Origin of the sequence: Pseudonocardia abyssalis (assembly GCF_019263705.2) — a bacterium.
Lineage (GTDB): Bacteria > Actinomycetota > Actinomycetes > Mycobacteriales > Pseudonocardiaceae > Pseudonocardia > Pseudonocardia abyssalis.
The window spans coordinates 2212727-2269047 of the sequence record NZ_JADQDK010000001.1 but is presented as its reverse complement, the minus strand read 5'-3'; the positions used below and the strand labels follow the sequence as shown (position 1 = coordinate 2269047).

Annotated in this window: 53 protein-coding genes and 1 pseudogene (2 of these 54 running past the window's edge); 28 read left to right on the top strand and 26 right to left on the bottom strand. The window is 73.9% G+C overall.

All coding sequences use genetic code 11. The features are described from left to right. A protein-coding gene (locus I4I81_RS10845; protein WP_218603372.1) for a pyruvate, phosphate dikinase crosses the window boundary here: on the top strand, positions 1–2194 show its 3' portion. Its footprint begins 272 nt before the window's first position; the window shows 2194 of its 2466 coding nt (coding positions 273–2466); the start codon falls outside the window, past its left edge; its stop codon occupies positions 2192–2194. 60 nt (positions 2195–2254) lie between these two features. Here I4I81_RS10845 and I4I81_RS10840 read toward each other — a convergent pair whose 3' ends face one another. From I4I81_RS10840 to I4I81_RS10830, 3 genes are read right to left on the bottom strand one after another with little or no spacing between them, the layout of a single operon-like run. Next, positions 2255–2983 (bottom strand): tyrosine-protein phosphatase, encoded by a 729-nt coding sequence (locus tag I4I81_RS10840; RefSeq protein ID WP_218603371.1) that lies wholly within the window; start codon positions 2981–2983, stop codon positions 2255–2257. Further along, positions 2976–3995, bottom strand: coding sequence for an HAD family hydrolase (locus tag I4I81_RS10835; protein ID WP_218603370.1), 1020 nt, complete (start codon positions 3993–3995; stop codon positions 2976–2978). The genes I4I81_RS10840 and I4I81_RS10835 overlap by 8 nt, the downstream gene beginning before the upstream one ends. A 4-nt stretch (positions 3996–3999) precedes the next feature. Further along, the gene (locus I4I81_RS10830) at positions 4000–4998 is read right to left on the bottom strand and encodes a DUF7064 domain-containing protein (protein WP_218603369.1); all 999 of its coding nucleotides are present in this window, start codon (positions 4996–4998) and stop codon (positions 4000–4002) included. 220 nt (positions 4999–5218) lie between these two features. On the opposite strand from I4I81_RS10830, the gene I4I81_RS10825 reads away from it, so the two are divergent. The 8 genes from I4I81_RS10825 to I4I81_RS10790 all read left to right on the top strand — a co-directional run bounded on the left by I4I81_RS10825 (position 5219) and on the right by I4I81_RS10790 (position 13354). Continuing rightward, entirely contained in the window at positions 5219–5512 is a 294-nt protein-coding gene (locus tag I4I81_RS10825) for a EutN/CcmL family microcompartment protein (RefSeq protein ID WP_218603368.1), read from the top strand. A gap of 77 nt (positions 5513–5589) precedes the next feature. Then, complete coding sequence (locus tag I4I81_RS10820; protein ID WP_218603378.1) at positions 5590–5877, top strand: BMC domain-containing protein; 288 nt, start codon at positions 5590–5592, stop codon at positions 5875–5877. Positions 5878–5939: 62 nt separating this feature from the next. Next, positions 5940–7328: an aldehyde dehydrogenase family protein gene (locus I4I81_RS10815; RefSeq protein WP_218603367.1), complete on the top strand. Its 1389-nt coding sequence runs from the start codon at positions 5940–5942 to the stop codon at positions 7326–7328. Then, on the top strand, positions 7325–8137 hold the full coding sequence (eutJ, locus tag I4I81_RS10810; RefSeq protein ID WP_226363879.1) for an ethanolamine utilization protein EutJ: 813 nt from the start codon (positions 7325–7327) through the stop codon (positions 8135–8137). Before I4I81_RS10815 ends, eutJ begins: the two co-directional genes overlap by 4 nt. Then, the gene (locus tag I4I81_RS10805) at positions 8134–8775 is read left to right on the top strand and encodes a BMC domain-containing protein (RefSeq protein WP_218616014.1); all 642 of its coding nucleotides are present in this window, start codon (positions 8134–8136) and stop codon (positions 8773–8775) included. The genes eutJ and I4I81_RS10805 overlap by 4 nt, the downstream gene beginning before the upstream one ends. After that, positions 8772–10145 (top strand): malate dehydrogenase, encoded by a 1374-nt coding sequence (locus I4I81_RS10800; protein WP_218602894.1) that lies wholly within the window; start codon positions 8772–8774, stop codon positions 10143–10145. The genes I4I81_RS10805 and I4I81_RS10800 overlap by 4 nt, the downstream gene beginning before the upstream one ends. Then, positions 10142–11176: an alcohol dehydrogenase catalytic domain-containing protein gene (locus I4I81_RS10795; protein ID WP_218602895.1), complete on the top strand. Its 1035-nt coding sequence runs from the start codon at positions 10142–10144 to the stop codon at positions 11174–11176. Before I4I81_RS10800 ends, I4I81_RS10795 begins: the two co-directional genes overlap by 4 nt. Positions 11177–11191: 15 nt before the next feature. Next, on the top strand, positions 11192–13354 hold the full coding sequence (locus I4I81_RS10790; RefSeq protein WP_218602896.1) for a helix-turn-helix domain-containing protein: 2163 nt from the start codon (positions 11192–11194) through the stop codon (positions 13352–13354). A gap of 12 nt (positions 13355–13366) precedes the next feature. On the opposite strand, the gene I4I81_RS10785 is transcribed toward I4I81_RS10790, so the two are convergent. Together I4I81_RS10785 and I4I81_RS10780 are read right to left on the bottom strand one after the other, a co-directional pair. Beyond that, on the bottom strand, positions 13367–13654 hold the full coding sequence (locus I4I81_RS10785) for a BMC domain-containing protein (protein WP_218602897.1): 288 nt from the start codon (positions 13652–13654) through the stop codon (positions 13367–13369). 133 nt (positions 13655–13787) lie between these two features. Beyond that, positions 13788–15149 carry a mycothione reductase gene (locus tag I4I81_RS10780; RefSeq protein WP_218602898.1) on the bottom strand — a complete coding sequence of 454 codons (1362 nt, stop codon included), beginning with the start codon at positions 15147–15149 and terminating at the stop codon, positions 13788–13790. A 495-nt stretch (positions 15150–15644) separates the two neighbouring features. Between I4I81_RS10780 and I4I81_RS10775 the strand changes: the two genes are divergently transcribed. Then, a complete protein-coding gene (locus tag I4I81_RS10775; protein WP_218602899.1) occupies positions 15645–15944 on the top strand; it encodes a VOC family protein in 300 nt (99 codons plus the stop codon). A gap of 25 nt (positions 15945–15969) precedes the next feature. Here the strand turns inward: I4I81_RS10775 and I4I81_RS10770 are convergent, their stop codons facing one another. The 4 genes from I4I81_RS10770 to I4I81_RS10755 all read right to left on the bottom strand — a co-directional run bounded on the left by I4I81_RS10770 (position 15970) and on the right by I4I81_RS10755 (position 20240). Then, positions 15970–16812 carry an SDR family NAD(P)-dependent oxidoreductase gene (locus tag I4I81_RS10770; RefSeq protein WP_218602900.1) on the bottom strand — a complete coding sequence of 281 codons (843 nt, stop codon included), beginning with the start codon at positions 16810–16812 and terminating at the stop codon, positions 15970–15972. Between the two features lies 1 nt (position 16813). Next, on the bottom strand, positions 16814–17323 hold the full coding sequence (locus I4I81_RS10765) for a (2Fe-2S)-binding protein (protein ID WP_218602901.1): 510 nt from the start codon (positions 17321–17323) through the stop codon (positions 16814–16816). An 8-nt stretch (positions 17324–17331) separates the two neighbouring features. Continuing rightward, positions 17332–19665 (bottom strand): xanthine dehydrogenase family protein molybdopterin-binding subunit, encoded by a 2334-nt coding sequence (locus I4I81_RS10760; RefSeq protein WP_218602902.1) that lies wholly within the window; start codon positions 19663–19665, stop codon positions 17332–17334. Positions 19666–19757: 92 nt separating this feature from the next. After that, complete coding sequence (locus I4I81_RS10755; protein ID WP_218602903.1) at positions 19758–20240, bottom strand: Lrp/AsnC family transcriptional regulator; 483 nt, start codon at positions 20238–20240, stop codon at positions 19758–19760. A 134-nt stretch (positions 20241–20374) separates the two neighbouring features. Between I4I81_RS10755 and I4I81_RS10750 the strand changes: the two genes are divergently transcribed. Continuing rightward, positions 20375–23836, top strand: coding sequence for an indolepyruvate ferredoxin oxidoreductase family protein (locus tag I4I81_RS10750; protein ID WP_218602904.1), 3462 nt, complete (start codon positions 20375–20377; stop codon positions 23834–23836). A gap of 4 nt (positions 23837–23840) precedes the next feature. Here the strand turns inward: I4I81_RS10750 and I4I81_RS10745 are convergent, their stop codons facing one another. The 4 genes from I4I81_RS10745 to I4I81_RS10730 form a co-directional block, all read right to left on the bottom strand. Beyond that, positions 23841–24299: a (2Fe-2S)-binding protein gene (locus I4I81_RS10745; protein ID WP_218616013.1), complete on the bottom strand. Its 459-nt coding sequence runs from the start codon at positions 24297–24299 to the stop codon at positions 23841–23843. 11 nt (positions 24300–24310) lie between these two features. Then, the gene (locus I4I81_RS10740; RefSeq protein ID WP_218616012.1) at positions 24311–26659 is read right to left on the bottom strand and encodes a molybdopterin cofactor-binding domain-containing protein; all 2349 of its coding nucleotides are present in this window, start codon (positions 26657–26659) and stop codon (positions 24311–24313) included. A 334-nt stretch (positions 26660–26993) separates the two neighbouring features. After that, positions 26994–27407: a nuclear transport factor 2 family protein gene (locus I4I81_RS10735; protein ID WP_226363878.1), complete on the bottom strand. Its 414-nt coding sequence runs from the start codon at positions 27405–27407 to the stop codon at positions 26994–26996. Then, positions 27404–28633: a cytochrome P450 gene (locus I4I81_RS10730; RefSeq protein ID WP_218602030.1), complete on the bottom strand. Its 1230-nt coding sequence runs from the start codon at positions 28631–28633 to the stop codon at positions 27404–27406. Before I4I81_RS10730 ends, I4I81_RS10735 begins: the two co-directional genes overlap by 4 nt. 89 nt (positions 28634–28722) lie before the next feature. On the opposite strand from I4I81_RS10730, the gene I4I81_RS10725 reads away from it, so the two are divergent. The 3 genes from I4I81_RS10725 to I4I81_RS10715 all read left to right on the top strand — a co-directional run bounded on the left by I4I81_RS10725 (position 28723) and on the right by I4I81_RS10715 (position 31558). Beyond that, positions 28723–29919: a cytochrome P450 gene (locus I4I81_RS10725; protein ID WP_218602029.1), complete on the top strand. Its 1197-nt coding sequence runs from the start codon at positions 28723–28725 to the stop codon at positions 29917–29919. Next, complete coding sequence (locus I4I81_RS10720; RefSeq protein WP_218602028.1) at positions 29916–30140, top strand: ferredoxin; 225 nt, start codon at positions 29916–29918, stop codon at positions 30138–30140. Before I4I81_RS10725 ends, I4I81_RS10720 begins: the two co-directional genes overlap by 4 nt. Positions 30141–30247: 107 nt before the next feature. Then, complete coding sequence (locus I4I81_RS10715; protein ID WP_218602027.1) at positions 30248–31558, top strand: MFS transporter; 1311 nt, start codon at positions 30248–30250, stop codon at positions 31556–31558. Positions 31559–31722: 164 nt separating this feature from the next. Here I4I81_RS10715 and I4I81_RS10710 read toward each other — a convergent pair whose 3' ends face one another. Both I4I81_RS10710 and I4I81_RS10705 read right to left on the bottom strand, forming a co-directional pair. After that, positions 31723–32718, bottom strand: coding sequence for an amidohydrolase family protein (locus tag I4I81_RS10710; RefSeq protein WP_218602026.1), 996 nt, complete (start codon positions 32716–32718; stop codon positions 31723–31725). Continuing rightward, positions 32711–34066, bottom strand: coding sequence for a metal-dependent hydrolase family protein (locus I4I81_RS10705; RefSeq protein ID WP_218602025.1), 1356 nt, complete (start codon positions 34064–34066; stop codon positions 32711–32713). Before I4I81_RS10705 ends, I4I81_RS10710 begins: the two co-directional genes overlap by 8 nt. Positions 34067–34270: 204 nt before the next feature. Between I4I81_RS10705 and I4I81_RS10700 the strand changes: the two genes are divergently transcribed. Together I4I81_RS10700 and I4I81_RS10695 are read left to right on the top strand one after the other, a co-directional pair. After that, entirely contained in the window at positions 34271–35101 is an 831-nt protein-coding gene (locus I4I81_RS10700; protein WP_226363877.1) for an SDR family NAD(P)-dependent oxidoreductase, read from the top strand. Positions 35102–35121: 20 nt separating this feature from the next. Next, on the top strand, positions 35122–36015 hold the full coding sequence (locus tag I4I81_RS10695; RefSeq protein ID WP_218602024.1) for a TrmB family transcriptional regulator: 894 nt from the start codon (positions 35122–35124) through the stop codon (positions 36013–36015). On the opposite strand, the gene I4I81_RS10690 is transcribed toward I4I81_RS10695, so the two are convergent. The 4 genes from I4I81_RS10690 to I4I81_RS10675 form a co-directional block, all read right to left on the bottom strand. Then, entirely contained in the window at positions 36016–36774 is a 759-nt protein-coding gene (locus I4I81_RS10690; RefSeq protein WP_226363876.1) for an SDR family NAD(P)-dependent oxidoreductase, read from the bottom strand. Between the two features lies 1 nt (position 36775). Further along, positions 36776–37531 carry an IolE/MocC family protein gene (locus tag I4I81_RS10685; protein ID WP_218602023.1) on the bottom strand — a complete coding sequence of 252 codons (756 nt, stop codon included), beginning with the start codon at positions 37529–37531 and terminating at the stop codon, positions 36776–36778. Between the two features lie 3 nt (positions 37532–37534). Continuing rightward, positions 37535–38230, bottom strand: a complete 696-nt coding sequence (locus tag I4I81_RS10680; RefSeq protein ID WP_218602022.1) for a ThuA domain-containing protein — start codon at positions 38228–38230, stop codon at positions 37535–37537. A gap of 66 nt (positions 38231–38296) precedes the next feature. Then, complete coding sequence (locus tag I4I81_RS10675) at positions 38297–38575, bottom strand: hypothetical protein (protein WP_218602021.1); 279 nt, start codon at positions 38573–38575, stop codon at positions 38297–38299. 438 nt (positions 38576–39013) lie between these two features. Here I4I81_RS10675 and I4I81_RS10670 point away from each other — a divergent pair, with 438 nt between their 5' ends. Beyond that, complete coding sequence (locus tag I4I81_RS10670) at positions 39014–39352, top strand: alcohol dehydrogenase catalytic domain-containing protein (RefSeq protein ID WP_267460800.1); 339 nt, start codon at positions 39014–39016, stop codon at positions 39350–39352. Between the two features lie 41 nt (positions 39353–39393). Then, the gene (locus tag I4I81_RS10665) at positions 39394–40113 is read left to right on the top strand and encodes an SDR family oxidoreductase (RefSeq protein WP_218602020.1); all 720 of its coding nucleotides are present in this window, start codon (positions 39394–39396) and stop codon (positions 40111–40113) included. Positions 40114–40423: 310 nt separating this feature from the next. Here the strand turns inward: I4I81_RS10665 and nhaA are convergent, their stop codons facing one another. Further along, on the bottom strand, positions 40424–41761 hold the full coding sequence (gene nhaA, locus I4I81_RS10660) for a Na+/H+ antiporter NhaA (RefSeq protein ID WP_226363875.1): 1338 nt from the start codon (positions 41759–41761) through the stop codon (positions 40424–40426). Between nhaA and I4I81_RS10655 the strand changes: the two genes are divergently transcribed. Next, positions 41749–42351, top strand: coding sequence for a DsbA family protein (locus I4I81_RS10655; RefSeq protein WP_226363874.1), 603 nt, complete (start codon positions 41749–41751; stop codon positions 42349–42351). The genes nhaA and I4I81_RS10655 overlap by 13 nt on opposite strands. 3 nt (positions 42352–42354) lie before the next feature. Here I4I81_RS10655 and I4I81_RS10650 read toward each other — a convergent pair whose 3' ends face one another. Both I4I81_RS10650 and I4I81_RS10645 read right to left on the bottom strand, forming a co-directional pair. Beyond that, on the bottom strand, positions 42355–42993 hold the full coding sequence (locus I4I81_RS10650) for an MOSC domain-containing protein (protein ID WP_218602017.1): 639 nt from the start codon (positions 42991–42993) through the stop codon (positions 42355–42357). Positions 42994–43125: 132 nt separating this feature from the next. After that, positions 43126–43311 (bottom strand): hypothetical protein, encoded by a 186-nt coding sequence (locus tag I4I81_RS10645; RefSeq protein WP_218602016.1) that lies wholly within the window; start codon positions 43309–43311, stop codon positions 43126–43128. Between the two features lie 76 nt (positions 43312–43387). Between I4I81_RS10645 and I4I81_RS31550 the strand changes: the two are divergent. Beyond that, positions 43388–43480, top strand: a pseudogene (locus I4I81_RS31550) (acyl-CoA dehydrogenase family protein); the annotation flags it as partial. Here the strand turns inward: I4I81_RS31550 and I4I81_RS10635 are convergent. Beyond that, positions 43461–43979 (bottom strand): GntR family transcriptional regulator, encoded by a 519-nt coding sequence (locus I4I81_RS10635; RefSeq protein ID WP_218602015.1) that lies wholly within the window; start codon positions 43977–43979, stop codon positions 43461–43463. The pseudogene I4I81_RS31550 and the gene I4I81_RS10635 overlap by 20 nt on opposite strands. Before the next feature lie 94 nt (positions 43980–44073). Here I4I81_RS10635 and I4I81_RS10630 point away from each other — a divergent pair, with 94 nt between their 5' ends. After that, a complete protein-coding gene (locus I4I81_RS10630) occupies positions 44074–44673 on the top strand; it encodes a response regulator transcription factor (protein ID WP_225925373.1) in 600 nt (199 codons plus the stop codon). Next, entirely contained in the window at positions 44667–45971 is a 1305-nt protein-coding gene (locus tag I4I81_RS10625; protein ID WP_218602013.1) for a sensor histidine kinase, read from the top strand. The genes I4I81_RS10630 and I4I81_RS10625 overlap by 7 nt, the downstream gene beginning before the upstream one ends. 18 nt (positions 45972–45989) lie before the next feature. Here the strand turns inward: I4I81_RS10625 and I4I81_RS10620 are convergent, their stop codons facing one another. Next, a complete protein-coding gene (locus tag I4I81_RS10620) occupies positions 45990–47438 on the bottom strand; it encodes a protein adenylyltransferase SelO (RefSeq protein ID WP_218602012.1) in 1449 nt (482 codons plus the stop codon). 191 nt (positions 47439–47629) lie between these two features. Here I4I81_RS10620 and I4I81_RS10615 point away from each other — a divergent pair, with 191 nt between their 5' ends. Then, positions 47630–48175 carry a globin domain-containing protein gene (locus tag I4I81_RS10615; RefSeq protein WP_218616011.1) on the top strand — a complete coding sequence of 182 codons (546 nt, stop codon included), beginning with the start codon at positions 47630–47632 and terminating at the stop codon, positions 48173–48175. Positions 48176–48178: 3 nt separating this feature from the next. Then, positions 48179–50224 (top strand): beta-galactosidase, encoded by a 2046-nt coding sequence (locus tag I4I81_RS10610; protein WP_226363873.1) that lies wholly within the window; start codon positions 48179–48181, stop codon positions 50222–50224. Between the two features lie 52 nt (positions 50225–50276). Here I4I81_RS10610 and I4I81_RS10605 read toward each other — a convergent pair whose 3' ends face one another. Next, positions 50277–51158: a DNA-3-methyladenine glycosylase family protein gene (locus I4I81_RS10605; RefSeq protein ID WP_218603621.1), complete on the bottom strand. Its 882-nt coding sequence runs from the start codon at positions 51156–51158 to the stop codon at positions 50277–50279. A 59-nt stretch (positions 51159–51217) separates the two neighbouring features. Here I4I81_RS10605 and I4I81_RS10600 point away from each other — a divergent pair, with 59 nt between their 5' ends. Next, positions 51218–51664 (top strand): MarR family winged helix-turn-helix transcriptional regulator, encoded by a 447-nt coding sequence (locus I4I81_RS10600; RefSeq protein WP_218603620.1) that lies wholly within the window; start codon positions 51218–51220, stop codon positions 51662–51664. Here I4I81_RS10600 and I4I81_RS10595 read toward each other — a convergent pair. Then, complete coding sequence (locus I4I81_RS10595) at positions 51630–52433, bottom strand: alpha/beta fold hydrolase (RefSeq protein WP_225924535.1); 804 nt, start codon at positions 52431–52433, stop codon at positions 51630–51632. The genes I4I81_RS10600 and I4I81_RS10595 overlap by 35 nt on opposite strands. 387 nt (positions 52434–52820) lie before the next feature. Here I4I81_RS10595 and I4I81_RS10590 point away from each other — a divergent pair, with 387 nt between their 5' ends. The 3 genes in view from I4I81_RS10590 to I4I81_RS10580 are tightly spaced (at most 37 nt apart) and all read left to right on the top strand, a layout consistent with a single transcriptional unit that may run on beyond the window. Next, entirely contained in the window at positions 52821–54062 is a 1242-nt protein-coding gene (locus tag I4I81_RS10590; protein WP_218603619.1) for an ATP-grasp domain-containing protein, read from the top strand. A gap of 10 nt (positions 54063–54072) precedes the next feature. After that, positions 54073–56058 (top strand): hypothetical protein, encoded by a 1986-nt coding sequence (locus I4I81_RS10585; RefSeq protein WP_226363872.1) that lies wholly within the window; start codon positions 54073–54075, stop codon positions 56056–56058. Positions 56059–56095: 37 nt separating this feature from the next. Then, positions 56096–56321, top strand: the 5' portion of a protein-coding gene (locus I4I81_RS10580; protein ID WP_218603617.1) for a phage holin family protein. It continues 206 nt past the right edge of the window; the window shows 226 of its 432 coding nt (coding positions 1–226); its start codon is at positions 56096–56098; its stop codon lies off the right edge, out of view.

The window sequence follows — 56321 nt, the reverse complement described above, 5'->3', positions numbered from 1 at the left end:
CTCGGGCGCGCCGGTCTCGATGCCGGGGATGATGGACACCATCCTCAACCTCGGCCTGGACCGGGGCGCCGCGGTCGCCCTCGCCGAGGCGACGGGCGACGCACGGTTCGTCGCCGACCTCGTCGCCCGCTTCCACGCGATGTACGCCGAGACGGTGCTGGACGCGCTCGACCCCGGTGCCGGGATCGACGCACTCGTCGAGGCGGTCGACCCGGGCGAGGACGCGGGTCCGGTCTACGACCGGGTCTGGGCCGCGTGCGAGCAGGCGCTCGCCGACGACACGGGCGACTCCGTCCCCGACGACCCGCGCGCGCAGCTCGTCGGCGCGATCGAGGCGGTCTTCCGCTCCTGGAACACCCGCCGCGCCCGCACCTACCGCGACCACCACGGCATCCCGCACGACCTCGGCACCGCCGTCGTCGTGCAGTCGATGGTGTTCGGCAACCTCTCGGCCGACTCCGGGTCCGGGGTCGTGTTCACCCGCAACCCGGTGACCGGGGAGCCGGGACTGTTCGGTGAGTACCTCGCGCACAGCCAGGGCGAGGACGTCGTCGCCGGCACCCGCACGCCCGATCCGGTCACCGAGGCGCTCGCCCCCGACGTGCTCGACGAGCTGCGCACCACCTGCGACGACCTCGAGCGCAACCACGGCGACGTGCTCGACATCGAGTTCACCGTCGAGCGGTCGGCGCTGTACTTCCTGCAGGTCCGCAGCGCCAAGCGCACCGCGGAGGCCGCCGTGCGGATCGCCGCCGACCTCGCGTCCGAGGGCCTGCCCCTGGAGCAGGCGCTGCGCCACGTCACGCCCGCGCAGATCCGGCAGGTGCAGCGCCCGGGCTTCGACGACGCCGAGGTCGAGCGCGCCCGGGCGGGGGACCGGCTGCTCACCACCGGGATCGGGGCCTGCCCCGGCCAGGTCAGCGGTGCGCTCGTCCTCGACTCGGACCGGGCCAAGGAGCAAGCCGACGCCGGGAGGCCGGTCATCCTCGCGCGGCCGGTCACCAGCCCCGCCGACCTGCACGGGATGATCGCGGCGCAGGGCATCGTCACCGCCACCGGCGGCTCCACCAGCCACGCCGCCGTCGTCGCGCGGGCGCTCGGCACCACCTGCGTGGTCGGGGCGTCGGAGATCGTCGTGGACGAGTCCGCCCGCACGGTGCGCGTCGGCGACCGCACCCTGGCCGAGGGGGACGAGGTCTCGCTCGACGGGGCCTCCGGTGAGCTGTTCGCCGGTGGCTTCACGACCTCCACCCCGGCCGCGGCCACCGCCGCGCTCGGTGAGCTCCTCGGCCTCGCGGCCGGGGCGAGCGGGTGCGCGGTGCTGAGCCGCGTCACGCTGCCCGCCGACGTCGCCGCGGCGCGCGACGCCGGGGCGGCCGGCCTGGTCACCGCCGTCGACGACGTGCTCGCGGCCACCGGGCACCTCGACGGTCTCGTCGCGAGCCTGCTGGGCGACGGCGACGGCATCGACCGCATCGCCGACCTCGTCGCGCAGGAGTTCACCCCGATCCTGGAGGCGGCGGGCGACGGGGAGGTGGGCGTGCGGGCGATCGACCTCGTCGCCGACGAGGCCCGCGAGCTGCTGCAGCAGACCGCCGTGACGACCCGGCACCCGGAGCTGTCGGTGCCGCTGGGCCGCCCGGCCCTGATCGAGGCGCAGCTCTCCGGGCTGGCCAGGGCCCTGGCGGACTCCGGCGGGCGGGCGACGGTGCACCTCGCGGTACGCCACCTGTCCGACCCGGCGGAGGCCCGGGCGCTGCGCGCACTCGGCGAGGGCACGGGGATCGGCGTCGGCGCCTACCTGACCAGCCCGCGTGGAGCACTCGGTGCGGGTGCCATCGCCGAGGCGGGCGACGTCGTGTGGCTGGAGGTCCGGGCGGTCCAGGCCGCGATGTTCGGGCTGCCCGCCCGGCAGCTGCTCACGGCCGAACCGCTCGACGGGTACCTGGCCCGGGGAATGCTGTCGTGTGACCCGCGCACCACCGTCGACCCGTCGGTGCAGACGCTGCTCGCGCACGTCGCCGACGCGGCGGCGGCGGTGCCGGGGTGCCGGGTCGGGCTGCGCCTGTCCGGCGAGGTCTCCCAGGAGGCCGCCGGGCAGCTGCTCGGGCTGGGGTTCCGGCGCTTCGCGGTCGACGCCGCGGAGACTCGCCCGCTCGTACTGGCTCTGGGCCGGGCGGCGCTGGGGGTCTGAACCCACGTACGGAGGACGACCGACGCCCCGCTTCCCCGGCGGGGCGTCCGTCGGGTCGGTTCAGGCCAGCAGGCCCGCGCGCAGGCGGTCCAGGACCCCGTCGTCGATGCCGCGTGAGCGCGACCACCCCTGCGCCCCGCCGTGGAGCCGGTCGAGGCCGTCGAGGAAGCCGCGGATCGTGTGCTCGTGGGCCTGGTAGACCTCGGCGGGGACCGCCGCCATGTGGTCGCGGTAGCGGGGCCAGCCGCGGAACCGCTCGATCACGCGCGCCATGTTCTCCCCGGTGCGGAGGTAGTCGGCGACGATCTCCTCGTCGTCGACGCCCAGGAGCCGCAGCAGCATCGCGGTGACGAGCCCGGTCCGGTCCTTGCCCGCGGCGCAGTGCACCAGCACCGGGCGTCCGGCGAGCGCGCTCACGACCCGCACCACCGTGGCCAGCGGCGACGCCGGCGACCCGAGGTGCTCGAGGGAGAATTGCAGGCTCTGCTCGGCCGGGGGCAGGTCGGAAACGGGGAGGTCGCGCAGCGGGGCGTTGAGGTAGCTCACGGGCGTCGCCGCGAGCGGTCCCCGACCCTCCGTGACGGCCTCGGGACCGATCCGCAGGTCGACGATCAGCTCCAGGCCCAGCTCGTCGACGAGGTAGGAGACGTCTGCGGGGCTCAGCGCCTGGAGGGTGTCGCTGCGGAACAGGGCGCCCCGCCGGATCGCCCGGCCGTCCTGGGTCCGCAGGCCGCCGAGGTCGCGGAAGTTGAACGCGCCCTCGATGGCCCTGGCCCGTTCCTCAGCCACGTCGGCACACCCGTCGCACCGCGTCGAGGAGCTCCTCGGACGCGGCCGGCGCGGACATCCGCCCGGGTCGGGCCGAATCCGGTCGGGACGCGGCCGACGGAGCGGCGGCCGGGGAGTGACCGGCCGGGGAGTCGGACGCCGCCGACGACGCACCGGTCCGGCGGGCCCGGCGGACCGCAGCCGCGGCCCGGACCTGCGCGGCCGCCGTCCCGTCGCCGCCCGCCACCGCCGGTGCCGCCGCCGCTGATCGTGTCGCCACCGCCGGGGGCCCCGCGGGAACCGCGCACGCCCCCTCCGCCGGCCGCGACGCGGCGTCGCCCAGCAGGTGCGCCGCGATCTCCTGCGGCCACAGCGCCACGAACTCCGCGCCCGCCGCCGTCAGCTCCTCCACCGAGTGCATGCCCCAGGCGACGCCGACCACGCGGATACCGGCGGCCAGTGCGTCGCGGACGTCGCCCGCGGTGTCGGTGACCAGCACCGTGCTGGACGGGCCGGGGTCGAGCCGCCGACCGCCCTCGTCGTAGTCGGCCGCGCAGCGGCGGCCGAAGCCGCTGCCGGAGTCGGCGAGGAACGCCCCGATCGCGGCCCGCTTGTCGGGCGCCACGTCGCCGCCGAACACGTGCGCGAAGCAGAACGCGAGGTCGTTGGCCACCAGCACGCGCCGCAGCACCTGCATGGCGTTCGACGACATCACCGCGAGCGTGCACTCGCCCGCGAGCCGGCGCACGACGTCGGTGACCCCGGGGACCAGCGGCGGCGTGTACTCCTCCCGCAGCAGTTCCAGGAACGCCGCCTTCGCCTGCGCGGCGTGCTCGTCGTCGCGGCACAGCGTGCGGATCGACTCGAAGACGTTGCCGCGGAACAGGTCGAAGTACTGCTCGGGCCGGTCGATGCCCAGCTCGAACCGCTTGCTGATCCGCTCGAAGATCTCCCACGAGGCGATCCGGGTCTGGACCAGCGTGCCGTCCAGGTCGAAGATCACCGCGCGCACCGGGGGGAGCGGGGCGCTCACCGGGTCACCCCGTGCCGTGGACCCGGTGGTACGCCGCGCCCAGCTCGCCGAGCCCGATGAAGTCCATGCACTCGCCGTAGCCGGTCTGCCCGCCGCACGTCCAGCGCAGCAGCGCGTTGTGCCCGACGGTGCCGGGCCACGCCTGCCACGGGAAGGTGGTGAGCGCGGTGCCCTCCAGGTCCCAGGTGCGGTCGGAGGAGTCGGTGACCGAGACCTCGATGGCGTCGGGGTAGAAGCCCGCGCGGTGGGTCGTGCCGCCACCGGCCTTGAGCCCGTGCAGCTCGCCGTGGTCGAGCACGTAGCCGTGGGTCATCGTCAGGGGCGACGCCCCGTCCGGCCCGGCCCCGGTTCCGAAGTCGAACAGCGCGTGCACCGCGAAGTCCGTCGAGAAGTGCGCGTGCAGCCAGCTCAGGCGCGATGTCTGGCGCTCGGCCCGCACACCCCAGCTGTGGTCCATGGTGGACACGCAGTCGATCGGGGTGGTGGCACCGCGCAGGCGGATCTCGCCCTCGACGTGCCCGGTGAGGTCGAAGTGACCGGCGTAGGCGTGGCCCCAGGTGAGGTCCATGTCCTTGTCGGCGGCCATCGGGTCCTGCTCGGGGTCGTTGACGTCGTAGGGGACCGACAGTCCGGTGAAGCGGAAGTGCAGCTCGAGATCGGCGTCGGGGTCGGAGTAGTCGACGTCCCAGACCTTGTTGGGCTCGCTGCAGACCACCTTCAGCCCGTTGGCCAGCCGGTAGTCGAGCAGGTTCGACGGCTGCGGGACCACGAGGTGCTCCCAGGCGTCCCAGTAGTCGGCCGCCCACGGCATCGTCACGCGGCGGCTGTTGACCGACACCGTCGATCCGACGACCCCGATCGGCTCGCGGAACAGGCCGTACACGCCGATGTTCATCGGGGTGTCGGTGTCCTGGCCCGCGTAGAGGCCGAAGTAGTTGGTCTCGGCCCACAGCGGGTCGTCGCTGGTCGGGGCATGGAACTGCGCGTCCTCGGGACGGATCACCGATGAACCCTCCTCGCGTCGGTGCCCCGGACACGCCTGGTGCGCCTCCGGACCCGCCCAGAGTGTCCGGTCGGGTGGGAGCGATCCAGTGCGTACGCGGACAACGGCTCCGCGCGACCTTGTCCCGGCGGGATAGGGCCAGGTGTCGATCCGTCGACCTACTGTCCGGCCGTCGGCAGCTCGCCCCGTGATGCCACCGGCACCGACGGAGGTGACCGCCATGCAGTTGGCCAGAGTGCTGGGCCAGGTCGTCTCGACGGTCAAGCAGTCGGGACTCGACCGGTTCACGCTCCTCCTGCTCCAGGACTCCACCGGTGAGGGCCCGCAGGATGTCGACGGCCCCGTCTACGTGGCCGTCGACCTCGTCGGCGCCGGCGTCGGCGAGATCGTCCTGGTGGCCTCGGGCGGTGCGGCGCGGGTCGCCGCGGGAGCCGACGCTCCGACCGACCGGGCGGTGGTGGCCATCGCCGACACGGTGATCCGCGGCGGCTCGGTCACCTACCGCAACACCTGACGCACGACCGACCACGACACACGACTCACACGGAGGACCGCATGGCGACACCGACCGGTGGCACCGGAGCTCCCGCGATGCGCGGAGCGCTCGGGCTGATCGAGACGAAGGGCCTGGTCGGCGCGATCGAGGCGGCCGACGCGATGGTGAAGTCGGCCAACGTGCAGATCGTCGGGCACCGCGAGATCGGTGGCGGTCTCGTCACGGTGATGGTGCGCGGCGACGTCGGCGCGGTGAAGGCCGCGACCGACGCGGGCGCCGTCGCGGCGGCGAAGGCCGGCGAGGTCGTCTCCGTCCACGTGATCCCGCGCCCGCACGACGAGACCGAGGGCATCCTCGCGATCCTCACGCGCCCGAAGGCCTGACGGCCGGTTCCGTCCCGTCCCCGACCGACCGACCGACCGACCGAGTCTTCGAGGTGTAGGAGATGACCGCATCCCTGGATGCCGACCTGACCGGTCTGGCCGACGTGCGGGCGAAGGCCCGCGCGGCCCGTCGGGCGTTCGACGAGCTCGAGGGCGCCGACCAGGCGACCCTGGACCACATCGTCCGCGCGATGGCGCTGGCCGGCACGAAGGCCGCCGAGGAGCTCGCACGCCTCGCCGTCGACGAGACCGGTTACGGCCTGTACGAGCACAAGATCTACAAGAACCGCTACAACACCGGCTTCGTCGCGAAGTGGATGCTGGAGCGGCGGGCCGTCGGTGTGCTGTGGGTCGACGAGCAGTCCCGCGTCACGGCCGTCGGCACCCCGATGGGCGTGATCGCGGGGATCATCCCGGTCACCAACCCGACGTCCACCACGCTGTTCAAGAGCCTCGCGGCGGTGAAGTCGGGCAACGCGATCGTGCACGCGCCGCACCCGCGCGCCGCGAGGTGCACACTGCGGACGGCGGAGATCATGGCCGAGGCCGCGGTCGCCGCCGGCGCCCCTGAGGGCCTGATCTCGTGCATCGAGAACCCGACGCTCCCGGCCACGCAGGAGCTCATGCGCCGCCCGGAGATCGCGCTGGTGCTGGCGACCGGCGGGCCCGGGATGGTGCGGGCCGCGTACTCCAGCGGCAAGCCGACGATCGCCGTCGGCGCGGGCAACGTCCCGGCCTACGTCGGCGTCAGCGTCCCGGACGCGGCCGAGGCCGCCGAAATGATCATCACCTCGAAGTCGTTCGACAACGGCACGGCGTGCGTCGCGGAGCAGTCGGTCGTCGTCGCCGAGGCGGTCGCAGCGGCGTTCCTCACCGCGTTCGCCGAGCGCGGCGCGTTCTGGCTCAACGCGCCCCAGCAGGAGCGCCTGATCCGGGTGCTGTTCGACGACCGCGGCGCGCTGCGACCGGCCGCGGTCGGCCAGACCGCGGTGAAGCTGGCCGAGCTCGCCGGCTTCGCGGTGCCCACGACCACCCGGGTGCTGGCCGCCGAGCTGGACTCGGTGGGCGTCGACACCCCGCTGTCGCGGGAGATCCTCGGGCCGGTGCTGTCGGTCTACCGGGTCCGCGACGCCGCGCAGGGCTGGACGCGGTGCCGGGAGATCCTCGCCCTCGACGGCGAGGGGCACACCTGCGCGGTGCACGCGGCCGATCCCGCGGAGATCGCCCCGTTCGGGACACTCCCCGCCGGTCGCATCGTGATCAACACCCCGGCGCTGTTCGGCGGGATGGGGTACTCGACCGACGTCGACCCGTCCTTCCAGCTCGGCACCGGCACCTGGAGCGGCTCGATCTGCTCCGACAACGTCACCCCGCTGCACCTGATCAACATCAAGCGCATCGCCCACGAGGTGCGGCCGTGGCGGACCGTGTACGACCCGGTGGAGCTGTGAGCGGGGAAGACCCGCGGCAGCTGCTCGAGACGGCGTCCGGGATGGTCGGCGCGACCCCGGACGGGCCCCCGGCCGGTCCGCTTCGGGTGGGCGTCGACCTGGGCACGGCCAGCTGTGTGCTGGTCGTGCTGGACGCCGACGACCGGCCGGTCTGGGTCGACAGCCACCCCTCCGCGGCCCTGCGCGACGGGGTGGTCGTCGACGTCGCACGGGCGACCGCCACGGTGCGGCTGCTGAGGAACCGGGCGGAGGAGGCACTCGGCGTCGTACTCACGTCGGTGGCCACCGCGTACCCGCCGTGCATCCCCGTGAAGGACGCGCGCGCGTGCACCTACGTGTGCGAGTCGGCCGGCTTCACCGACGTCGTGCTCGTCGACGAGGTCACCGCGGCGCAGCGGACACTGAAGGTCGTCGACGGTGTCGTCGTCGACGTCGGTGGCGGCTCGACCGGCGTCGGGGTGTTCCGCAGCGGGCGGCTCGACGCCCTCGACGACCGCGCGGGCGGCGGACACCACCTCGACCTGGTGCTGGCGGGGGCCCTCGGGCTGTCCGTCGAGGACGCCGAGGTGCACAAGCGCGCACACCAGCGGGAGTCACTGCCCGTCCTCGTCCCCGGGCTGCAGCGCATCGCCGAGTCGGTGCGGGCCATGACCCGCGACGCCGAGGAGCTGCCGCTGCACCTCGCGGGTGGGGCCCTGATGATCACCGGCGCGGGAGACGTGCTGGCCGAGTACCTGGAGCGCACCGTCGTGTCCTATCCGCACGCCCTGCTCATCACCCCGATCGGCATCGCGAGGTCCGCGGCATGAGCAGCCCCCGCCCGACCCCCACCCTGCGCACCTACGCCTTCGTCGACCGCATGCAGCCGCAGTGCGCGGCGCACATCGCGGCGACCAGCCCCGGCGACGTCCCGCTGGCCGGGATGGCGGAGCTCTACATCGAGATGGCCCCCGGCAACGAGGTGTTCCGGGCCGCCGACATCGCCCTCAAGGCCGCGGGTGTGCGCCCGGCGCTGCAGATCATCGAGCGCGAGTTCGGCCTGTTGGAGATCCACTCCGAGCAGCAGGCCGAGGTGCTCGCGTCCGGCCAGGCCGTGCTCGACGAGATGGGCCTCACCGAGGCCGACCGGATCAAGCCGGTGATCCACTCGACCCAGTTCATCACGAACGTCCACGCCTACCAGGCGCAGCTGCTCAACAAGTGGCGCAAGGGTTCGATGATGATGCCGGGCCAGAGCCTGTTCGTGATGGAGGTGGCCCCGGCCGCCTACATCGCCGTCGCGGCCAACGAGGCCGAGAAGGCCGCCAACATCACGGTGATCGAGCTGCGCGCCGTCGGCCGGTTCGGGCGCATGTTCCTCTCCGGTACGGAGAGCGAGGTGCAGACCGCCCGCGACGCCGCCGTCGCCGCGCTGGAGGGGATGCACGGCCGGGAGGACAAGAAGTGACGGTCTTCGGCGCCTCCGACGTCGACGAGGCGGCGCGGCGCGGCATCCTGGCGGTCGGGGCCCGCGACATCGTGACCCCGCTGGCCCGCGAGCGGGCCCGGGAGCTGGGCGTCGAGATCGTCCTCGCCACCCCGGGCACCGCCGCCGCGGTGGCGGGGGACCGCAGGTATCCGTCGTCGTCGGTGCCGCAGCCGGGTCGCGGCGCCGGGTCGCCCGGGACCCCGTCGTCCGCCACCTCCGCCGCGGTGCGGCCCCCGGCTGCGGGGCGGCCCATGCCGTCGCCCGCCGGTGCCGCAGCGAGCCGGGCCGCGGTGGGGCACCGCGCCGAGGTGGCCCCGCCGCCCGTCCGCCCGCCGTCGGGCGCGCTGTACCGCCGTGGCGCACCGCTGCCGCCCGAGGTCCGCCCCGCCGGCACCGGGCCCGGCCGGCCCGGCGGCCCGGGGCACCGCGCCGGTGGACGGGTCGTCGTCGTCGGCGCGGGGAACGTCGGGACGATCATCGGGATGCGCCTGGCCGACGCCGACGTGTTCGACGAGGTCGTACTGGTCGACGTCGACGAGGGCCGCGCCGCGGGCATCGCGCTGGACCTCACGCACACCGCGGCGCTGAGCGGGTTCGCCACGCGCGTGCGCGGGGCCGGCACGGTCGAGGCGGCGGGGGCCGCCGACTACGTGGTCATCACCGCGGGGAAGGCCCGGCAGCCGGGGATGAGCCGGTCGGACCTGATCAGTTCGAACGCCGCGATCGTCGGCGACGTCGCCGCACGGGTCGCGGACACCTCGCCGCGTGCGGTGGTCGTCGTGGTCACCAACCCGCTCGACGAGATGACCCAGCACGCCTGGCGGGCGTCGGGCTTCCCCCCGGAGCGCGTGCTCGGCATGGCCGGGGTGCTCGACACCGCGCGCTTCCGGGCACTGGCCTCCCTGGGCGGCACCACCCGCGCCGACCGGATCGAGGGCTGGGCGCTCGGCAGCCACGGCGAGGAGATGGTCATCCCGCTGTCGCAGGCCAGCGCCGACGGACGGCCGCTGGGCCCGGAGGTCGACGCCGTCGTCGACCGGGCCCGCGGGTCGGGGGCCGAGGTCGTAGGGCTGCTGAGGACGGGCAGTGCGTTCCTGGCGCCGGGGACGTCGGCGGCGCGGATGGTGCTGGCCATGGCCGCCGACAGCGGCGAGGTCATGCCCGCCGCGGTGCTGGCCGACGGCAGCTACGGCATCCGCGACGTCTACGTCGGCCTGCCGGTGCGCCTGGGACGCGGCGGGGTCCGCGAGATCGTCGAGCTGGACCTGCGCCCCGACGAGCTCGCCGCGCTGCGCGCCGCCGCCGACCGGATCCGCGAGCGCGTCGGAGCACTGGCGGTCCCGGGATGAGGGCGGTCGTGTTCGGCGGCGACGGCCGGGTGAGCGTGGAGTCGGTCACCGACGCCGCGGTCGCCGACCCCACCGACGCCGTCGTGCGGGTCCGCCGCGCCGCGGTCTGCGGCACCGACCTGCACATCGTCTCCCACGCCGAGCACGTGCCGCGGGGCACGGTCCTCGGGCACGAGTTCGCCGGGGAGGTCGTCGAGGTCGGGCCCGCGGTGGTGGGCCACCGCGTCGGCGACCGGGTGGTCGGGGCCGACTTCACCGCCTGCGGCACCTGCTGGTGGTGCCGCCGCGGTGACCACTGGGAGTGCGGGCAGCGCCGGTTCTTCGGCACCGGAGCCGCGTTCGGTCCGGCGCTGGCCGGGTCCCAGGCCGAGCTGGTGCGGGTCCCGTTCGCCGACACCGTCCTGTGTGCGGTGCCCGACGACGTCGCGCTGGACGCCGCGGTGTTCCTGGGCGACACCCTCGCCACCGGCTACGCGGCCGTGCAGCGCTGCGGCCTGCGTCCGGGCGACACGGTCGCGGTACTGGGCGGCGGACCGGTCGGGCAGCTCACGAGCCTCGCCGCGCAGGCCTGCGGGGCGGGGGTCGTGGTGGTGAGCGAGCCGGTCGAGCAGCGGCGGGCGCTGGCCGCGGGCGAGGGCGCACTGGGCACCGATCCCGACGGGGCGCGCGCCCTCGTGGACGAGGTCACCGACGGCCGCGGGGCCGACGCGGTGATCGACGCCATCGGCGGTCCGCGCGGGCTCGAGTCCGCGTTCGGGCTCGTCCGTCGGCGGGGGACGATCGTCTCGGTGGGGGTGCACGCGGACCCGACCTGGCCGTTGCCGGTCGCCAGGGCGTTCGCCGACGAGCTGACGCTGCGGTTCGCCATCGGCGACCTCATGCGCGACGGCGACGCGCTGCTCGCCCTCGTGCGCTCCGGGGCGGTCGATCCGACCGTCGTCGCGTCCGAGACGGTTGACATCGACGGCGTTCCGGACGCGTATCGGCGCATGGCGCAGCGACGTACGCTCAAGTCGCTGATCGCGTTCTGAGCGGCGGAGGCACCGATGACCCTGTCCGAGCTGGATCTGCGGGCCCAGCGCGACAGCCTCGCCGACCTGCTGCAGACCCTGCCCGCCGACGTCGGCGAGGCCGCCGGTGACCTCGCCGGACGCGCCTCGCTGCTCTCCGGCACGCCCGTCACGGTCGCGGCATGGACGGGGGAGCGCTGGACCGCCCTCGCGGGGCCCGGCACCGGTGTCGCGGGCCTGCCCCAGACCGGTGTGACGAACGGGAGCTGCCGGTCCCGTCAAGGGGTGATCGCCGCCGACGGCGGATCGGTCGCCGTCTGCTGGGACCCCTCGGCCCGGTGGGAGCCCGAGTGGACGAGCCTCCTGCGGCAGGCGTGCGCGTGGCTGTCGCTGCTGCTACGGCAGCAGACCACCACCCGGGAGATCGACGCGGCGGGGGCGGAGGCCGGGGTCATCCGGGACGTCGTCCGCCAGCTGCTGTCCGTGCGCGACGTCGACCGCCTGCTGCTGTCGGTGGCCGAACGCACCATGGGCCTGCTCGACGCCGACATCTGCGGGGTGATGCTGCGCGAGGGCGACGTGGTCCGGATGCGCTCGTGCGTGGGCAACCGCGTCGCGGAGACCGCGCGTCTGCGGATGCACCGCGGCCAGGGCGTCGCGGGGCTGGTGTTCCTGACCGGTGAGCCGGCGAAGGTCGACTCCTACCTCGACGACGAGACGATCAGCCACGACTTCATGTCGCTGGCCGAGCGCGAGGAGACGCGGTCCGCGCTGGCCGTGCCGCTGCGGCTGCAGGGCGAGTTCATCGGCGTCCTCGAGGTGTGGCGGCGGCGCCGGTCGATCTTCACCGAGCACGACATCCGCCGGATGGTCACCCTGGCCGACTTCGCCACGATCGCGATCGACAACGCGCGGCTGCACGACGAGCAGGCCGCGTCCACCGCGGAGACCGAGCGTGCCCGCGACGCGCTGCAGCACCAGGTCGCCGTGCTTGACCATTCCTCCCGGCTGCAGCAGACGCTGCTGACCACCGTCATCGAGGGCGGCGGGCTACCCGCGATCGCCCGCACCGTCGCCGTCGAGCTCGACTGTGAGGTCGGCGTCTACGGCCCGGACGGCGCGATGATCGCCTCGCACACCGGGTCGCAGGTCGTCGGATCGCTGCCCGGGCGGCTGCCGGAGTCGGCGGCCACCCGGCGCGCGGTCCCGCGGGAGCCGACCCACTGGATCCGGCCCGTCTACGCCGACGGCGACCAGGTCGGCCGGGTGCTGCTGGTCCAGGGGCGCCAGTCCTCGGAACTGATGGAGGCCGTCGCCGGGCAGGTCGCGATGGCGTGCTCGCTGGCCCTGCTGCGCCAGCGCGCGGCGAGCCGGGCCCGGTCCGAGGCGATCGAGCAGGTCCTGTGGGACCTCCTGCAGGGGCCGGTCGAGCACCGCGTCGCCGCCCGCACCCGCGCGCAGCAGCTGGGCGTCACCCTGACCGGCGCCCTGCGCGTCGTGCATGGGCAGATCGACAACGTCGAGGACCTCGCCGCGCAGGAGGGCTGGGACACCTCGCAGACCGACCGGGTCCGTCGCGACGTGCTGCGCACGGTCCGGTCCCTCGACGACGGCCGCGGGCTGACGCTCGCGAGCCTGCGCGGGGACCTGCTCGTCGCGATCGCCGCCGACATCGACCCGGCCGCGGCGAAGGACCTCGTCGCGGCCGTCTCGGCCGCGGTCCACCGCGACCAGCCCGGGCTGCGGGTCACCTGGGGGGTCAGCCGCGAGCACGACGACGCCATCGAGCTCCCCAGCGCCCTGAACGAGGCCCGCACCGCGCTGTCGGCCGCCCGGCGGCTCGGCGGGCACACCGCGTTCCTCTACGAGGAGCTCGGCATCGTGCGCCTGCTGCTCGGCACCGGTGACGACCCGGACCTGCAGACCTTCATCGACGACGTGACCGGGCCCCTCGTCGCCTACGACCGCGACAACGACGGGGCACTGGTCCGGTCCCTGCGGGTCTTCTTCGAGTCCGACTGCTCGCAGCGCGTCGCGGCGGAGCGGCTGTTCATCCACCACAAGACCCTGCGCTACCGCCTCGAGCGGATCCGTCAGCTCACCGGCCTCGACCTGAGCCGCCACGAGGACCGCATGCGGGCCGACTTCGCGCTGCGCCTGCTCCAGATCAACCGGACCGCCACCGAGGAGACCGGCTGACGGCCCGGAGGGTCACGCGGTCGGGGTGATCGCCTGAGCGAGCACGCCCTCGGTCTCGTCGTGCGGGCGAGCGATGACGTGGCTGGTGTACAGCTCGCCCACCCGCAGCGCGGCGGCCCTGCCCGCGGCGACCGCCGCCGTGACGGCCCCGACGTCGCCGCGCACCACGATGGAGACCTGGCCGTTGCGCATGGTGCGATAGCCCTCGATCACGACGTTCGCGGACTTGACCATCGCGTCGGCCGCCTCGATGGCCCCGACCAGGCCCTTGGTCTCGACGAATCCCACTGCACCTGCCACGGCGGTCTCCTCCTCCGGGTGGCGTCCGGCGCGCCCTCGCTCTCCCGAGGGCTCGACGCTAACCCGTCGGGCGGCGCCGGGAGCTGTCCGCGCAGGACAACGGGCTGCCCCGGTGTTGTCCGCCGGGGGAGGGTCAGGTGGCCGCGATGAGCGCCTGCTGGACGACCTCGGTGAGCGCCGGGTGGATCCAGTACGGCCGGTCGACGAGCGTGCGGGCGGGGATGGCGAGGGTGACGGCGAGGACGAGGGGCTGGATGAGGGTGGGGGCCTGCGGTCCCATGACGTGTGCGCCGAGGATCGTGCCGGTGTCGGGGTCGGTGAGGACCTTGCAGAACCCGGTGTCGTCCTCCATCGCCCAGCCGTAGGCGGTGTCGCCGAAGCGGGTGGTCCCGACCCGGTAGGGCGTGCCCGCCTCGCGCAGCTCCTGCTCGGTGGCCCCGACCTGGGCGATCTGCGGGTCGGTGAACACCGCGGACGGGACGGTGTCGTGGTCGGCGGACCGCAGGTCGTCGGGGTGGAGCAGGTTGTGCCGCACGACGTCGGCCTCCCGGTTGGCGACGTGCTTGAGCGGGACCGGGGAGCAGACGTCGCCGAGCGCCCACACGCCCTCGGCGGTGGTGCGCTGGTGCTCGTCGACGAGCACGAGTCCCTTCTCGTCGACCTCCACGCCGCCTTCGGCGAGGTCCATCAGGTCGCCGTTGGGGATGCGGCCCACGGCGACGAGCAGCGTGTCGGCCTCGACGGTCGACCCGTCGTCCAGCGTCAGCCGCAGCGCCCCCGGCGACCCCGACACCCCGGTGAGCTCGCGGCCCAGGTGCAGCTCGTAGCGCTTCGCGGCGAGTGCGGTGAACTCCTCCGCGACGGTCTCGTCCTGTGGGCCCAGCAGGGTCCCGCCCTGCTCGATGATCACGATCTCGGACCCGGCGACCGCGAACACGTGCGCGAACTCGGCGGCGATGTAGCCGCCGCCCAGCACCGCGAGCCGGCCGGGGACCCCGTCCCGGCGCATGATGGTGTCGGAGGTCTCGTAGGGCAGCCCGGACTCGGCGACGGGCGGCGGGACCAGCGGCCTGCTGCCGGAGGCGAGCACGATCCGGTCGGCGGTGACCGTGGTGCCGTCGACGTCGAGGGTCCGCGGTCCGGTGAACCGGGCGTGGCCGGTGTGCACCGTGATCCACGAGGTGTCGCGGCGGCCGTCGCGACCCTCCCGCGCGATCGGGTCGACCCGTCCGAGGACGCGGTCGCGGACGTCGGTCCAGCGCATCCCGCCCAGCTCGGCGTCGACGCCGAACCGGCCCGCGCGCTCGACGGTGTCGACCACCTCGGCGGTGTAAGCGAGCATCTTCGTCGGGATGCAGCCGACGTTGAGGCAGGTCCCGCCGAAGCGCTCCTCGCGCTCGACGATCGCGACGTCGAGGTCGGCGAAGGAGTCGTCGATCACGGTGTTGCCCGAGCCGGTGCCGACGACGACGAGCTGGTGGTGGACGGACGGCATCGCGGACTCCTCCGGGGGCGCGGACCCCGTGGTCGACGTCCGTGCCCGGTACCTACCCGCGGGGTGCCTCCCGCAACCCGTTCCCACCAGTTGCCGCTCGGGCACCCCGACCCTACGGTGAGGGTCCGAGCGCGACAGCTGCTCGGCTTTATGCCCCGGACCCGGTGTATCGCGTCGACCGCGACAGCCCGAGGTGCGGGGTTTTCTCGTGGGTGGGTGCGGCAGCCCGGCGGGCGCCGCACGATCCGCGTCCCCGGGTGGTCCGGCGGCGGCCCGATCGACCCCACCGGCCGGCTGCGGCCCGCGCGACCCGGTGCGCCGGGGCTGTCGACCCGGCCCGGCGCACCGACCCGCGGGACGTTCGTCCCGCCCGTGACCGTCATCCCGACCGGAGGCCCGATGACCGCGACGCTCAGCCCCACCTCCGTCCGCCCCGCAGGGGCCGACCGAGTGCCCGACCGCCCCGCCCGCGTGCCGCGGGCGGAGGTGACGGACATGACCCGCTCCCTGGACTTCTACCTCCGGCTGGGGTGCGACGTCGTGCGCGCGGCCGACGGGTGGGTCCTGCTGCGCTGCCAGGCCGTCACGTTCGTGCTGGTCCAGGCCGGACGGCGGACGCCGTCCGGCGAGCCCGTGGCGGAGGACCCCTGGATCCGGCTCGGTGCCCGGGACGTGCGGGCCCTGCGCCGCCGGCTGCTCGGCGAGGGCGTGCCCGTCCCGGGGTGCACCCCGACCGGGCGGATCGTCGTCCGGGACCCCGACCGGCGGGCCGTCGCGATCGAGCCGGTCCCCTGAGGGCCGGACCCGAGGGCCCGTGCGGTCAGCGGGCGCCCTGCCCCGCGTCGACGCGCAGGACGTGACCGGTGATCTGGTCGGCGTTGTCGGAGGCGAGGAACAGCACGGCGTCGGTGATGTTCTGCATCTCCGTGCGCCACTTGGGCCCGGGCATGTTGCCGGCGGCGGAGAACATCTCATAGGCGTCGTCGGCGGTCATGCCGACCTCGCCGGCCAGCCCCAGCACCATCCCCGACCCCTGGCCGTCGCCGGGGCGGATCGTGGCCGGGGCGACGCAGTTGACGTTGATGTCGAACTCCGCGAGCTCGAACGCCCACGCCGACGTCAGGCCCTGGATGGCGTGCTTGGCCGCGACGTAGTGCGAGAGCTGGGCGTGGCCCGACCCCGTCACGCCCGAGGAGATGTTGACGATCTTCCCGGACCGCCGCTCGATCATGTTCGGGACGACGAACTTCGCCACGTACATGTGCCCCTTGACGATCGTGTCGAACACCGCGTCCAGCACGTGGCTGCGCATGCCCTGGATCGAGTCCAGCGCGGCGACGCCCGCGTTGCAGACGAGCACGTCGATGCGGCCGTCGAAGAAGTCCAGCGCCTTCGCGACGGAGGACTCGACCTGGCTCTCGTCACGGAGGTCGCACGGCAGCGGGATGACGCGCCGGTCCAGGTCCTCGATGGCCGCGACGGTCGCGTCCAGCATCCCGGCGGTGGCCAGCGGGTAGATGTCGGCGATCGGCTCGGTGATGTCGAGTGCGGCGATGTCGGCCCCCGCGTCGGCGAACGCCTTGGCGTGGCTGAAGCCCTGCCCCTTCGCCGCCCCGGTGATCAGGACGTTCTTCCCCTCGAGCCCGCGGAGCACGGCGGCCACGTCAGACCTTCCCTTCGGCGTGTGCGGTGGCGGCGGTGCCGGCTCCGCCGTGGGCGGCGGCCCACCGCACGGAGTCGACGATCATGTCGTAGCCCGTGCAGCGGCAGAGGTTCCCCTCGATGCCGTCGCGGATGGCGTCGTCGTCGGGGTCGGGCTGCTCCAGCAGGAGTCCCGTGGCGGACATGACCATCCCCGGCGTGCAGTAGCCGCACTGCAACCCGTGGCACGCCTGGAAGCCCTGCTGCACGGGCGACATCTCGCCGTGCTCGTCGAGGCCCTCGACGGTGAGCACGTCGGTTCCGTCGGCGGTGACGGTGAAGACCGTGCAGGACTTCACCGTCCGCCCGTCGAGCAGCACGGTGCACGCGCCGCAGTTGGAGGTGTCGCACCCGACGTGGGTGCCGGTCAGCCCGCGCGTCTCGCGCAGGTAGTGCACGAGGAGCTGGCGGGCCTCGACCTCGTCCTCGCCCGCCGTGCCGTTGACGGTGATCCGGACCTTGTGGTGGGACATGGGGGGGCTCAGCTCCCGTTCTCGTGCGCCGCGAGCGCGGCGTTCAGGACCCGCCAGACCTTCTGCGGGGTGCAGGGCATGTCGATCGTGCGGACGCCGAGGTGGCCCATCGCGTCGACGACGGCGTTCACGACGGCCTGCGGCGCCGCGGTGGCCCCGGACTCGCCGAGGCCCTTCGCGCCGAGCGGGTTGAAGCTGGTGGGCGTGACCAGGTGGTCGGTCTCGTACCGCGGGAGGTCCTTCGCCGACGGGACCGTGTAGTCGACGAGGGTGCCCGCGCCGGGCTGCCCGTTCTCGGCGTAGGTGACCTCCTCGATCAGCGCCTGCGCGATGCCCTGCGCGACACCCCCGTGGATCTGCCCCTTCGCCATCAGCGGGTTGATCACGACGCCGCAGTCGTCGACCGCGACGTAGCGCCTGATGAGGACCTTGCCGGTGTCGCGGTCGATCTCCACCACGCAGCAGTGCGCGCCCGAGGGGTAGGACAGGTTGGTCGGTTCGTGGAACGCTGTCTCGTCGAGGCCGAGGTCGAAGCCGTCGGGCAGCAGGTGCGGCTTGAACGCGCGCACCGCGACCTCGGCCATGTCGACGCCCTGGTCGGGCGCGCCGCGCACGGAGAACCGGCCGTCGGCGAGCTCGATGTCGGACTCGTCGGCCTCCAGCATGTGCGCCGCGATGCGGATCGCCTTGTCGCGGACCTTGTTGGCCGCCTTGAACACCGCCGAGCCGCCGACGGGGACGCCGCGGCTGCCCATCGTGCCGATGCCCTCCTGCACGGTGGCGGTGTCGCCATGGATCAGCGTGATCCGCTCGAACGGTACCGAGAGCTGGTCGGCCACGATCTGCGCGAACGCGGTCTGGTGGCCCTGCCCGTGCGGGCTGGTGCCGACCTTGATCACCGCCGACCCGTCGACGTTGAGCCGCACGTTGGCCGACTCCCACCCGCCGACGTAGCCGAACTGCTCGAACAGCGGCGTCGGGCCGAAGCCGCCCATCTCGACGAACGTGGAGAAGCCGATGCCCAGCAGCGGGGCGGTCGGGTCCTCGCGGCGGGCCGCCTGCTCCGTGCGGAGCGCCTCGTAGTCGACGTGCTCGAGGAGCTTGTCGAGCGCGCCGGGGAAGTCCGCCTCGTCGTAGACGATGCCCTCGAACTGCGTGGCGTAGGGCATCTCGCCGGGCTGGACGAAGTTGCGGCGGCGCACGTCGAGGGGATCGATGCCGAGCTCGGCGGCGACGTGGTCGACGACCCGCTCGATCATGTACGAGGCCTCGGGGCGGCCGGCGCCGCGGTAGGAGCCGACCGGCGTGGTGTTGGTGACGACGGACCGGAAGCTCGGCGCGATCGTCGGGATCTTGTAGCAGCCGCCGGACATGAACGAGGTGAGCGTGGGCAGGCCGATACCGGTGGAGTCCGGCCAGCCGCCGCAGTCCTGGGTGATGCGCACGCGCAGGGCGAGCAGGTGCCCCTCGTCGTCGAAGCCGACCTCGACGTCGTGTTCCTGGGCCCGCCCGTGGACCATCGACGTCATGTTCTCGCTGCGCGTCTCCACGTACTTCACGGGGCGGCGCAGGCGGCGGGAGAGCTCCGCGGTGAGCAGGAACTCCGGGTAGAACGAGGCCTTCGCGCCGAACCCGCCGCCGACGTCGGGCGCGACGAACCGCACCTCCTGCTGGGACAGGCCGAACATCTGCGCGATCTCGTTGCGCATGTGGTGCGGGGTCTGGCTGGTGGCCCAGATCGTCAGTCCCGAGGACTGCCAGTCGGCCAGGCAGACGGTCGGCTCCATCGGCACCGCGGCGCAGCGCTGGTTGACCAGCGCGATCGCGAGCCGGTGCGGGGCCGCGGCCAGCTCTGCCTCCGCGTCGGTGGCCGAGAGCTGCTGCTCCAGCACCACGTTCGACGGCAGGCCGTCCATGATCGGTGTCGCGCCCTCGGCCGTGGCCGCGGCGATCGAGGCCATGACGGGCAGGTCCTCGTACTCCACCAGGACGGCCTCGGCGGCGTCGGCGGCGAGGTAGCGGTCGGTGGCCACGACGACGGCGACGGGCTCGCCGACGAAGTGGACCGTGTCCTTCGCCAGGCACGGCCGCTGCATGCCGGGGACGGAGCGCGACGCGGGCAGGCCCTCGAGGTCGGCGTTCGTCCACACCCCGAGCACACCGGGGAGCCGGGCGGCCCCGGTCGTGTCGATCGACAGGATCCGGGCGTGGGCGGTGTAGCTGCGCACGAACACCATGTGCACGGTGCCGGAGAGCCGGATGTCGTCGACGAACGTGCCGCGTCCGGTGAGCAGTGCGGGGTCCTCCTTGCGGACCACCGATGCGCCGACCATGGATCCCATGCCGCGGACCTCCTCGTCTCCACCACCGTGTGTCGACGGTCACCGAAAGTCGACGTTAGGAACCTAACGTCGCTCGACGGGGAGGGCAAGGTTCACCGTGGGCGGTCGGTCGACCACCGGCTGCTGCGCACCAGCGGCAGGACGCGGGGCGGGATGCGCTGGGTCAGGGCCATCTGGGAGCGCGTCCGCGTCACCCCGGGGATCTCGATCAGCCGCTGGATCACCCGCTCCAGCTCGGCGGTGTCCCGGGCGACGACGCGGCAGAGCAGGTCGCCGTCCCCGGTGATGGTGTGCGCCTCGATCACCTCGGGGATCGCGGTGAGGTCCTCGACCACGGGGTCGAGCCGGCCCTGCGCGAGGTCGAGGTGCACGAAGGCGAGCATCGCGTAGCCGAAGGCGCGCGGCGACACCTGCGGCGCGAGCCCGGAGACCACCCCGGACTCCTGCAGGCGCAGGAACCGGGCGGCGACGGTGCCGCGGGCGACGCCGAGGGTGCGGGCGTGCTCGCGCAGGCCCGCGCGCGGCCGTTCCAGCAGCAGCACCAGCAGGGATCGGTCGAGCTCGTCGAGGCGCATGGTCCGTTGGCCCTCTCGTGGTCGGTTCCGGCGCACACGACCGGGCCGATGGCCCGGTGCGGCGATATCCAGTCTGGACGGATGTCCACCCGGTTCCTAGCGTCCGGGCCGTCCCCACCCGAGGAGCCCCCCCCATGACGATCGTCGACAACCGACCGCAGGCCCCGTTCTCGCCGGCCGACCGGTACGACGCGCCGCAGACGTACCTGACGGGGGTCCAGGCGCTCGTGCGGCTGGTGCTGGAGCAGCAGCGCCACGACCGCGCCCGCGGGCTGGACACCCGCACGTTCGTCTCGGGGTACGAGGGGTCGCCGCTGGCCGGGCTGGACCTGGAGCTGGGCCGCCGCCGCGCGCTGCTCGACGAGCACGGTGTCGTGTTCACCCCGGGCCTGAACGAGGAGGCCGCCGCGATGGCGGTGCAGGGCACCCAGCTCGCGGCCGTCTCGGGCGGGCCCCTGCACCCTCAGCTGCGCCACGACGGCGTCGCCGGGCTCTGGTACGGCAAGGCGCCGGGCCTGGACCGCGCCTGCGACGCGATCCGCCACGCCAACCTGATGGGCACCCACCGCACCGGCGGCGTGCTCGCCGCCGTGGGCGACGATCCCGGCGCCAAGTCCTCCAGCGTGCCGTGCGCGTCCGAGTTCGCGCTCGCCGACCTCGCGATCCCGACGCTCTACCCGGCCGACCCGGGCGAGGTCGTCGCGCTCGGGCTGCACGGCATCGCGCTGTCGCGGGCGAGCGGCCTGTGGGCCGGGCTGAAGATGGCCACGGCCGTGGCCGACGGGTCGGCGACCGCGCGGTTCGAGCCGGACTTCCGGCCCGTCGTGCCCGAGCTGGAGCTCGACGGCCGCCCGTGGAGGCACACCGTCACCGGGCACCTGCTGCAGCCCGTCCTCGGCACGCTGGAGCGCGACCTGCACCGCGGCCGCCTGGAGCTGGCCCGCCGCTACGCCGCGCTGAACCGGCTGAACACGATCCCGGTGCGCACCGCCGACGACCGGATCGGGATCGTCGCCGCCGGCAAGACCTGGCTCGACCTGCGCCAGGCGCTCACCGCGCTCGGACTCGACGACACCGAGCTGCGCCGCCGCGGCGTCCGGCTGCTCAAGCTGGGCATGGTGTGGCCGCTGGAGCCCGGCATCGTCGAGGAGTTCGCCTCCGGGCTGCGCGAGATCGTGGTGGTCGAGGAGAAGCGCGCGTTCGTCGAATCCGGCGTCAAGGACCTGCTCTACGGACGGCCCGGCGCCCCCGCGGTGCACGGCAAGCGCGCCCCGGACGGCGCGGTGCTGCTGGCCGAGCACGGCGAGCTGGAACCCGACGCGATCGCGATCGCGCTGGCCTCGCGGCTGGCCGACCTGCCGTCCGTCGTCGCCTGGAACGACGCCCGGCGCGCACGCCGCCGCGGCCCGATCACCCTGCCGATCACCACGCGCACCCCGTACTTCTGCTCCGGCTGCCCGCACAACTCGTCGACGAAGCCCGCTTCGGAGGACTCGCTGGTCGGGGGCGGGATCGGCTGCCACGCGATGGTGCTGCTGATGGAGCCGGGCCAGGTCGGCGAGGTCACCGGGCTGACGCAGATGGGTGGCGAGGGCACCCAGTGGATCGGGATGGCGCCGTTCGTGCGGGCCCGGCACCTCGTGCAGAACCTCGGCGACGGCACGTTCCACCACTCCGGGTCGTTGGCCGTCCGGGCCGCGGTGGCCTCGGGCGTCGACATCACCTACAAGCTGCTGCACAACGGCACGGTCGCGATGACCGGCGGCCAGGACGCCGTCGGCGCGCTGTCGGTGCCCGCGATCACGCGGCTGCTGGCGGCGGAGGGTGTGGCGCGCACGATCGTCACCACCGACGAGCCCCGCCGCTACCGGGGCGTCCGCCTCGCCCCGGGGGTCGAGGTCTGGCCCCGCGAGCGGCTCGGCGAGGCGCAGGAGGTGCTCGCCACCGTCCCCGGCGTCACCGTGCTGATCCACGACCAGGCCTGCGCCGCGGAGAAGCGCCGCAAGCGCAAGCGGGGCACGGTCCCGACGCCCGTCGAGCGCGTGATGATCAACGAGCGGGTCTGCGAGGGGTGCGGGGACTGCGGGAAGAAGTCGAACTGCCTGTCCGTGCAGCCCGTCGACACCGAGTTCGGGCGCAAGACCCGGATCGACCAGTCCTCCTGCAACCTCGACTTCTCCTGCCTCGAGGGCGACTGCCCGTCGTTCCTGACGGTCACCCCGGGGGAGTCGGTGCGCCGCACGCCCGCGCCGCTGGGGCCCGACGACCTGCCGGAGCCGGTGGCCACCGGCCGCGCCGCGGTGTCCGTGCGGCTGGCCGGCGTCGGCGGCACCGGCATCGTCACGGTGGCGCAGGTGCTGGCCGCGGCCGCGGTCCTCGCCGGGCGCCACGTCCGCGGGCTCGACCAGACCGGCCTCGCGCAGAAGGGCGGCGCCGTGGTCTCCGACCTGCGGATCACCGCCGGACCGGTGGAGGCCGCGGGGCGCCTGGCCGCGCGGGAGTGCGATCTCTACCTCGGCGCCGACCTGCTCGTCGCCGCCGACCCCGCGACGCTCGCGGTCACCGATCCCGCGCGGACCGTCGCGGTCGTGTCCACCACCCGCGTGCCGACCGGCGCGATGGTCGTCGACACCACGGCCGCGTTCCCCGACGTCGACGCCGTGTCCCGGCGGATCTCCGACGCCGTGCGCTCGGGCACCTGGTTCGACGCCCGCGCGCTGGCCGAGCGGCTCTTCGGGGAGGACCAGTACGCCAACATGCTGCTGGTCGGCGCGGCGTACCAGACCGGCGCGCTGCCGCTGCCCGCGGCGCAGATCGAGCGGGCGATCGAGCTGAACGGCGTGGCGGTGGCCGCGAACGTGCAGGCGTTCCGGCGCGGGCGGCAGGTCGTCGCCGACCCGGGGGCGCTGGACGAGCGGCCGGCCACGGCCGCCGTGACCACTTCTGGGCCGGTCGCCGTCCCCGCCCTGGGCGCGCCCGCGGGCTCGGAGCTCGCCCGCCTGGTCGGGATCCGGGTGCCCGAGCTCGTGGCCTACCAGGACGCGGCCTGTGCCGACCGCTACGTCGCCGACGTCGAGCGCGTGCGGGCGACCGAGGCCGCCGCGGTGCCCGGGTCGACCGCGCTCGCCGAGACCGTCGCGGTGCACCTGCACAAGCTGGTGACCTACAAGGACGAGTACGAGGTCGCGCGCCTGTCGCTGGACCCGGCCCTGGCCGCCGAGGTGCAGGAGCGGTTCGGGGCGGGCGCGACCTTCGCGTGGCGGCTGCACCCGCCGGCGCTCCGCGCGCTGGGGATGCAGCGCAAGATCACCCTCGGTCGCCGGTCCGCCCCGGTGTTCCGGCTGCTCCGGGCCATGCGCCGGCTGCGCGGCACCCCGTTCGACGTGTTCGGGTACGCCCGCGTGCGGCGGCTGGAGCGGGAGCTGGTCGTCGAGTACCGGGCGGTGGTCGACCGGCTCGTGGCCGGCCTGACCCCCGCCACCCACGCCGCGGCCGTCGACATCGCGGGGCTCCCGGACATGGTGCGCGGGTACGAGGACGTCAAGCTCGAGTCCGTGGCCCGCTACCGCGCGCGGCTGGCCGAGGCGGGGGCCTGAGCCTTCACGCCATCTTCGCCGCCGCGCTCTCGATGGCCTTGCGGATGCGGAAGTAGGTGCCGCACCGGCAGACGTTCTCGATCGCGCGGATGTCCTCGTCGGTCGGCGTGCTGGTGCGCCGCAGCAGCGCGACCGCGGCCATGATCTGGCCCGGCTGGCAGTAGCCGCACTGCGCGACGTCCTGCTCCAGCCACGCCTCCTGCACGGGGTGCAGGACGTCGCCGTCGGCCAGGCCCTCGATCGTGGTGACCTCCTGGCCCTCGACGGCGGACACCGGCACCGAGCACGGGTTGATCGCCTCGTCCCCGAGCAGGCTCGTGCACGCCTTGCAGACGTTGATGCCGCAGCCGTACTTGGGGCCGGTCACCCCCAGCTTGTCACGCAGGGCCCAGAGCAGGGGCAGGTCGTCGGGGGCGTCGACGTCCACCGTCTCGCCGTTGAGGGTGAACGAGTGGTTCGGCACGGGGGGTCTCCTCAGACGAAGGCCGGCGGGGGGAGCACGCCGGGGGCGAAGGGGGTGAAGTCGACGGGGAAGTTGAGGGGGAACGTGCGGGCCTTGATGCCGGTGGCCTTCGTGAAGGCGTTGGCGATCGCGCCCGTGGGGGCGGCCATGCCGACCTCGCCCGCGCCGCCGAGCCGGCCGTCGTTGTCCGGCATGATGATCACCTGGACGTCGGCGGGGTAGTCCCGCTGGCGCACGAAGTGGTACTGCGAGTAGCTGCCCTCCAGGGGCAGCCCGTTCTCGATGTGCAGCCCGGCCGTGAGGGTCAGCGAGATGGCCTCGGCCAGGCAGCCGAGCATCTGGGCCTCCAGCCCGAGCGGGTTGACGGTGCGGGCGACGTCGACGGCGATGACGGCCCGGGTGACCACGGGGTGCTCCGGGTCGCGGGCGTCCAGCTCGATCAGCGCGGCGGTGTGGGCGCGGCTCTCCATGTGGTAGCCGACGCCCTGGGCGACCCCGTCGGGGAGGCTGCGGCCCCAGTCCCCGGCCTCGGCCACGGCCCGGACCACCGCCTTGGCCCGCTCCTCCTTGAGGAACTCCAGCCGGAACTCGACGGGGTCGCGGCCCAGCGCGGCGGCGACCTCGTCGACCATGATCTCCTCGGAGCCCCGCGCCGTCTGGCAGGGCACGCTGCGGTAGCTCGCGGTCGGCATGCCGAGGTTCACGTCGAACTGGTTCTTCGTGTAGACCCCGAAGTTGTAGGGCGAGGCCACCATCGTCAGGAAGACGGCCTGGCCGAAGGCGTCGTTGCCGACGGCCTGCCGGCTGCCTTCGGGCAGGGCCGTGGCGGTGGCGGTGAGGATCTCGCCGAGCCCGTGCCGGTAGTCGGTGGACACGCCCGCCACGCGCTGCTCGAAGGTCAGCACCTGCCCGGCGGCCACCGTGGCCCGAAGGCGGTGGAAGTTGGGGGGCCGGACGCGGCCGTGGCGCATGTCGTCGACGCGCGGCCACATCAGCTTGATCGGACGCTCCAGCGCCTGCGACACCTTCGCGGCCTCGATCGCCGCCTCGAAGAAGACCCGGCGGCCGAACGCCCCGCCGGACGGCACGACGTGCGCCGTGACGCGGTCCTGGGGGAGCCCGAGCTCGATCGCGATCGTCTGCTGGGCGACGATCGGGGCCTGGAAGCCGCTCCACACTTCGGCGCGGTCGGCGCGGACGTCGGCGACCGCGCACTCGGTCTCCAGCGGTGCGTGGCAGGCCGCGGGCCACTCGAACTCGGCGTCGATGGTGGTCGCACCGAGCGGGAGGGAGCCCAGGTCGGGCGCGAGCAGCGGCGGCACGGCCGCGCGGAGCTTCGCCATGATCGTCTCGTTCGACTCGTCGGGCACAGGCCCCGCCCCGTACCGCGCGTCGACGACGTCGGCCGCGGCCCTGGCCTGCTCGAACGTCTCGGCCGCCACGGCGACGCCGCTGGGGAGCACCACGACCCCGAGCACCCCGGGCATGGCCTCGACCTCGGCCCGGTTGAGCAGCTCCTCGACGGTGCCGTTCATCGTCGGGGGGCGCCGCAGCAGCGTCGGCGTGGCGCCGGGCACGTCGAGGTCCATCGTGAACTTCTTGCGGCCCGTGACGATGTCGAACCCGTCGGCCCGCCGTACCGGCGTGCCGACCACGCGGTGCTCGGACTCCGGCTTGGGCGTCACGGTGATCTCGCCCAGCGACGTCCGGGCCGCCTCGGCGGTCAGCGAGCCGTAGTCGGCGGTGCGCCCGTCGGGCGCGACGACCGTGCCGTCCGCGGTGCTCAGCCCGGTGGCCGGCACGCCCCAGCGCAGCGCCGCGGCGGCCACCATCCGGGCCCGGGCGGTGGCGGCCAGGACGCGCAGCGGGTCGTAGAAGGCGCGGACCGAGGCGGAGCCTGCGGTCAGCTGGTTGAACAGCAGCTCCGGGCGGGCGTCGGCGCAGGTCACCTGCACGGAGCCGACGGGGAGGTCGAGCTCCTCGGCCAGGATCATCGCCAGCGCCGTCGTGATGCCCTGCCCGGACTCGGCTCGGGGGACCTCGAGGCGGGCGACACCGTCGAGGCCGATCTCGAGCGTCACCAGCGGCATGGTCGGCGCACCGGCCAGGATGATCGCGTCGGCGATGTCGAAGAGCTCTTCGACCGAGGGGCCGGACGGCACGGCGGCGGAGGCCGTGTCGGGGGCGGCGGCGTCGATCGTGATGCGGGTGGCCACGGCCAGCACCGGTGCGGCGACCAGGTAGGCCAGGATCCGTCGGCGGCCGACCTGCACCGCGAGGGTGCTCGCGACCCGGTGCCTGCCGCTGCCGGACGGGCCGGGGTCCGGTGCCGTGGTGGTGTGCCGAGCGCGTGATGTCATCCTCGTCCACTCCGTCGTGAGGGATCCGGTCGACCTGACCGTGGCGGCGGACGCTGGCAGAGCGGCGAGAGCGGCGTCAAGCTCCTCACTACGCACCGAACTGTTTTCGCTCACGCTCGGTGATGGAGCGCCGACGGGCGCTCGTCGGGCGCCGTCGACGGGTCTCCGGACGCGACGTTCCGGGCCCCGGACGGCCGGTCGGAGGGCCGCTCGGGCCGAATCGTCACCCGATCGGGGGAAGTTGTGGCGATGGACGCGGTCCGTCCCGCTGCCGTAACCCGGGGCCGGAGGCGTCGTTAGACCTCTACTTCCGCTCGATCCGGCCCGGCGGGGTTCAGCCCAGCACGTCGCCGAGCCGGGCCCGCCACACCCCGAGGTCGGTGTAGTCGCGGAAGTCGGTGATCAGCGCGCGCACCCCGTCGACCTCGACCACGCCGTTGCACTCCACGGCGTACTCGCGCCCGTCGATGCGGAACCGGTCGACGCGTTCCAGCCAGCCGCGGTGTCCGGCGACGCAGGCGGTGACGATCTCCCAGTGCACGTGCTCGGCGCGACCCAGGATCGGGGCGAACAGCCCGCGCACCCCCGCCGGCCCGACGACGGGCGGGTGCGGCACGTTCGCGTACGTCGCGTCCGGGGCGAAGCAGGCGGCCACGGCGTCCGGGTCGCGGCTCTCGACGGCGTCGAGGAACCGGCGGACGACCCGCTCGACCGCGGTATCGCCGTCGATCCCCGGCCGGCCGGTCACGGAGCAGTGAACAGCACCGGGTAGCTCGCGAAGTGCTCGCGCGCCGAGTGCGGATCGAGCCGGGGCGGGTCCTGCGGGTCGGGCCGGCCCCCGGCCGTGAGCAGGGCGTCGAGCATGAGCGTGACGGTGCCGAGCACCTGATCGGGGTCCGCCTGCTCGGGGGTCCCCTGCTCGGCTGCCGCCCGCTCCGGGGAGGGGACGCCGCCGGCGAGCTCGGTGCCGATGCAGGCGTGCATGCCGCCGCCGAAGGCGTGGCCCCAGCGCGGGACGTCGGCCGGGACCTCGCGCAGCGGGTCGTACTCCCCGGGCCGGTCGAAGACCCGCGCGTCGCGGTTGGCGGCGGCGATGTCCAGCACGACGAACGAGCCCTCGGGGATCTCGGTACCGCCGCGCAGCGTGACGGGCGCGAGCGCCCGGCGCTGGGCGACCGGGCTCGCGGGGTGCAGTCGCAACGTCTCGTGGACGCAGCGCTGCAGCAGCGCCGGATCGTAGCGGGCCCGGTCCGCTGCCAGCGGGTCGCGCGCGGCCCAGGCGAACCAGTCGTCGGCGGCGTGGGTGAACGCGTTCGCGGTGCTGTGCGACCCCGCCTGCAGGTAGAAGGCGCACTCGCGGCGCAGGACGTCCTCGTCGATGCCCAGCTCGTCCCAGTTGCGCAGCAGCGCGGTGAGGACGTCGCGGGGCAGGTCGTCCTCACCGATCTCGCCGGCCCCGAACCGCTCCAGCAGCGCCCGGCGCCGGACGACCGAGGGCTGCAGGAAGATCCGGTCGAAGTCGTCGAGCGCCGCCTGCACCTCGGCGCGCACGACGTCGGGATCGCGGGTGGTGTGCACCATCGTCGCGCCCTCGGAGAACTTCCTGGCCAGGCGGTACAGCTCGGCGGTCTCCTCGGGGCCCCCCGTCGGCTGGTCGATCCCGGCCACCATCGCCGTGAGGTTCATGACCGTCCGGTAGCCGATCTCCAACAGGTCGGCCCGGCCCGCTGCGCGGAAGGGCGCGAGCGTGTCGCGCACGACGTCGCGCAGGAACGTGTGCTCCCAGTACCGGAACGTGCCGCGGCGGAACAGGCGGTTCTCCACCCGGCGGCGGCGCCGGTGCTCGCCGCCGTGCAGCACGAGCAGGCTGTCGGCCATCACGACCCCGCCCGCGTCGTAGAGGGCCTGCTCCAGGTCGTGCTGGCGGTAGGCCTCGCGGACCTCCGCGTACCCGTCGAGCGTGATGGTCTGCATGGGTCCGCCTCGCTGGCTCGTTTGACGTGAGGAGTCTAACGACTATCTTCTGGCGAAGGTAGAGGCCGTCGGCGTCCGAGGAGTCAGCCATGACCGCAGCAGTCGTCCCCGAGGTCGTCACCCTGACGTCGTTCGCCGACGCCAAGGACGCCTACCGCAGCAAGGACCTCCGGCAGTCGCTCTACGACGAGGGCGAGGTCGTGATGGCCGACGTCCTGGTCAACCTGCACGGCACCGAGCACCGCGACCGCCGCCGGGTGGAGAACAAGATGTTCCGGCGCGAGGTCTTCGAGCGCTACGAGCGCGACCTGTTCCCCGAGGTCACCGCGAGCACGCTGGCGCCGTACATCGAGGCGGGCGGGGTGGACCTGGTGCACCTGGGCCACGAGCTGATGCTCAACCTCGCGGCGCTGACGGCGGGCATCGACCGGCCGCAGGGGACCGCCGAGGAGACCGGCCGCCTCTACGCCTACATGATGCGGTTCATCACGGGCGCCACCCTCGCGCACTCCACCGGCGACAAGGCGGCCGAGGCGGCGGAGGTGGCGCAGGCGCTGGAGGACTGGGACGCGGAGTTCCTCGCCCCGTCGATCGCCCGCCGCCGCGCCCTGCCGCCCGACCAGCAGCCCCGCGACGTGCTGTCGACGCTGCTGCAGAACCAGGACGAGCTGGGGTTGGCGCCGCACGTCGTCCGCCGGGAGGTGGCGTTCTACCTGCTGGCGGGGGGCCACACCAGCGCCACCGCGTTCGTGCGGGCCATCGACCACATGCTCGGCTGGTTCGACACCCGCCCCGCGGAGCGGGAGCGGGCCGCCGATCCGCTGTTCGTGCAGCGCTGCATCCACGAGACGGTGCGCCTCAACCCGTCCAGCCCGACCGGCCGCCGCCGGGCGCTGGCCCCGGTGCGGCTGCGCTCGGGCGTCGAGATCGCGGAGGGCGCGACGGTCGTCATCGACCTGATGACGGTCAACCGCGACGTCGACCTGTTCGGTCCCGACGCCGCCGAGTTCGATCCCGACCGCGTGCTGCCGCCGGGCGTCGCCCCGTTCGGGCTGAGCTTCGCGGCCGGCATGCACGTCTGCATCGGGCAGGACCTGGCCGCCGGCGTCGTCGCGCGGCCGGACACCGACCCGGACGCGCACCTCTACGGGCTGGTCACCGGCGCGGTCGGGCAGATGTTCGCCGCCGGCGTGCGGCGCGACCCGGACCGTCCGCCGCAGCGCGACGCCGCCACCGCCCGTCCGTACTGGGGCAGCTACCCGGTCCTGCTGGGGGAGGCGCGATGAGCTACCGCATCACCGTCGACCGGGACGTCTGCATCAGCTCCGGCAAGTGCGTCGCCGATGCCCCGGACGTATTCGACTTCGACGACGACGACCTCGCCGTGCTCGTCCCCGGTGCCGTGCAGCCAGCCGACGCGGTGCAGCTCGACCTCGCCCGCGCGTGCCCCTCCGGCGCCCTGCGGGTGCACGACACGGGGTCCGGCGAGCAGATCGACGTCGGCTGACGGGCTCGACCGAGCCGGTCGTTGACAAAGCGTCGTCAGCTTTCTAACGTCGCTTTCCTCGACGGGGTGACCGTCGACGACGACGCCGTCGACCTGGGGAGCCCGCCATGACGAGGACCGTGCCCGAGGTGGACGAGACGACGACCCATGCAGTGCGCCGCACGGTGCTCGGCGGGGTCGTCGGCTCGTTCGTCGAGTTCTACGAGTTCTCCGTCTACGCCGTGCTGGCCACCACGCTGGCCGTCGTGTTCTTCCCCGCCGCCGACCCGGCGACGGCGCTGCTGTCGGCACTGGCCGTGTTCGCGGTGGCGTTCTTCGCCCGCCCGCTCGGCGGTTTCGTCTGGGGCGCGATCGGGGACCGGATCGGCCGCAAGCGGACGCTCGCGCTGACCGTGATCCTGATGTCCGTCGCCACCACGCTGATGGGCCTGCTGCCCGGCTACGCGGTGATCGGGGTCGCGGCTCCGGTGCTGCTCATCGTGCTGCGCTTCCTGCAGGGGTTCTCCGCGGGCGGGGAGATCTCGGGGGCGGTGTCGTTCATCGCCGAGCACTCGCCGGTGCACCGCCGCGGACTCTACGTCGGGATGATCTCCGTGGGGTCGGTGCTGGGGACGTTGCTCGGGAGCCTGATCCCGGGGGTGCTGCTGCTGACGCTCTCGACCGAGGCCATGCAGTCGTGGGGCTGGCGGCTGCCGCTGCTGCTCGCCCTGCCGATGGGCGTGGTGGGCCTCTACATCCGCCGCAGGCTCGACGAGACCCCGCACTTCCTGGCGCTGCGCGAGGAGCGCTCGCGCGAGCGCAACCCGGTGGTCGCGGCCCTGCGCGGCCGCGAGCAGTGGAACCTGCTGGTCAAGGCGTTCTGCCTGATCGCGGTGAACGCGTCGTCGTTCTACATGATCGTCGGCTACCTGCCGAGCTTCGCGACGAAGAGCCTCGCGCTCACCGGCGTGCAGGCGTTCGCCCCGTCGGTGATCGCGCTGGTCGCCTGCCTCGTCGCGCAGGTGGTCGGCGCGTGGTGGTCGGACCGGATCGGGCGCCGGCCGGTGCTGCTGGGCAGTGGCCTCGGGCTGCTCGTGCTGTCCTACCCGAGCTTCCTGCTGATCACGTCCGGGTCGTTCGGCCTGATCGTCTGCGGGCTCGTCGTGTTCGGGTTCCTCGCCGGCGCCTACTCCGCCGTCACCAACTCCACGCTCACCGAGATGTTCCCGACCCGCGTGCGGGTGAGCGGGCACGGCATCACCTACAACATGTCGGTGGCGCTCTTCGGCGGCTCGGCGCCCTACCTGCTGACCTGGCTGGGCGGGGTGACGGGAAGCAGCATGGTGGGGGCGTTCTACGTGATGGCGCTGGCGCTGGTGTCGCTGCCCGCGGTGCTGCTGGTGAAGGAGACCGCGGGGAAGCCGTTGCGCACGGACTAGAGCCTGTCCCGTGGATCTCCAGCCGGCTACGCGACGCCCGGGCACGCACCTCGCGGCGTTGTCGTCGTCCCTGATCCAACCCCGGGATCAGGGACTCCTCCGCCTGGCGATGCGCGCACCTGGCCGGCGCTCGCTCGCCATCGATCCACGGGACAGGCTCTAGCTCAGAGACGCAGCAGGCGGGCGGCGTTGGCGGTGAGCGCGGCGCCGAGGTCGCCCGCCGGGGCGTCGTGGGCGCCGGAGTCCCACCCCGCGAAGTTGGTGCCGAACACCAGGCGGTCGGCACCGGCGTGGGCCACGAGCAGCTCCAGCGACCGTGCGTCGTGCACGTGGGTGTCGAACCAGATCCGCCGGTACCAGTGCTCGAACCCGTTGGCGCGCAACGCCTGGGACGCCCACGGCCGCTTCTCCACGGCCGCGGCGAACCGGCCGGACAGGAACGCCGCCGCTCCGCCGCCGTGGGAGACGCACACGTCGAGTCCGGGATGGCGCTCCAGCACCCCGCCGAACACGAGCGCGGCCACCGCGAGCGTCTCGTCGTAGGCGAAGCCCAGCAGCAGGTCGAGATCGAAGCGGCGCAGCCGGACGTCGCCGGGCGGGCCGTCCGGGCCCAGCGGCGAGGGGTGCACGAACAGCGGCACGTCCAGCTCCACGATCGTCTCGTAGAGCGGGTCGAGCGCCGGGTCGTCGAGCGTGCGGCCCGCGGGATCGGTGTCGAGGTAGATCCCGGCCATACCCAGGTCCCGCACGGCGCGGCGGGCCTCGGCGACGGCCGCGCCGACGTCCTGCACGGGGAGCTGGGCGCAGGCCAGCAGCCGGTCCGGGTGCCGGCCGACCAGCTCCGCGAGCCCGTCGTTGTACGACCGCGCGAACGCGACGCCATCGGCGACCGGCAGCGACCCGAAGTACGTCAGCGGGTTGGGGGACAGGAGCTGCCGGGCGATCCCGGCGTCGTCCATCGCGGCCAGGCGCACGTCGACGTCCATGAACGGGCTGCCCGCGTAGCGCACGCCGTGCAGCACGTAGTCGCCGACGCGGTAGAACGGCCGCCCGTCCTGCGACGTCCCGAGCTCGGGTCCGGCGGCGCCCGCCGCCCCCTCCGAGGAGGCGAGGACGGCGTGGGCGTGGACGTCGATGGTGCCCGTTGGGACCTCAGACATGCGAGAGCTTCTCCAGCTGCTCCTCGGTGAACGCCAGCGACCGCGTGAGCGGGCAGGAGGCGAGGAACCGCACCTGGTCCGAGGTCCGCAGCTTCTGCTCGGGGATCGGGGTGGTGATGTCGATCCGCTTCCCGCCCTTGATCACCTCGGCGATCGCGTCCTTGCGCTGCAGCACCGTCACGTCGGCCAGCGGGTCGCCGTCGACGATCAGGACGTCGGCGATCCGGCCCTCCTCCAGCGTGCCGAGCTCGCCCTCCATCCGCATCGCGAACGCGCCGTTGCGGGTGGCGGCGACGATCGCGTCCATCGGCGACATGTCCATGTACTCGACGAACATCTCCAGCTCGCGGGCGTGCCACTCGCCGACCGGCGTGACGGCGAACCCGGTCTCCGACCCCGTGAGGAACGGGACCCCCGCCGCGTGCGCCTTCGCCATCTGCTTGGCCGTCACCGCGATCTCGGCGCGGAACACCTCGAGCAGCTCCGGAGCGCTGCCCACCTTGGAGCCGTAGTCGGCGAGGTTGCCGAGCAGCGTGAACGTGGGGCACAGCGCGCTGCCCGCCTCGAGGACGGCCTCCAGGGCCTCGTCGTCCATGTAGGACGCGTGGTAGATCAGGTCGACGCCCGCGCGGGCCGCGTCGCGGGTGCTCTCGGAGTTGCGGCAGTGCGCGACGACCTTGGTGTTGAGGTCGTGCGCGGTGTCGCAGACCAGGCGCAGCTCGTCGAAGTTCCAGACCTTGACCTCGGGGCCCTTCATCGACGGGATCAGTCCCGTCACCATGATCTTGATCCAGTCGACGCCGTACTTGATCTGCCGCCGGATCTCGTTGACCATCATGTCCCGCCCGCGCACCACGGTGGCGTAGGCGGTGGTGCCCTCGTCGGCGATCATCCGGCCCGCGGTGCCGCCGAGCATCGTCATCAGCGCCTGGCCGCCCGCGCGCATCCGCGGGCCCTCCACGATGCCGGAGTCGATGGCGTCGCGGAGTTCGCAGCCGATGTTCCACAGGCAGTCGGCGTCGAGCACGCTCGTGACGCCCGCCCGCAGCACCTTGCGCGCGTTGTAGGCCGAGAGCATCGAGCTGTAGGCCTCGGTCCGGTGGTGGAACAGCTCGTCGTTGCCGGTGGGCTCGCCGAACGTGAGGTGCGTGTGCGCGTCGATCAGGCCGGGCATGACGGTCTTCCCGGTGGCGTCGATGCGCGCATCGTCCGGGGCGACCCGGGCCAGTGCGTCCGCACCGAGCGCGACGATCCGCCCGCCCCGCAGCAGCACCGCCTCGCCGGGGCGCGCGGGCGCTCCCGTTCCGTCGACGACCGTGCCGCCGGTGATCAGGATTCCGTCCGGCACGGCGCGCCTCCTCGGCTGGGGAACTCGCGGACTGTGCGTCAGCGTACTGACGACTAGTCGGGTCGGCGGTCAGTCTGGCACGTCCCCGCGGGGGGTGCGAGAGTCTGGACGGGCGAGGAGGTGGGCCAGTAGCGTCGTTATCGTGCCAACGCCGTTCGGGTTCGACCTGTGGCGCTCAGCGTGTTCGACGACGAGGGGACAGCCGTGACGACCAAGTGGGCCGTGGTCACCGGGGCCGGCAACGGCATCGGGGCCGTGATCGCCGAGGCTGCGGTCAAGGAGGGGTACCGGGTCGCCGCCTGGGACGTCGACGAGGACGCGGCCCGTGCCGTGGCCGACGGCATCGGCGACGCCTGTGTGCCCGTGCGCGTGGACGTGGCGGACGAGGAGTCGGTGCTGGCCGCGGTCGCCGCGCTGCCGCAGGCGCCCGACCTGCTCGTCAACAACGCCGGGGTCGTGCGCTTCGGGCCGCTGCTGGACCTGCCCGCCGCCGACTGGCGCCTCGCGGTCGACGTCAACCTGACCGGCACGTTCCTCGTCGCGCGCACGGTGGCCGCGCGGATGCTCGCCGCGGGGGGCGGGTCGATCGTCAACATCGCCTCGGTCAACGGGCTCGCCGCCGCCCCGAACGCGGGCGCCTACACGGCGTCGAAGGCGGGCATCATCATGCTCACCGAGCACATGGCGCTGGAGTGGGCGGCCGGCGGCGTACGGGTCAACGCGGTGGCGCCGGGCCTGATCGACGCGGGGATGTCCGACGCGATCTACGCCGACCCCGAGGTCCGGCGGTTGCGGTCGGGCCGCGTCCCGCTCAACCGGCTCGGCTCCGCCGCCGACGTCGCCGACGCCGTGCTGTTCCTCGGCTCCGACAAGGCCGCCTACGTCACCGGCCAGACCCTCGCCGTCGACGGGGGCATCACCAAGGGCGCGCTGAACGCGATGCCGCGCCCGCGCAGCGTGGACTCGGTGGGCGTCGACCCGGTGGGCGTCGACCCGGTGGGCGTCGACCCGACGGGTGTGAGCAGCGACGACTGACCGGATGGGACGATGACCGCATGTCCCAGGAGAGCGTGATCTCGGAGCTGCAGCGCCTCGGGATGTCCGGGTACGAGGCGAAGGCCTATGTGGCGCTGATCGCCGCGGGCACCCCGCTCAACGGCTACGAGGTCGCGAAGCGCTCCGGCGTGCCGCGCAGCACCGTCTACGAGACGCTCGGCAAGCTCGTCAGCCGGGGTGCGGCCTACGAGGTGCGGGCCGGCGAGGCCAGCGTCGGGTACATCTCGCTGCCGCCCTCGGCGCTGCTGGACCGGATGCGCCGGGAGTTCGACGCCTCGATCGACACGCTGCGCGACGCCCTGCCCCAGGTCGCCTCCCCGCCCCAGGTGCGCCTGGTGCACAACCTCACCGACCGGGCGTCGCTGCTGGCCCGGGCCGAGGACGTGGTGGCCGCGGCCCGCAACGACCTGTTCCTGTCCGGCTGGCCCGCCGAGATCGAGCCGCTCAAGCCCGTGGTGCGCCGCGCCGAGGCCGAGGGGGTCGAGGTGTCGGTGGTGTCCTTCGGGGAGGACGAGGACCCGGTCGGCAACACCACCCTGCACCGCTTCTCCACGCCGGAGGTGGTGCTGGAGAACCTCGGCTGCCGGTTGCTGGTCGTCTCCGCGGACCGGGAGCAGGCCGTCATCGGCGGCGTCGTGAACGGTGACGCGTGGGGCGTCTACACCGACGACCCGGCCGTGGTGCTGGTCGCCGTCGAGTACGTGCGCCACGACATCGCCATGCACCTCATCGCGGAGCGGTTCGCCCCCGACGACTTCGAGAGCTTCTGGACGACGGACCCGGCCCTGCGCAGGCTCCGAGCCGACCACGGCATCCCCGCGGCGCTGCTGAAGCGGGGTCCGGCCGGGGCCAGCGCCCCGCCGCGCCGGGGCCGGCGCAGCACCGGTACCTGATCAGGCGTTCGTCACGCCCAGGCCGAGCCCGCCGTCGATCGTGAGGACGGCTCCGGTGGCCCACTCCGCGGCGAGCAGGTACTCGACGGCCTCGGCGACCTCGTCGACGGTGCCGGGGCGACCGAGCGCGTGCGCCGGGCCGAGCGACTCCATCCGGGCCGCCGCGGTGGCGTCGTCGAAGACCCCGGCGCGCTGGTTGATCTCGGTGAGGACGCCGCCCGGTCGCACGCAGCTCACGCGCACGCCCTGGGGGCCCAGCTCGGCGGCGAGCACGCCGGTCAGCGTCTCCAGCGCTCCCTTGGTGGCCGCGTAGGGCGACGCGCCGGGGAACGCCCGCTGCGTGTGCACCGACCCGAAGAACACCACCGCGCCGCGGCGTTCCCGCAGGTGGGCAAGCGCGAGGCCGGTGAGCAGCATCGGGCCGACGGTGTTGGAGGCGAACACGTCGTGCAGGCCCTGCTCCGTCAGCTCCTCCAGCGGTCCGCGGTACATGTTGCCCGCCCCGTGGACGACGGCGTCGATCCCGCCGCCGTGCTCCACGGTCGCGTCGACCATCGTCTGCCGGTCCGCCGCCGAGGTGACGTCGCCGACGACGCCGCGCGCCCCGGTGGCGTCGGCGACCGCGGCGACCTTCTCCGCACGCCTCCCCGACAGGGTCACCCGCGCGCCGGCCGCGGCGAGCCGCGCCACCACCGCCTCGCCGATGCCCGACCCGCCGCCGGTGACCAGCACCGACATCCCCTCGATCGCACGTCCCACGTCAGTTCCTCCCTGTTCCGCGGAGCACGGCCTCGGCCGCGGTCCGCACCAGCACGGCCCGGTCGCGCGGGGCCAGGTCCGCCGCCAGCGCGTCCGACTGGACCTCGACGGCGAGCGGGGTCCCCACCGGCAGCCCCGCCACGAACACCGCGAGCGGCAGCCCGCCGTGGCCCGGCGGCACCCGCTCGTGCCGGGCCTCGTGGGCGGGGTCCGGCGGGACCCGGCCGGGGTCGGCGACGTCGGTGAGCTGGGCGTAGCCGGTCAGCGCGGGGTCGGCGGGCTCGTCGAGCCGGTCGCCCGCGCGGTGCAGGTGCAGCGGGTCCAACAGCACGGTGACACCCGGTGCGGCCCGCGCGATCCGCTCGGCGGCGGCGCGGGAGCGGACGGCGGTGAACGCCATGCACTCCAGTGCGACCCGGGTCCCGTCGCCGAGCAGGGCGTCGAGCTCGGCGAGTTTGGCGGCGGTCGCGGACTCGTCGGCGTCGTCGCTGACGGTGAGCAGGAACCGCGCCCCGAGGGAGGCCGCGGTGTCGGCGAGCGCGCGCTGCGCGTCGGTCAGGGGACCCGGAGCGAGCCGGACGACCTCGACGTCGAGCAGGTCGACCCCGGTGCGGCCCAGCGCGCCGGCCACGGCGGCGGCCTGCGTGCACGGGTCGGCGAGGCGCACCCCGGCCAAGGGGAACCCGGCCGCGGCCGCGCACTCCACGACGTCGCCGGGGGCGAGGTCGAGCACGGTGCCCGCCGAGAGGGAGAGCATGCGTCAGCCCTCGGTCGTCCAGCGGACGGCCCGCCGGACGATCTCGCGGTGCTCGGGCACCTCGTAGGAGGGCGGGTGGTGGCCGAGCGCGTCGTAGACGACCCGCCCGCCGCCGCGCTCCCGGGCCCAGAGCAGCGGCTGGGCGATGTCGCCGCCGGGCTGCGGTGCCGTGAGCAGGCCGGTGAGGTCCGGGGCGTACCGGAGGTCGCCGTAGACCTCGTCGACGAGGGTGAACGGGTCCAGGCCGCTGACCAGCGGGTGCTCGGCCGCGATCGACACCGTCACCTCGGGCCCCAGCGGCGGGTGCTGGGACCGCCCCCACTCCCACGCTCCGCCGAGCGTGGCCCCCCAGCCCGGCCAGTCGTCGAAGCAGATGCTGGCGGTGTGCATGCCGAGCACTCCGCCGCCCACCGCGAGGTGCGCGTCCAGGGCGGCCCGCGCGGCCGCGGACGGGCTGACGCCCTCGGTTCCGGCCCGCTCGCGGTAGCGCGGCGGGGTGGCCGCGCCGAGCATCGACCACCGCAGGGCGTTCACCACGAACAGCGCCGCCCCCGGGAGCGCGTGCAGCGCGGACTCGACGCCCGCCGTCCCGGTGTGCACCTCCACCTCGAGCCCTTCGGCCTCGAGGAGTACGGACAGGCACGCGGTGGTGGCCGGGAAGTCGTGGGTGAGGCCCCCGGACAGGACGACGGCGCGCACGGACACCTCCGTAGTGAGACGGCTGACGACTAGTCGGCAGCGTACCGCGCGGAGCCGTGCCGGGGCTCAGGCCCGGCGCCGGCGGCGCCGGCGCCGGGCGGCGTCGGGGTCGTCCGGGCCCAGCGCGTCGCGGAACCGTTGCTGGCCGCCCTGCTTGCTGGTGCCGTACACGGCGCCGATCTCGGTCCAGGTGCCGCCGTCCCGCCGCACCTCCGCGGCCACGGCGATCTCCAGCGACTCGGCGGCCTCGCGGATCTCCTTCGCCGCAGCCAGCGCCGCGAGGGGGTCCGCGGCGGAGCCCAGGGCGTCGAGTGCCTGCCGGATCTGCTCCGCGCGCCCTGTCACGCGGCGATGCTAACCCGCCCCGGGGTCAATGCTAGGTTGACCTAGGTCAATGTTGAGTTGACTCCGACCGTGGAGAGGGGGTCAGTCGTGGCGAAGGACAAGAAGAAGAAGGACAAGAAGGGCAAGAAGAGCAAGAAGAAGTAGCGGTGTCCCCGCCGCCTCCCGGGGGCGGTACCGGGAGCCGGGCGGCTCGGCGACCCGCCGCGCCGCCCGGCCCCGGGCGGTCGGGAGCCGGTCCGCGAGACGTCGCGCCCCCGTGGACGATCCGGTGGGACGTGGTGACGGGGTGGTAGGCGGTGACGGCGAGGTGCCGGCCGCCGACGGCGAAGAGCGACGATGATGCTGACGCGGGGGGCGATCCTGCGGGGAGGTCCCCGGGACCTTCGAGGTCGTCGAGCTGGAGGTCGACGACCCGCGGCCGGTGAGATCCGGGGGCGGATGGTCGCGAGCGGGTTGTGCCACTCCGACGACCATCACGCCACCGGCGACATGCGGGTCGGGATCCTGCCGTTCGCGGGCGGGCACGAGGGAGCCTGCGTCGTGGAGTCGGTCGGGCCGCACACCCCGGGCTTCGCCGAGGACGACCACGTCGTGTTCTCCTTCCTGCCCTCGTGCGGGCGCTGCCGGTGGTGCGCGACGGGCCACCAGAACCTCTGCGACATGGGGGCGCTCAAGCTCGACGAGCTGATCACCGTCCGCTACTCCCTCGACGACATCGCGACCGGTTCCGCGGACATGCACGCCGGTCGCAACCTGCGCGGGATCATCGTGTTCTGATCGGCCTTGTCCTGCGGCGTCGGGCCTGCTCCGATGGGTCCGTGGACCTCGGGATGGCGGGACGGCGCGCGGCGGTGGCCGCGGCGAGCGGCGGGTTGGGCTTCGCGAGTGCCGCGGCGCTCGCGGCGGAGGGGGCGCGGGTCACGATCTGCGGATCCGACGAGGCGCGCGCGATGGACGCCGCCGAGCGGATCGGGGCCGCGTTCGTCGTGGCCGACCTGACCCGGCCCGAGGAGGGGACCCGGTTCGTCGAGGAGGCGGCCCGGCTGATGGGCGGTGTCGACATCCTCGTCACCAACGGCCCCGGCCCGGCCCCCGGGACGGCGCTCGACACGGCCGCCGACGCCTACCCCGCGGCGCTGGAGCGCAGCCTGCTCTCGGTCGTGCACATGTGCCTGGCCGCGGTGCCGGGCATGCGCGCGGCGGGGTGGGGGCGGATCGTCGCGATCACCTCGTTGGGCGTGCGCCAGCCGTACCCGAACCTGGTGCTGTCCAACACCGCGCGCGCCGGGGTGACCGGGTTCCTCAAGACCCTGGCCGCGGAGGCGGCCGCGGACGGCGTCACCGTCAACTCGGTGCTCCCGGGTTTCCACGACACCGCCCGCCTGCGGAGCATGAACGACGGGGGGCTGCCGGACGTGCCGGTCGGCAGCGCGGACGACTTCGGCGCGGTCGTCGCGTTCCTGTGCTCGCGCCAGGCCGGTTTCCTGACCGGCACGGCGGTCCCGGTGGACGGCGGGGCGTACCGGGCGCTGCTCTGAGGCCCGTCAGCGCACGGGCTTTCCGCGCATCCCGATGTCGATCTCCGACGCGTCGAGGGTGGCGAGCACCTGCGGGAGGACCCGCGAGGATCCACCCGGGCTCGATCCGCACCGCCCCGGCGACGGGCCGGACGCTCGCCGCGACCCCGATCGCGACGAGGACCGGCGGTGACACGACCCCCGCGCGCGGCCGGGGGACGGTCGCGGCGGCGATCACCGACAGCCCGATGACGACCACGCCAGCACCTCGGCCGGGGGCACAGGCCGGCACCCGCGCGGGCCGCATCCGGATCGACCGTGGGGACGCCGTTCAGCTCGGCGGCCGCCACGGCCGCGGGGGCAGTACCGGCAGGCCGGTGGGCGCGCACTGGCCGCCGCGCTCACCGGCGAAGCGGAAGATCGCCCAGCCGGTCAGCCCGGCCAGCAGCGACCCCGCCAGGATCCCGATCTTTGCCTGGTTGACCAGCACGTCGTCGTCGAGGGCCAGGTCGGTGACGAACAGCGCCACGGTGAAGCCGATCCCGGCCAGCCCGGCCCCGCCGATCAGCTGCCCCCACCGCAGCGTGTCGGGCACCCGCCCGATCCCGGTGCGCAGCGCGACCCAGGTGCCCGCGGACACGCCGACGATCTTGCCCACGGTCAGCCCGACGACGATCCCCCAGGTCAGCGGCGAGGTGGCGGCGGCGGCGAGGGTGGCGCCGTCGAGCGGGACACCGGCGTTGGCGAGCACGAACAGCGGGACGATGACGTAGCTGCTCCACGGCTGGATGCGCAGCTGCAGCCGCTCGTTGGGCGACACGGCCTCGACGGCCGCCGCCTGCGCCGCGAGCGCCCGCTGCGGGCTCGGGTCGACGAGGAAGCTGCGGCCCTGGACCGCGACCTGGTCCATGTCGACCTGGCGGGGCGCGTAGGCGTTGACCAGCAGACCCAGCGCCACCCCGACGACGCTGGGGTGGACCCCGGACTCCAGCACCGCGAGCCACATCACCAGCCCGATGACGACGTAGATCGGGGTACGCCAGAACTGGGCGTACCGCAGGCCGAGCAGCGCGAGGAACAGCGCAGCGGCCAGTAGCAACGGCGTGATCCGCACGTCGTCGGTGTAGAAGAACGCGATCGCGGCGACCGCGCCGATGTCGTCGACGATCGCCAGCGCCAGCAGGAACACGCGGAGCTGGTCGGGGCACCGGGGGCCGACGAGTGCGAGCACCCCGATCACGACGGCGGTGTCGGTGGAGATCGCGATGCCCCACGCCCCGGCGGCGGGCCCGCCCGCGTTGAACGCGAGGAACAGCAGCGCGGGGACGACCAGCCCGCCGAGCGCGGCCAGGGCCGGTGCGGCGATCGCCCGGGCCCCGCGCAGCTCGCCCAGCACCGCCTCGCGCGACATCTCCAGCCCGACGCTGAAGAAGAACAGCACCATCAGCCCGTCGTTGACCCAGTGCCGCAGGTCCTCCGTGAGCGCGGTGTCGCCGATCCGCAGGGAGAGCTCGGTGTGCCAGAACTCCTCGTACCCCCCGCCGAGGTTGACCCAGAGCAGGGCGACGACGGCGGCGACCAGGAGCAGCACCGCCGAGCCCGACTCGGTGCGGAGGAAGGCTCTCGCGGCCCGGCTCAGGTCCCCGCGCTCGGCTAGTGTCGTGGTCACGGGCTCGATCATCCACCAGCCGTGTTGCCACGAGGAGGCCGACGATCAGCGCCACACCTCTGGACCCGCCCATCGGGCCCTACGACCACCTCAAGGGTGTCCTCGGAGCCCAGCTCACGCTCATGGAGTACGGCGACTTCGAGTGCCCGTACTGCCGGGCCACCGCCCCGGTCGTCCACGAGGTGCTCGAGCGCCTCGGGCGCCGGGTGGTGTTCGCCTTCCGCCACTTCCCGCTCGCGGAGCTGCACCCCTACGCGCTCTCGGCCGCCGTCGCATCCGAGGCGGCGGCGCTGGCCGGGCAGTTCTGGCCGATGTACGGCCGACTGATGTCGGGCGACGAGCCGGCGCTCACCCAGGCCGACCTGCGCCGCTACGCCGAGGAGATCGGCGTACCGCCGGAGTCGGTGGTGTGGCCCGCGACCCAGCGGGTGGAGGACCGGGTCGAGGCCGACTTCAACTCCGGGGTCCGCAGCGGCGTGCTGGGCACCCCGGCCCTGTTCGTCAACGGGATCGCCTATCGCGGTGAGCGCACGGTCGACGCGCTGATCGAGGCGCTGGAGTCGCAGCACGCGGAGCAGCCGGTCACCTGAGGGTCACGCCCCCAGCCGGCGCGCCACCTGGTCCCGGGTGGCCTGCGGGAGATCGTGGACCCCGGCGAGGACGGGGAGCAGGTCCGGTGCCGTCAGCAGCGCGCGGAACGCGGTGCCGACGGTGACCCCGTGCACGGGCCGGTGGGCGATCGCGACGGCGTCACCGGCCCGCACCTCGCCCGGCTCGACGACCCGCAGGTACGCCCCGGGTCGGGCGGCGTCGGTGAAGGTCCGGACCCACCCCTGTCGGGCCAGCCACGCGGCGAAGGTCCGGCACGGGATCCGCGGCGTCGTCACCTGGAGCACCAGCGCCCCGCCGACACGCCACCGCTCGCCGATCACCGCGCCGGTGACGTCGACGCCGCGCGTCGTCAGGTTCTCCCCGAACACCCCGGACGGGAGCGGGCCCAGTTCGCCCTCCCAGCCGTCGAGGTCCTCGCGTGCGTAGGCGTGGACGGCCTGGTCGGGCCCGCCGTGGTGGCGGACGTCGCAGATCCGGTCCCCGGCGAGGCCGCTGCCGCCCGGCTCCGGGGCCTGCACGCGGACCGGCCCGGGGACCGGGCGCTTGTCGATGCCCGACACCCCCGTCTCGGCCTCGATCGGCCGCACCCTGCCGATGTTGACCGACTCCACCACTCCCATGCCCCGACGGTAGGCGCCCGCCCGTCAGGCCCGCGCCCCCGTCCAGTGCCCCGTCCAGTGCCGCGTCCAGTGCCGCGTCCAGTGCTGCGTCCAGCGTGGGGCCCGGGCGGAGGACCTCGTCGAGACCGCAGATCAGGATCGGTGCCCGCGCGCCGCCGGCCGCCGGTGGCCGGTGACCGGCACGTCGAGCCCGCGCGGAGAGGAACAGCACCCGCGCAGGTCCAGGACGGTGCACCGGCTGTAGCTCACCAGCATCTCGACCTGTTCGAGCATCGGGGGAGCGCTGACGCCGTCGACGTCGCCGGTCGTCTCGAGCACCGCGACGTCGACGTCCTGGCGGCGGACCCGAAGGGCCGGTGCGTGGGCCCCGCCCGGCCCGACGACGGACCGCGGACCGGTGGACCGGGCGTTCGTCGACGCTCGGGTGCAGACGATCTACGGCGGTACGACCGAGATCATGAAGGAGATCAGCGGACGGGACCTGGCTCTGTTGCGACCGCGGCGCGGGACCGGCGCACGAGGAGCCCCTCGGCGCGGAGCACCCGCAGGGCGCGGCGCACCGTGTTGTCGGAGACGCGGTAGTGCCGGGCGATCGCCGTGGTGGAGGGCAGCCGGCCGCCCGTCCCGAACGCCTCGCCAGCGAGGTCACCGCGGTCACCGAGGCCACCGCGGTCACCGAGCAGGACGGCGCGCAGGTCGTCGGCGATCTGCCGGGTCAGCGAGCGGTCGTCGTGGCGGTCGACCGTGCCGAGCACGGACGCCAGCGCCGCCCGCGCGGCGTCCTCCGCGTCGGGTGCGTCCCGCAGCGCCTGATCCAGCGCGCGCACGTCCCAGTACCGGCGCCGGGTGGCGCTGCGGGCGTCGGGGCGCAGGCCGATGCGCTCGATCTGCCGGCGCAGCGTCGTGGGCTTGATCCCCAGCGCCCGTGCGGCGACGGCCTCCGAGACGAGGTCCGGGTGGATCCAGACCGCCTCGCCGTGGCTCATCGTGTCCGTACCCCTCGGGTAGTGCCGCTGTCGGAGAGGGGAGGTTAGCCTCGGGGTAGGGGCGGCGTATCTCCCCAGGATTGAGGGGGTGGCGATGTCCGCGGTGTTCGTGGTCGACGACCACCGTGTGTTCGCCGAGCTGCTCGCGATGGGCATCGACGCCCAGCCGGACCTGCGCTGCGTCGGCACGGCACACTCGGTGACCGACGCGGTCGACCAGGCGCGGTGCCTCGAGTTCGACGTGGCGGTCGTCGACCTCCAGATGCCCGACGGCGGCGGTCTCACCGCCATCCCGCGGCTGCTGGAGCTGCGGCCCGGGGTGCGGATCGTGGTCCTGACCGCGCACCCGCGCCCCGAGCTCGTCCGGCTCGCCCTCCAGGGCGGGGCCGAGGCGGTGCTGGCGAAGGACGCGCCGCTGGCCGAGATCCTCGCGGCGGTGCGGAGCCGCTCCGGGGGGCACGGTGCCCCGGTCCCGCCGGCCGCAGCCCGGCTGACCCCCCGCGAGCTGCAGGTGCTGGCCGGGCTGGGCCGCGGGCTCGACGCCACCCGCATCGCCGCCGAGCTCGGGATCTCGGTGCACACCACCCGCGACCACATCCGGGCGGTCATGGCCAAGTTGGGGGTGCACACCCAGCTCGACGCCGTGGTCACCGCCGACCGGCTCGGCATCGTCCTGGTCGGCGGCGGGTGCTGACCGTGCTGCTCGACGCCCGCCCGACCGTCCGGACGACGGTGCTGCGGCACACCGCACTCATCATCGTCGTGGCCCTCGTCCTGTCGGCGCTGGTGACGCTCGGGGTGTGGCTCGTCGCGCAGGCGGAGGCCCGCCGCACGGCCGAGCGGGTCGCGACCCAGGTGGCGGCCGCGGTGCTGGTGCCGCTCACCGCGCGCGACTACGCGCAGCCGCTCGACCGCGCCGACCTGCTGCGCGACGTCGACCCGTTCCTGCGGTCCGGGGTGGTGCACCGCGTCAAGGTGTGGCGGGTCGACGGCGACCAGGTGGAGATCGTCTTCTCCGACGAGAGCCGGATCGAGTCGGCCCGGCGCCACGCCGATCCGGGGCTCGGCCGCCGGCTCGGCGCGGGGGAGACCGCGGTGTTCCCGGTCCCCGACGACCCCGAGCACCGCTTCGAGATCGCGCAGGCCGGTGAGTTGCTGGAGGTGTTCATCGGGTTCCGCGACGCCGGGGGCCACCCGGCCCGGCTCGAGATCTACGTCCCGGTCGACATCGCGGGCACGACCCGCGCCGCCGTCGCGGTGATGCTGCCGATCGCGCTCGGCGGCCTGCTCCTGCTCGGCTCGGGCATGCTCGCCCTGTCGGTGGCACTGGCCCGGCGCATCGACCGCGACCGCCGCGAGCGCGCCGACACGCTGCACTACGGCCTCGCCGCGTCCGAGCTGGCGCGCCGCGACCTCGCCCGGTGGCTGCACGACGACGTCATCCCCGACCTCGCGGGGGCGGGGCTGCTGCTCGACACCGCGGCCGGGTCGGGATCCGGTGAGCTGGTCGGCCGTGCCCGCACCATGATCGGCGAGGACGTCCGCCGGATGCGCGCGCTGCTCACCGAGTTCCTCCCGGACCAGGTCACCGGGGAGACGTTCGCGGCGTCGGTGCGGGCGCTGGCGGCCGGGGCCGATCTGCGGGTGGACGCGATGCCGGTCGTCGGCGACGACGCGGCGACGCTGCTGCACCGGGTCGCGCGCGAGCTGCTGCACAACGCGGGGGAGCACGCGGGCGCGTCGCGGGTGCTCGTGCGGCTCGGGGCCGACGGGGCGGGCGCGGTCCGCCTGGAGGTCGTCGACGACGGGCGGGGCTTCGATCCCGGCCGCCCGCCGCCGCCGGGGCACGTCGGGCTGCTGCTGGTGCGCCGGGTCGTCGAGGAGGCCGGCGGTACGGTGATCGTCACCAGCGCCCCCGGGGCCGGCACGGCGGTGTCGGTGGCGGTGCCCGCGTCCCTGCGGCTACCGGGCCGGGTTCACGTTCCCCAGTAGGCCAGGTGCCCCAGTACGTCAGGTGCCGCAGTAGGTGACGTGCGGCGGGGCCCCGTCGGGGGCGGGCTGCGCGTACGCCTCCAGACCGGGACGCTCGTCGAACGGTGCGCAGACGGCGTCGAGCATCCGGTGGAACGGGCCCAGGTCGCCCGAGGTGGCGGCGGTGAGCGCTTCCTCGACGAGGTGGTTGCGCGGCACGTAGACCGGGTTGACGCGGTTCATCGCCGCCGCCACGGCCGTGCGGTCGGCCGGGAGCAGCGCGTCGCGGCGCTCCGCCCAGACGTCGAACGGCGCCGGGTCGACGAACAGGTCGCGCGCGGTGCCCGCGGCGAGCGCGCGGAAGAACAGCGTGAGGTCGACGCCCTGGGTGCGCAGCAGCTCCAGCACGTCGGTCGCCAGCTGCGGGTCGGGCGCGCCGAGTCCGAGCTTCGCGGTCAGGCCCTCGTCCCAGTGCCGCCGGTAGGCGTCGGGGAACTCGTCGAGCACCGCCGTCGCGGCCGCCACCGCCTGCTCCGCGTCGGGGTCGATCAGCGGGAGCAGCGACTCGGCGAGCCGCGCGAGGTTCCACTGCGCCACCGGGGGCTGGTTGGCGTAGGCGTAACGGCCGCCCGAGTCGATGGAGCTGAACACCGCGGTGGGGTCGAAGGCGTCGAGGAACGCGCAGGGCCCGTAGTCGATGGTCTCGCCGGAGATCGTCATGTTGTCGGTGTTCATCACGCCGTGGACGAACCCGACGAGCATCCAGCGGGCCACGAGCTCGGCCTGGGCGTGCACGACACGGCGGTAGAACTCCAGGTAGGAGCCGGAGTCGGGGTGGTGTCGGGCGATGGCGTGGTCGGCCAGCCCGCGCAGCACGTCGAGGTCGCCCGCGACCGTCTCGCGCAGGTTCGCCGCGTACTGGAACGTGCCGACGCGCAGGTGGCTCGCGGCGACCCGGCACAGCACCGCGCCGGGGAGCGTCGCGCCGTCGCGCGGGACGGGCACGCCGGTGGCGGCGACGGACAGCGCGCGCGTCGTCGGGATCCCGAGGCCGTGCATCGCCTCGCCCATCAGGTACTCGCGCAGCATCGGCCCGACGGCGGCCAACCCGTCACCGCGCCGGGAGAACGGGGTGCGGCCCGAGCCCTTCAGGTGCAGGTCGCGGCGGTGGCCCGCGACGTCGATCACCTCGCCGAGCAGCAGCGCCCGGCCGTCGCCCAGGCGCGGCTGGTAGCCGCCGAACTGGTGGCCGGCGTAGACCTGCGCGACCGTGCTGACGCCCTCCGGGAGACCGTGCCCGACCAGCGAGGACACTCCGGCGGGCTCGCGCAGCAGTGCCGGGTCGACGCCCAGCTCGGCGGCGAGGCCCTCGTTGAGCACCAGCAGCTCCGGCGCGGGCACCTCGGCGGCGGTCCACGGCACCGACAGGCTCGGCAGCTCGCGGGCGTAGGAGTCGTCGAACTCGAACAGCGTCCTGGCGACGGTCATGGCCCTGAGGCTACGTCCGGGCGGCCCGTCCGGCACGCGGCACGGACGTGCGCCGGATCTCCCTCGGGTCCCGGGCGCAACACCGGGCGCCCCGGGAGCGATAGGAGGCGTAGCCGGTGCCCCTGACGTGTGCGCCGGATTGCGCGACGGGAAGGCGGCACGGTGATCAGGCAGCAGTTCGGGATGGTCCGGTGAGCGACCCGTCGACGGTGCGGCGCCCGTCGAGGGCGACGATCGAGGCGGTGCAGGCCTCGTGCGCGGCGGTGGCGGCCCGCCCGGTGCGCCTCGCTGAGGTGTTCTACGCGAACCTGTTCGAGATGGCCCCGCAGCTGCGGGGCATGTTCGCGGCCGACATGACCGACCAGATGCAGAAGATGACCGATGTGCTGCTCGGCGCGATCGCCCAGATCGCGTCGCGCGACACGGTCGAGCTGGAGGCCGTGCTGCGCAGGCTCGGGGCCGACCACCGGATCCGCTACGGCGTCGAGTCGGCGCACTACCTGGTGATCGGGCACGCGCTGACCCGGGCCGTGCGCGAGGTCGCCGGGCCGGCGTACTCGGGCGCGCTGAGCTCCTGCTGGATCGCGCTCGTGCAGTGGGTCGCGGCGCACATGGTGGCCGGGGCCGAGGCCGTCGACCACGAGGTCGAGCAGGAGCCGGTGTCGTTGCCCGCCCCCCGCCCGGCCGACCCGCTCCCGTCCCGACGACGCCCGGCCGCGACGTGGGGGAGGCGCTGAGCCGTGCCCGTCACCCCCCTTCCACTGCGCGGTCGCATCTCGTCCGGGCGCGGCGCGCGCATCGAGTACGGCGCCGACTACAACCCGGAGCAGTGGCCGCGCGAGGTGTGGGTGCGCGACGTCGCGCTGATGCGCGAGGCCGGGGTCACGATCGCGACGGTCGGGGTCTTCTCGTGGGCGCTGCTGCAGCCCGCCGCCGACGTCTGGGACCTCGACTGGCTCGGTGACGTGCTCGATCTGCTGCACGACGGTGGCGTCGCCGTCGACCTCGCGACGGCGACCGCATCACCGCCGCCGTGGCTCACGACCGCGCACCCGGAGGTCCTGCCCGTCGACGAGCTGGGCCGGACGCTGTGGCCGGGCGGGCGCCAGCACTGGCGGCCCACCTCGCCGGTGTTCCGCCGGCACGCGCTGGAGCTGGTGGAGCGGCTCGCGCGCCGGTTCGGGGACCACCCCGCGCTGGTGGCGTGGCACGTGAACAACGAGCTGGGCTGCCACAACGCGCACGACTACTCCGACGACGCCGCCGCCGCGTTCCGGGTGTGGCTGCGGGAGCGTCACGGCTCGATCGCCGAGCTGAACGCGGCGTGGGGCACCGCGTTCTGGTCGCAGTCCTACGGGCGGTGGGCCGAGATCCTCCCGCCGCGCCTCGCCGGGACGCCCGCGAACCCGACCCAGCAGCTCGACTTCGCCCGCTTCTCGTCCGACGCCCTGCGCGAGCACCTGCGCGCCGAGCGCGACCTGCTGCGCGCGATCACCCCGGACGTGCCGGTCACCACCAACTTCATGGTGATGACGGAGAGCAGCCGGATGGACTACGCGTCCTGGGCCGGCGAGGTCGACATCGTCTCCAACGACCACTACGTACGACCGGGCCGTCACGAGCACGACGAGCTGTCGTTCTCCGCCAACCTCACCGGCGGCCTGGCCGGCGGGCGGCCGTGGTGGCTGATGGAGCACTCGACGAGCGCGGTGAACTGGCAGGAGGTGAACCGGGCCAAGCGGCCGGGGGAGCTGGTGCGCGACGTGCTCACCCACGTCGCGCACGGCGCCGACGCCGTCTGCTTCTTCCAGTGGCGCCAGTCGACGGCGGGGGCCGAGCGGTTCCACTCGGCGATGGTGCCGCACGCCGGCCCCGACAGCGCCGTGTTCCGCGAGGTCGCGGCCCTCGGGGCGACGCTGGACGGGCTGGCTCCGGTCGCGGGGTCGCACCGCAAGCGGGCCCCCGTCGCGGTGCTGTTCGACTGGGACTCCTGGTGGGCGACCTCGCAGGAGTACCTGCCCAGCTCGCGGCTGGAGTACCGCCGGCACGCGGTGGAGTGGTGCACCGCGTTCACCGACGTGGGCGTCCGGGTCGACGTGCTGCCCGCCGGCGCCGACCTGACCGGGCACGCCCTCGTCGTCGCCCCGATGCTGCACGTGATGGACACGGCCCGCGCGCGGCGGCTCACCGACCACGTCGAAGGCGGAGGGCACCTCGTCGCCACGTACTTCTCCGGGATCGTCGACGCGAACGCGCACGTCCACCTCGGCGGGTACCCGGGCGCACTGCGCGACCTGCTGGGCATCCGGATCGAGGAGTTCACGCCACTGCTCGACGGCGAGTCGGTCGAGCTGGCCGCGTGCGACGGCGCCGGGACGGACTGGACGGGCACGGTGTGGACCGACCGGATCGACGTCGTGGACGCGGAGGTGCTCGCGCACTACCGAACCGGGGCGAACGCCGGCCGCGCCGCGGTGACCCGCCGCGCCGTCCCCGGTGGGGGATCGGCGGCATGGGTGTCGACGCAGCTCGACGCCGTCGCACTGGCAGCGCTGGTACGGCTGCTGCTGCCGCCCGCCGCGGCGTCCGAGCTCCCGACGCAGGCGCGGGGCCGGGTCGAGCTGGTGGTGCGGTCCGGTGACGGCGTCGAGTTCTGGTTCCTGGTCAACCGCACCACCGACCCGGTCGACGTCGAGCTGGCCGGAGACGTCCTGCACGGGGTGCGCGACGGGGAGCTCGTCCGGCTCGGACCGCGTGGGGGCGCGGTGCTGCGACGGGCCCTCTGACCGGGCGCGCGCGACGGCTCGGACCGCGTGGGGTCGCGGCGCAGCGGCGGGGTCACCGCACGGCGGTCGTCGACGCGCGGGCGGGGGACCGGCCCGCGCCGATCTCGTGGGTGCGCTCCTCGCGCAGCGTGCGCAGGAGCACCGCGGCCCAGGTCCGGAACGGGCGCCAGTTCTCCGCGACCTCCGCCAGGGGTTGTCCGTAGCGGTGGCGGACCTCGTCGTCGAGGCGGCGCTCGTGCAGCGGGAGCGCGTCGGGGTGGTTGGCACCGCGGAGGACGACCAGCTCGGCGGCGAACGGGCCCAGGCCCTTGACCTCCTGCACGCGGGCGACGGCCGCGACCGGGTCGAGCTCCCGGAGTGCGGCCCCGTCGAGGCGGCCGTCGAGGGCGGCGTCGGCGACCGCGTGCAGGTACTCGGGTTTGCGGCCGGGCAGGTCGAGGTCGAGGGAGCGCAGGCGGTCGGGGGAGGGGAACGCGCCGTCGTCGCCGTGGCGGGCGATGAGGTCGTCGCGCAGCCGGGCGGCCCGGACGATCCGGACGCGCTGGGAGAGCACCGCCCACACGGCGCACTCGTAGGGGGAGTGGAACCCGCACGGGCGCATGCCGGGCAGCCGCCGCCGGGCGTCGGCGATGACGGGGTCGCGCCCGGCGACGTCGGCCCAGCCGCGACCGTCGACGTCGAGGGAGAGGAACCGGGCGACCTGGACCGCGGCGGCGTCGAGGTCCCCGTCGCCCCGCAGGTGCAGGTGGGCCGTCGTGCCGTCCTGGGTGACGTCGACCTCGGCGCGGGACCAGTCGTGGTCGACGCGGAACACGGTGTGCAGGCGCCGGGCGTCCGCCGTGCCGGTGAGGGCGGCGGGGGTGAAGCCCTCCCAGAACCGCTTGCTCGTCGCGAGGGACCACGGCCCGGCGACCTCGACCTGTGCGTGCAGCATCTGCGTCCTCCGAACGATGTCAGGATACTGACATGCTGATGATGTGTCAGGATGCTGACATGTGTCAAGGGGAGACGGTCGGTCCTCTGGAGGAGGCCGTGGGGTACGTGCTGAAGCAGGTGGCGTCCGCGCTGCGGTCCGGGATGGACGCCGCGCTGCGTCCGCTCGACCTCACCGTGCCCCAGTACGCGTGCCTGGAACTGCTCGGTCAGCGGCCGGGCCTGTCCAACGCGGAGCTGGCCCGGGGTGCGTTCGTCACGCGCCAGTCGATGAACGGGGTGCTGCGCGGATTGCAGGACCGCGGCCTGGTCACCCGCGCCGACACCGCCGACCACGGCCGCGCCCGGCCCGCCGAGCTGACCGACACCGGCCGCACCCGGCTCACCGCGGCCTCCGTCGCGGTGCACGCGGTGGAGGAGGACCTGCTCCGCCCGCTCCCGCCCGAGCGGAGGCGGCGCCTGCTCGACGACCTCACCGCCTGCCTCCCCTCGCCCCCGGGGTCGTGATCCACCCACGCGAACCCGCGCCTGGTCGAGACGGCGGCGGCCAGCGCAGGTGCCGGGCGAAGAACCTGGCGGCGTCCTCCCCGGCGGACTGCGGGACACCGGCGTGTCCGCCCGTGTTGGCGAGCAGCGTCTTCTCCCGTGACCCGAAGGCGTCGAACAGGTCCAGGGCCGCCTGCCGGTCGTTCCCCTCGTCGTCCCACTGCAGCAGGACGTGCAGCGGGACGGTGACCCGTCGGGCCTCCTCGAACATGCTCCGCGGCACGAAGCTCCCGGCGAAGAGTCCGGCGGCCCCGATGCGCGGCTCGACCACCGCGAGCCGGATGCCGATCGAGATGACGCCCCCCGAGTACCCGACCGGGCCGCCGATGTCCGGCAGCGCGAGCAGGGCGTCCAGCGCGGCCTGCGCCTCCGGGACCGCCCGGTCGACGAGCGGGAGGACGAGGGCGTCGACGATCTCGTCGCCGACCGGGCTGCCGGCCTCCACCGCCCGGCGCAGATCGGCGCGGGCCTGCTCGGCGGCGGGCCAACGGGGCCGCTCACCGCTCCCGGGGAGCTCGAGGGTGGCCGTGGCGAACCCCTCCGCCGCGCACTGCCGGGCCCGGGCCACCAGTCGGGGGTACATCGTGCGGAGTCCGAGCGGGGGGTGGCCGAGCAGGATCAGCGGGGCCGGTGCGGATGCGGGCGTCCACAGGATGCCGGGGATCCCGCCGAGGGTGAATCCGCGTTCGAGGACGCGGTCGTCGAGGTGCTGTTCGGAGGTGAAGCGCATGGTCGTGCCTCTCGGGAGCGTTCGTGGACGGCGCTCCCGGACGACCTACCGCCCGACCGTGACCCCGGAGGGGAGCACCCATGTCGACACTGCGTTCACGGGTACCACCTCCTCGATCTCTCGCACGGTCACCGGACCGTAGCCCTGGCCGCTGTGGTCCGGCAACGGGTTATCGCGCGGGCCGGCAGGGCTCGGCGCAATGGCGGACATCCGTCGGGACAAATGCGGGAATGACGCCGATCACATCGAACTTCGCCCCCGGTGGATTCGGCTCGTAGCAGGTCAACGGCCCGACCGGGTCCACGTCCTGTCCGGTCCGCTGAGTCGAGGTAGGGTCCCCGGCAGTGATCGATCGTCAGTCCGAGCGAATAAGAGGAGGAATTCATCATGGCACCGTCCGAGCCAGTCGCCCGCAATCCGGACAAGGGCTATGTCGCTATTCTGGGATGGAGCCTGAATGCCGTCGAGGCTCTCGACCGGTTCGACCGCCGCTACGTCGTGGTGGCCCCGGACTGGGCCGAGGAGTACTGCACCGAACACGACATCCCCTACATCCCGTGGAACTTCGAGCGGCTCAACGACCGCTCCATGGAGATCGCCGAGACGCTGCAGGACGCCGGCGTCGACGTCGCGATCCCGCTCTACGAGGAGACCGTCGAATGGGCCGGGGCGATCAACTCGGTGCTGATGGGTAACCCGCGCCTGTTCGGTCAGGCGATGTTGCTCCGCGACAAGGCGCTGATGAAGCGTCGCGCGCAGTTGGGCGGCATCCGCGTCGGGATCTTCGAGGAGGCCCACGACAAGGGTGACGTCATCCGCTTCCTCAAGCGGGTCAACCAGACGCTGCTCAAGCTCGACGGGGACCCGAACGACCCGATCCACCTCAAGGCCTTCGACAAGGCGGGGTGCCTCGGGCACCGCGTCATTCGCACCCCGGACGAGGTCGACACCATTCCGGAGGAGGAGTTCCCGGTCCTCATGGAATCGCACCTCGACGGCTGGGAGTTCGCTGTCGAGGCGTGGATCTACAACGGGAAGATCCGGTTCCTGAACATCTCCGAGTACGTCACCCTCGGCTACTCGGTGTTCGTCCCGGCCACGCCGGAACTGGAGAAGTACCGCGAGCGGATCACGCGGGAGATCGAGAAGCTGATCAAGGCCTTCGAGATCGACTTCGGGTTCATCCACCCCGAGTACTTCGTCACCAGTGACGGGGAGATGTACTTCGGCGAGGTCGCCTACCGGCCGCCGGGCTTCAAGGTGTTCGAGCTGCTCGAGCGCGCGTACGGCTTCAACGCCTACCAGGCGCTGGTGCTGGCCTTCGACCCGAAGACCACCGAGGAGGAGATCGAGGCGTTCTTCCCGAAGGAGGTCGTCGACGCCCGCGGCTACGCCGGCTGCTTCGGGGTGTATCCGCGGCGCCGCGTCGTCAACGAGCTGGCCATGCCGGCGGAGACGGAGGGGCACGAGTACTTCGAGTCCCACGAGCTGACGGCGCCGCTGGAGGAGACGGTCACCAAGCGCACCGCGTTCGGCACCCACTGGGGTCTGGTCTACTTCTTCGGCGACGATCCGTACCAGATGCGCGATCTGCTGGCGAGGCAGGAAGAACTTGACTTCTACGTCTAGCACCGACGCGGTGCTGGCCAAGCGACTCGCGTCGCTCGACGACGCCGTGCGGGCGATGTCGGAGACGCGGGACTTCGGCAAGCACCTCAAGCTGCGGCAGGTGCTCGACTCCCTGCGGCGGGTCCTGCTGGCGCCGGGCGGGTGCGCGGAGGCCCGCTCCCGCGCCGCCGCGCTGGAGGAGGCCGGGCTGTTCCGGGGCACCGACTGGGACTCCCCGGAGATCCTCATCCCCGCGCTTGTCGGGGGGTCGCTGCACAGCACCGAGGCCGACACCGTCCTCATGGAGGCGGCGAGCGAGCTGCGCATGCTCGCCGTCGCCACCGGCGACTACGTGCACCCGAGCATCTCCGCCGAGGAGGCGCACCAGTTCCTCTCGCAGGTGCTGGCCATGAACATCGAGCTGCTGTTCACCCCGCCCAGCGAAGCGGAGCGCACGACGCAGGGCCGCACCGCGCAGCTGATCCGCGACCTGTTCCGGTACCTCGGCGAGACCGTCGGTTACGAGAGCATCCTCGACCACCTCGTCGAGGAGATCTGGCGGATCCTGCGCCAGCGGCCGATCCAGGTCGACCAGGTGCGCGACATGATCACGCAGATCGCGGTGTACCGCAGCGACCCGGACGTCGACCTGGGGTCGACCGGGCAGGGCCTCGACCGCCTGATCACGAGCCTGTTCGGCACGACCGACGCGTGCCGGGAGGACCCCGGCACCGAGGTCTACCGCTCGCGCCTGGAGGCGATGGACGCCGCTGGCCTGCAGTACGAGGCCACCGGGTTCGCGCGCGCCATGCACGACACCGGGCTGGTGTCGCCGTACCACGCGGAGCTGCTGCGGTTCCTGCTCGAGGAGGGCGACTACCTGCTCGCGGAGGCGCTCGGCCTGTCCGGCACCGGCCGTGACTGCATGCTGCGCTTCCACAAGCTGGTGCACCGCCTGATCGACGTCGCGGTACACCCGCAGACGGCCCAGTGCATCTACGGGCTCGCGCTGCTGCTCGACCGTGGGATCCTCTACCAGCCCGCCGTCGAGCCCGCGCTGTGGCGCCAGCTCGCCCTCACGCTGTCGCCCTACGCGCAGGAGCGGCTCACCGTCGCCCACGGGTCGGAGCCCACACCCCGCGCGCGCCTGGTGGCGGGGGTCCTGTCGATGCTCGGGCTGCCGCTCGGCGTCGGCCAAGGCGACAACCCGACGTGCCAGTCGGCCCGCGCGCTGTCGATGTGGGCCTACAACGACCCCGACTACCTGCTGCAGGTGCTGGTCTGGGCCGCCCGCGACGACGAGGTCATCCTGCATTTCGAGGGGCAACCGATCTCCTCGCGCGAGAGCGAGGGCGGGGTGGCCACGACGCTGCCCACCGACCTCGACCCGGTGTCGCTGCTCGTCGTGCCGCATCTCGACCGCATCTACGCCGAGATGGGGCGGCGCTGCATCGACCGGCCCGGCGACCCCCACCGCTGGGTCAATCCCGAGTTCCACGGCTGGTGGGCCGGGCGCGGGTTCCGGATCAACGTCGACGTCGAGACGGGCAAGCTGATCGACCTCGACGAGTTCCTGCGGCACTTCTACGCCAGCTACCACCCCGACTACAACGGCTACCAGCCGCTGATCCACCCGCAGCCGGCCGGCGTCGCCGTCACCGACAGCGCGGCGCGCTACATCGGCTGGCACGCGATCACGATCCTGCGCGTGAACTTCGACCCGCAGGACGAGATGCGGGTCTACTTCTACAACCCCAACAACGACAGCGGCCAGGACTGGGGCGACGGGGTCGTGGTCGGCACCGCGGGCAACGGCGAGCGCTTCGGCGAGGGGTCGCTGCCGTTCGAGCAGTTCGCGTCGCGGCTCTACATCTACCACTACGACCCGTTCGAGCGGGGCGACCCGGAGCGGGTCCCGGCGGGCGACCTGGACCGCGTCGTCGGCTACATCGAGCGCAGCTGGGGCGCCGACCGCCTGCCCGCGGGGGAGCTGCAGGCGGCACCCGAACGGGGGTGAGAGGTGTGACCGGTGGGGGAGCGGGTACGTCCCGGTCATGAGCAGCGAAACAACGTCGGCCTCGCGCCACGCCGCCGTCGACCCAGGCGACCTGTCCACCGGCGAGCTGGTCACCCGCCTGTCGAGCCAGGTGACCGAGCTGGTGCGCGGGGAGCTGGAACTGGCCCGGACCGAGCTGGCCGAGAAGGGCAAGCGTGCGGGCCTCGGGGCCGGCCTGGCCGGGGCGGGCGGGGTCGTGGCGCTCTACGGCGTCGGTGCGCTGG

Bases quoted from the DNA above. Each gene is read 5' to 3' on its own strand.
- I4I81_RS10825 (WP_218603368.1), top strand. From the start codon at position 5,219: ATGCAGTTGGCCAGAGTGCTGGGCCAGGTCGTCTCGACGGTCAAGCAG.
- I4I81_RS10820 (WP_218603378.1), top strand. From the start codon at position 5,590: ATGCGCGGAGCGCTCGGGCTGATCGAGACGAAGGGCCTGGTCGGCGCG.
- I4I81_RS10815 (WP_218603367.1), top strand. From the start codon at position 5,940: ATGACCGCATCCCTGGATGCCGACCTGACCGGTCTGGCCGACGTGCGG.
- I4I81_RS10805 (WP_218616014.1), top strand. From the start codon at position 8,134: ATGAGCAGCCCCCGCCCGACCCCCACCCTGCGCACCTACGCCTTCGTC.
- I4I81_RS10795 (WP_218602895.1), top strand. From the start codon at position 10,142: ATGAGGGCGGTCGTGTTCGGCGGCGACGGCCGGGTGAGCGTGGAGTCG.
- I4I81_RS10790 (WP_218602896.1), top strand. From the start codon at position 11,192: ATGACCCTGTCCGAGCTGGATCTGCGGGCCCAGCGCGACAGCCTCGCC.
- I4I81_RS10780 (WP_218602898.1), bottom strand. From the start codon at position 15,149: ATGCCGTCCGTCCACCACCAGCTCGTCGTCGTCGGCACCGGCTCGGGC.
- I4I81_RS10775 (WP_218602899.1), top strand. From the start codon at position 15,645: ATGACCCGCTCCCTGGACTTCTACCTCCGGCTGGGGTGCGACGTCGTG.
- I4I81_RS10765 (WP_218602901.1), bottom strand. From the start codon at position 17,323: ATGTCCCACCACAAGGTCCGGATCACCGTCAACGGCACGGCGGGCGAG.
- I4I81_RS10760 (WP_218602902.1), bottom strand. From the start codon at position 19,665: ATGGGATCCATGGTCGGCGCATCGGTGGTCCGCAAGGAGGACCCCGCA.
- I4I81_RS10755 (WP_218602903.1), bottom strand. From the start codon at position 20,240: ATGCGCCTCGACGAGCTCGACCGATCCCTGCTGGTGCTGCTGCTGGAA.
- I4I81_RS10750 (WP_218602904.1), top strand. From the start codon at position 20,375: ATGACGATCGTCGACAACCGACCGCAGGCCCCGTTCTCGCCGGCCGAC.
- I4I81_RS10740 (WP_218616012.1), bottom strand. From the start codon at position 26,659: ATGACATCACGCGCTCGGCACACCACCACGGCACCGGACCCCGGCCCG.
- I4I81_RS10730 (WP_218602030.1), bottom strand. From the start codon at position 28,633: ATGCAGACCATCACGCTCGACGGGTACGCGGAGGTCCGCGAGGCCTAC.
- I4I81_RS10725 (WP_218602029.1), top strand. From the start codon at position 28,723: ATGACCGCAGCAGTCGTCCCCGAGGTCGTCACCCTGACGTCGTTCGCC.
- I4I81_RS10720 (WP_218602028.1), top strand. From the start codon at position 29,916: ATGAGCTACCGCATCACCGTCGACCGGGACGTCTGCATCAGCTCCGGC.
- I4I81_RS10715 (WP_218602027.1), top strand. From the start codon at position 30,248: ATGACGAGGACCGTGCCCGAGGTGGACGAGACGACGACCCATGCAGTG.
- I4I81_RS10710 (WP_218602026.1), bottom strand. From the start codon at position 32,718: ATGTCTGAGGTCCCAACGGGCACCATCGACGTCCACGCCCACGCCGTC.
- I4I81_RS10695 (WP_218602024.1), top strand. From the start codon at position 35,122: ATGTCCCAGGAGAGCGTGATCTCGGAGCTGCAGCGCCTCGGGATGTCC.
- I4I81_RS10685 (WP_218602023.1), bottom strand. From the start codon at position 37,531: ATGCTCTCCCTCTCGGCGGGCACCGTGCTCGACCTCGCCCCCGGCGAC.
- I4I81_RS10670 (WP_267460800.1), top strand. From the start codon at position 39,014: ATGGTCGCGAGCGGGTTGTGCCACTCCGACGACCATCACGCCACCGGC.
- I4I81_RS10650 (WP_218602017.1), bottom strand. From the start codon at position 42,993: ATGGGAGTGGTGGAGTCGGTCAACATCGGCAGGGTGCGGCCGATCGAG.
- I4I81_RS10635 (WP_218602015.1), bottom strand. From the start codon at position 43,979: ATGAGCCACGGCGAGGCGGTCTGGATCCACCCGGACCTCGTCTCGGAG.
- I4I81_RS10630 (WP_225925373.1), top strand. From the start codon at position 44,074: ATGTCCGCGGTGTTCGTGGTCGACGACCACCGTGTGTTCGCCGAGCTG.
- I4I81_RS10620 (WP_218602012.1), bottom strand. From the start codon at position 47,438: ATGACCGTCGCCAGGACGCTGTTCGAGTTCGACGACTCCTACGCCCGC.
- I4I81_RS10605 (WP_218603621.1), bottom strand. From the start codon at position 51,158: ATGCTGCACGCACAGGTCGAGGTCGCCGGGCCGTGGTCCCTCGCGACG.
- I4I81_RS10600 (WP_218603620.1), top strand. From the start codon at position 51,218: ATGTGTCAAGGGGAGACGGTCGGTCCTCTGGAGGAGGCCGTGGGGTAC.
- I4I81_RS10595 (WP_225924535.1), bottom strand. From the start codon at position 52,433: ATGCGCTTCACCTCCGAACAGCACCTCGACGACCGCGTCCTCGAACGC.
- I4I81_RS10590 (WP_218603619.1), top strand. From the start codon at position 52,821: ATGGCACCGTCCGAGCCAGTCGCCCGCAATCCGGACAAGGGCTATGTC.